Origin of the sequence: Leifsonia sp. NPDC058292, from assembly GCF_042880955.1 — a bacterium.
Classification (GTDB): domain Bacteria; phylum Actinomycetota; class Actinomycetes; order Actinomycetales; family Microbacteriaceae; genus Leifsonia.
This window is the reverse complement of record NZ_JBHVYL010000007.1, coordinates 57,046-114,716: the sequence shown is the minus strand read 5'-3', so window position 1 is coordinate 114,716 and position 57,671 is coordinate 57,046. Positions and strand designations below refer to the sequence as shown.

Annotated in this window: 50 protein-coding genes and 2 tRNA genes (2 of these 52 only partly in view); 15 read left to right on the top strand and 37 right to left on the bottom strand. The window is 68.7% G+C overall.

All coding sequences use genetic code 11. The features are described from left to right. Both ACFVWR_RS06705 and ACFVWR_RS06700 read right to left on the bottom strand, forming a co-directional pair. Positions 1–956, bottom strand: partial view of an ATP-dependent DNA helicase RecG gene (locus ACFVWR_RS06705; protein WP_387209320.1) — the 5' end (the start) only. Its footprint begins 1,246 nt before the window's first position; the window shows 956 of its 2,202 coding nt (coding positions 1–956); the start codon lies at positions 954–956; its stop codon lies beyond the left edge, outside the window. After that, positions 953–1,693 (bottom strand): hypothetical protein, encoded by a 741-nt coding sequence (locus ACFVWR_RS06700; protein WP_387209318.1) that lies wholly within the window; start codon positions 1,691–1,693, stop codon positions 953–955. The genes ACFVWR_RS06705 and ACFVWR_RS06700 overlap by 4 nt, the downstream gene beginning before the upstream one ends. 50 nt (positions 1,694–1,743) lie before the next feature. Here ACFVWR_RS06700 and rsmD point away from each other — a divergent pair, with 50 nt between their 5' ends. Beyond that, positions 1,744–2,310: a 16S rRNA (guanine(966)-N(2))-methyltransferase RsmD gene (rsmD, locus tag ACFVWR_RS06695; protein ID WP_387209316.1), complete on the top strand. Its 567-nt coding sequence runs from the start codon at positions 1,744–1,746 to the stop codon at positions 2,308–2,310. A gap of 144 nt (positions 2,311–2,454) precedes the next feature. On the opposite strand, the gene thiL is transcribed toward rsmD, so the two are convergent. Continuing rightward, complete coding sequence (gene thiL / locus ACFVWR_RS06690; protein WP_387209350.1) at positions 2,455–3,462, bottom strand: thiamine-phosphate kinase; 1,008 nt, start codon at positions 3,460–3,462, stop codon at positions 2,455–2,457. Positions 3,463–3,492: 30 nt separating this feature from the next. Here thiL and ACFVWR_RS06685 point away from each other — a divergent pair, with 30 nt between their 5' ends. Further along, a complete protein-coding gene (locus ACFVWR_RS06685) occupies positions 3,493–4,044 on the top strand; it encodes a DUF3515 family protein (RefSeq protein WP_387209314.1) in 552 nt (183 codons plus the stop codon). 102 nt (positions 4,045–4,146) lie between these two features. On the opposite strand, the gene ACFVWR_RS06680 is transcribed toward ACFVWR_RS06685, so the two are convergent. The 16 genes from ACFVWR_RS06680 to ACFVWR_RS06605 all read right to left on the bottom strand — a co-directional run bounded on the left by ACFVWR_RS06680 (position 4,147) and on the right by ACFVWR_RS06605 (position 26,979). Then, complete coding sequence (locus ACFVWR_RS06680) at positions 4,147–5,238, bottom strand: D-alanine--D-alanine ligase family protein (protein WP_387209311.1); 1,092 nt, start codon at positions 5,236–5,238, stop codon at positions 4,147–4,149. Continuing rightward, positions 5,141–6,232: an NAD(P)H-dependent glycerol-3-phosphate dehydrogenase gene (locus ACFVWR_RS06675; protein WP_387209347.1), complete on the bottom strand. Its 1,092-nt coding sequence runs from the start codon at positions 6,230–6,232 to the stop codon at positions 5,141–5,143. Before ACFVWR_RS06675 ends, ACFVWR_RS06680 begins: the two co-directional genes overlap by 98 nt. Positions 6,233–6,272: 40 nt before the next feature. After that, complete coding sequence (locus ACFVWR_RS06670) at positions 6,273–6,950, bottom strand: lysophospholipid acyltransferase family protein (protein WP_387209345.1); 678 nt, start codon at positions 6,948–6,950, stop codon at positions 6,273–6,275. A gap of 124 nt (positions 6,951–7,074) precedes the next feature. Continuing rightward, a complete protein-coding gene (gene murA / locus ACFVWR_RS06665; RefSeq protein WP_387209309.1) occupies positions 7,075–8,445 on the bottom strand; it encodes a UDP-N-acetylglucosamine 1-carboxyvinyltransferase in 1,371 nt (456 codons plus the stop codon). Next, a complete protein-coding gene (leuD, locus tag ACFVWR_RS06660; protein WP_387209305.1) occupies positions 8,442–9,041 on the bottom strand; it encodes a 3-isopropylmalate dehydratase small subunit in 600 nt (199 codons plus the stop codon). The genes murA and leuD overlap by 4 nt, the downstream gene beginning before the upstream one ends. Continuing rightward, complete coding sequence (leuC, locus tag ACFVWR_RS06655) at positions 9,041–10,552, bottom strand: 3-isopropylmalate dehydratase large subunit (RefSeq protein ID WP_387209302.1); 1,512 nt, start codon at positions 10,550–10,552, stop codon at positions 9,041–9,043. The genes leuD and leuC overlap by 1 nt, the downstream gene beginning before the upstream one ends. Before the next feature lie 151 nt (positions 10,553–10,703). Next, positions 10,704–11,198 (bottom strand): FHA domain-containing protein, encoded by a 495-nt coding sequence (locus ACFVWR_RS06650; protein ID WP_387209300.1) that lies wholly within the window; start codon positions 11,196–11,198, stop codon positions 10,704–10,706. A 31-nt stretch (positions 11,199–11,229) separates the two neighbouring features. Next, complete coding sequence (locus ACFVWR_RS06645; RefSeq protein ID WP_387209298.1) at positions 11,230–13,608, bottom strand: transglutaminase family protein; 2,379 nt, start codon at positions 13,606–13,608, stop codon at positions 11,230–11,232. Continuing rightward, on the bottom strand, positions 13,605–14,942 hold the full coding sequence (locus ACFVWR_RS06640) for a DUF58 domain-containing protein (protein ID WP_387209296.1): 1,338 nt from the start codon (positions 14,940–14,942) through the stop codon (positions 13,605–13,607). Before ACFVWR_RS06640 ends, ACFVWR_RS06645 begins: the two co-directional genes overlap by 4 nt. A 41-nt stretch (positions 14,943–14,983) precedes the next feature. Further along, positions 14,984–15,946, bottom strand: coding sequence for an AAA family ATPase (locus tag ACFVWR_RS06635; RefSeq protein ID WP_387209342.1), 963 nt, complete (start codon positions 15,944–15,946; stop codon positions 14,984–14,986). Between the two features lie 33 nt (positions 15,947–15,979). After that, positions 15,980–21,256 (bottom strand): Ig-like domain-containing protein, encoded by a 5,277-nt coding sequence (locus ACFVWR_RS06630; protein WP_387209294.1) that lies wholly within the window; start codon positions 21,254–21,256, stop codon positions 15,980–15,982. A 90-nt stretch (positions 21,257–21,346) separates the two neighbouring features. Continuing rightward, a complete protein-coding gene (locus tag ACFVWR_RS06625) occupies positions 21,347–22,102 on the bottom strand; it encodes a hypothetical protein (protein ID WP_387209292.1) in 756 nt (251 codons plus the stop codon). After that, entirely contained in the window at positions 22,099–23,793 is a 1,695-nt protein-coding gene (locus tag ACFVWR_RS06620; RefSeq protein WP_387209290.1) for a serine/threonine-protein kinase, read from the bottom strand. Before ACFVWR_RS06620 ends, ACFVWR_RS06625 begins: the two co-directional genes overlap by 4 nt. Beyond that, positions 23,790–25,073 carry an FHA domain-containing protein gene (locus ACFVWR_RS06615; RefSeq protein WP_387209288.1) on the bottom strand — a complete coding sequence of 428 codons (1,284 nt, stop codon included), beginning with the start codon at positions 25,071–25,073 and terminating at the stop codon, positions 23,790–23,792. Before ACFVWR_RS06615 ends, ACFVWR_RS06620 begins: the two co-directional genes overlap by 4 nt. 11 nt (positions 25,074–25,084) lie before the next feature. Beyond that, a complete protein-coding gene (locus tag ACFVWR_RS06610; RefSeq protein WP_387209285.1) occupies positions 25,085–25,900 on the bottom strand; it encodes a PP2C family protein-serine/threonine phosphatase in 816 nt (271 codons plus the stop codon). Continuing rightward, complete coding sequence (locus ACFVWR_RS06605; RefSeq protein ID WP_387209283.1) at positions 25,897–26,979, bottom strand: TerC/Alx family metal homeostasis membrane protein; 1,083 nt, start codon at positions 26,977–26,979, stop codon at positions 25,897–25,899. Before ACFVWR_RS06605 ends, ACFVWR_RS06610 begins: the two co-directional genes overlap by 4 nt. Before the next feature lie 215 nt (positions 26,980–27,194). Between ACFVWR_RS06605 and ACFVWR_RS06600 the strand changes: the two genes are divergently transcribed. Then, positions 27,195–27,803 (top strand): DinB family protein, encoded by a 609-nt coding sequence (locus ACFVWR_RS06600; protein ID WP_387209281.1) that lies wholly within the window; start codon positions 27,195–27,197, stop codon positions 27,801–27,803. Next, positions 27,800–28,018, top strand: coding sequence for a KTSC domain-containing protein (locus ACFVWR_RS06595; RefSeq protein WP_387209279.1), 219 nt, complete (start codon positions 27,800–27,802; stop codon positions 28,016–28,018). Before ACFVWR_RS06600 ends, ACFVWR_RS06595 begins: the two co-directional genes overlap by 4 nt. Positions 28,019–28,020: 2 nt before the next feature. Here ACFVWR_RS06595 and ACFVWR_RS06590 read toward each other — a convergent pair whose 3' ends face one another. Then, a complete protein-coding gene (locus ACFVWR_RS06590) occupies positions 28,021–28,797 on the bottom strand; it encodes an isocitrate lyase/phosphoenolpyruvate mutase family protein (RefSeq protein WP_387209277.1) in 777 nt (258 codons plus the stop codon). Between the two features lie 18 nt (positions 28,798–28,815). Then, positions 28,816–30,375: an SLC13 family permease gene (locus tag ACFVWR_RS06585; protein WP_387209275.1), complete on the bottom strand. Its 1,560-nt coding sequence runs from the start codon at positions 30,373–30,375 to the stop codon at positions 28,816–28,818. Between the two features lie 113 nt (positions 30,376–30,488). On the opposite strand from ACFVWR_RS06585, the gene ACFVWR_RS06580 reads away from it, so the two are divergent. Genes ACFVWR_RS06580 through ACFVWR_RS06570 form a run of 3 tightly spaced genes read left to right on the top strand, consistent with a single transcriptional unit; the run spans position 30,489 to position 33,950 of the window. Beyond that, entirely contained in the window at positions 30,489–32,171 is a 1,683-nt protein-coding gene (locus ACFVWR_RS06580; protein WP_387209273.1) for an MFS transporter, read from the top strand. 5 nt (positions 32,172–32,176) lie between these two features. Continuing rightward, entirely contained in the window at positions 32,177–33,682 is a 1,506-nt protein-coding gene (locus tag ACFVWR_RS06575) for a leucyl aminopeptidase (protein ID WP_387209271.1), read from the top strand. Between the two features lie 10 nt (positions 33,683–33,692). Next, a complete protein-coding gene (locus ACFVWR_RS06570) occupies positions 33,693–33,950 on the top strand; it encodes a hypothetical protein (protein ID WP_387209269.1) in 258 nt (85 codons plus the stop codon). Between the two features lie 80 nt (positions 33,951–34,030). On the opposite strand, the gene ACFVWR_RS06565 is transcribed toward ACFVWR_RS06570, so the two are convergent. The 3 genes from ACFVWR_RS06565 to ACFVWR_RS06555 form a co-directional block, all read right to left on the bottom strand. Continuing rightward, positions 34,031–34,106: transfer RNA gene (locus ACFVWR_RS06565), tRNA-Glu, on the bottom strand. Positions 34,107–34,203: 97 nt separating this feature from the next. After that, positions 34,204–35,103 carry a YegS/Rv2252/BmrU family lipid kinase gene (locus ACFVWR_RS06560; protein ID WP_387209266.1) on the bottom strand — a complete coding sequence of 300 codons (900 nt, stop codon included), beginning with the start codon at positions 35,101–35,103 and terminating at the stop codon, positions 34,204–34,206. Between the two features lie 27 nt (positions 35,104–35,130). Beyond that, a complete protein-coding gene (locus ACFVWR_RS06555) occupies positions 35,131–37,212 on the bottom strand; it encodes a heavy metal translocating P-type ATPase (protein ID WP_387209339.1) in 2,082 nt (693 codons plus the stop codon). Between the two features lie 81 nt (positions 37,213–37,293). Here ACFVWR_RS06555 and ACFVWR_RS06550 point away from each other — a divergent pair, with 81 nt between their 5' ends. Together ACFVWR_RS06550 and ACFVWR_RS06545 are read left to right on the top strand one after the other, a co-directional pair. After that, positions 37,294–37,932: an MBL fold metallo-hydrolase gene (locus ACFVWR_RS06550; protein WP_387209264.1), complete on the top strand. Its 639-nt coding sequence runs from the start codon at positions 37,294–37,296 to the stop codon at positions 37,930–37,932. 46 nt (positions 37,933–37,978) lie between these two features. After that, positions 37,979–39,370 (top strand): cryptochrome/photolyase family protein, encoded by a 1,392-nt coding sequence (locus ACFVWR_RS06545; RefSeq protein ID WP_387209262.1) that lies wholly within the window; start codon positions 37,979–37,981, stop codon positions 39,368–39,370. A 1-nt stretch (position 39,371) separates the two neighbouring features. On the opposite strand, the gene ACFVWR_RS06540 is transcribed toward ACFVWR_RS06545, so the two are convergent. After that, positions 39,372–39,635 (bottom strand): hypothetical protein, encoded by a 264-nt coding sequence (locus ACFVWR_RS06540; protein ID WP_387209259.1) that lies wholly within the window; start codon positions 39,633–39,635, stop codon positions 39,372–39,374. A gap of 150 nt (positions 39,636–39,785) precedes the next feature. On the opposite strand from ACFVWR_RS06540, the gene ACFVWR_RS06535 reads away from it, so the two are divergent. Together ACFVWR_RS06535 and ACFVWR_RS06530 are read left to right on the top strand one after the other, a co-directional pair. Beyond that, positions 39,786–41,141, top strand: coding sequence for a DUF222 domain-containing protein (locus tag ACFVWR_RS06535; protein WP_387209257.1), 1,356 nt, complete (start codon positions 39,786–39,788; stop codon positions 41,139–41,141). 67 nt (positions 41,142–41,208) lie between these two features. Continuing rightward, a complete protein-coding gene (locus ACFVWR_RS06530; RefSeq protein WP_387209255.1) occupies positions 41,209–41,460 on the top strand; it encodes a hypothetical protein in 252 nt (83 codons plus the stop codon). A gap of 25 nt (positions 41,461–41,485) precedes the next feature. Here the strand turns inward: ACFVWR_RS06530 and ACFVWR_RS06525 are convergent, their stop codons facing one another. The 3 genes from ACFVWR_RS06525 to ACFVWR_RS06515 are packed head-to-tail and all read right to left on the bottom strand — an operon-like array spanning position 41,486 to position 45,516. Further along, entirely contained in the window at positions 41,486–42,403 is a 918-nt protein-coding gene (locus tag ACFVWR_RS06525) for a metal-dependent hydrolase (protein WP_387209253.1), read from the bottom strand. A gap of 42 nt (positions 42,404–42,445) precedes the next feature. After that, positions 42,446–44,215, bottom strand: a complete 1,770-nt coding sequence (locus tag ACFVWR_RS06520) for an ABC transporter permease/substrate binding protein (RefSeq protein ID WP_387209251.1) — start codon at positions 44,213–44,215, stop codon at positions 42,446–42,448. After that, positions 44,215–45,516 (bottom strand): glycine betaine/L-proline ABC transporter ATP-binding protein, encoded by a 1,302-nt coding sequence (locus ACFVWR_RS06515; RefSeq protein ID WP_387209249.1) that lies wholly within the window; start codon positions 45,514–45,516, stop codon positions 44,215–44,217. Before ACFVWR_RS06515 ends, ACFVWR_RS06520 begins: the two co-directional genes overlap by 1 nt. Positions 45,517–45,940: 424 nt before the next feature. Here ACFVWR_RS06515 and ACFVWR_RS06510 point away from each other — a divergent pair, with 424 nt between their 5' ends. Further along, positions 45,941–47,164, top strand: a complete 1,224-nt coding sequence (locus ACFVWR_RS06510; RefSeq protein WP_387209247.1) for an alpha/beta fold hydrolase — start codon at positions 45,941–45,943, stop codon at positions 47,162–47,164. Between the two features lie 36 nt (positions 47,165–47,200). Continuing rightward, a complete protein-coding gene (locus ACFVWR_RS06505; RefSeq protein WP_387209245.1) occupies positions 47,201–48,169 on the top strand; it encodes a Dyp-type peroxidase in 969 nt (322 codons plus the stop codon). Here ACFVWR_RS06505 and ACFVWR_RS06500 read toward each other — a convergent pair. Beyond that, entirely contained in the window at positions 48,079–48,999 is a 921-nt protein-coding gene (locus ACFVWR_RS06500) for an EamA family transporter (protein ID WP_387209243.1), read from the bottom strand. The two genes, ACFVWR_RS06505 and ACFVWR_RS06500, sit on opposite strands and share 91 nt — an antisense overlap. 39 nt (positions 49,000–49,038) lie before the next feature. Here ACFVWR_RS06500 and ACFVWR_RS06495 point away from each other — a divergent pair, with 39 nt between their 5' ends. Next, a complete protein-coding gene (locus ACFVWR_RS06495) occupies positions 49,039–49,533 on the top strand; it encodes a MarR family winged helix-turn-helix transcriptional regulator (RefSeq protein ID WP_387209241.1) in 495 nt (164 codons plus the stop codon). 12 nt (positions 49,534–49,545) lie between these two features. Here the strand turns inward: ACFVWR_RS06495 and sufU are convergent, their stop codons facing one another. From sufU to ACFVWR_RS06470, 5 genes are all read right to left on the bottom strand, one after another. After that, the gene (gene sufU, locus ACFVWR_RS06490; RefSeq protein WP_387209238.1) at positions 49,546–49,992 is read right to left on the bottom strand and encodes a Fe-S cluster assembly sulfur transfer protein SufU; all 447 of its coding nucleotides are present in this window, start codon (positions 49,990–49,992) and stop codon (positions 49,546–49,548) included. Beyond that, positions 49,989–51,266, bottom strand: coding sequence for a SufS family cysteine desulfurase (locus tag ACFVWR_RS06485; protein ID WP_387209236.1), 1,278 nt, complete (start codon positions 51,264–51,266; stop codon positions 49,989–49,991). The genes sufU and ACFVWR_RS06485 overlap by 4 nt, the downstream gene beginning before the upstream one ends. Positions 51,267–51,364: 98 nt before the next feature. After that, positions 51,365–52,120 (bottom strand): DUF1295 domain-containing protein, encoded by a 756-nt coding sequence (locus tag ACFVWR_RS06480; RefSeq protein ID WP_387209234.1) that lies wholly within the window; start codon positions 52,118–52,120, stop codon positions 51,365–51,367. Between the two features lie 41 nt (positions 52,121–52,161). Then, positions 52,162–52,728: a GIY-YIG nuclease family protein gene (locus ACFVWR_RS06475; RefSeq protein ID WP_387209232.1), complete on the bottom strand. Its 567-nt coding sequence runs from the start codon at positions 52,726–52,728 to the stop codon at positions 52,162–52,164. A 66-nt stretch (positions 52,729–52,794) separates the two neighbouring features. Next, on the bottom strand, positions 52,795–55,089 hold the full coding sequence (locus tag ACFVWR_RS06470) for a TPM domain-containing protein (protein ID WP_387209230.1): 2,295 nt from the start codon (positions 55,087–55,089) through the stop codon (positions 52,795–52,797). Positions 55,090–55,193: 104 nt separating this feature from the next. On the opposite strand from ACFVWR_RS06470, the gene ACFVWR_RS06465 reads away from it, so the two are divergent. Next, positions 55,194–55,790: a gamma carbonic anhydrase family protein gene (locus ACFVWR_RS06465; protein WP_387209228.1), complete on the top strand. Its 597-nt coding sequence runs from the start codon at positions 55,194–55,196 to the stop codon at positions 55,788–55,790. A gap of 67 nt (positions 55,791–55,857) precedes the next feature. On the opposite strand, the gene ACFVWR_RS06460 is transcribed toward ACFVWR_RS06465, so the two are convergent. From ACFVWR_RS06460 to gltX, 3 genes are all read right to left on the bottom strand, one after another. Next, a tRNA-Gln gene (locus ACFVWR_RS06460) sits at positions 55,858–55,929 on the bottom strand. A gap of 57 nt (positions 55,930–55,986) precedes the next feature. Beyond that, a complete protein-coding gene (locus ACFVWR_RS06455; RefSeq protein WP_387209226.1) occupies positions 55,987–56,931 on the bottom strand; it encodes an NAD(P)/FAD-dependent oxidoreductase in 945 nt (314 codons plus the stop codon). A gap of 7 nt (positions 56,932–56,938) precedes the next feature. Then, on the bottom strand, positions 56,939–57,671 hold the 3' end of the coding sequence (gene gltX, locus ACFVWR_RS06450; protein ID WP_387209224.1) for a glutamate--tRNA ligase. It continues 785 nt past the right edge of the window; the window shows 733 of its 1,518 coding nt (coding positions 786–1,518); the start codon falls outside the window, past its right edge; the stop codon is at positions 56,939–56,941.

The following is a 57,671-nucleotide window of genomic DNA, read 5'->3' as shown; positions in this document are numbered from 1 at the left end:
GCGACGAGCGTCTTGCCCGAACCGACCTCACCCTGCACCAACCGGTTCATCGGCGCGGTGTCGGCCAGGTCGCGTGCGATCTCGTCGCCCACCAGCGCCTGATCGTCGGTCAGCGTGAACGGAAGTGCCGCGTCGAACTGTTCGAGGAAACCGCCCGGGGTCGGCCGCCGCGAGGTCGCCGCGACCGCGCGCGACGCCGCCCGTTGCTGCAGCAGAGCGGTCTGCAGCACGAAAGCCTCCTGAAAGCGCAGGGCATCCCGCGCTCGCTGCCAGTGCGCATCCTTCTCCGGGCGATGGATGCGCTCGAGCGCCTCCCGGAACGACAGCAGCCCGCGTTCCCGCGCGACCTCCGCCGGCACCGGATCGGCCACGTCGCTCACCGCGTCGAGCGCGAGCTCCACGGCCTTCTGCACCTGCCAGCTGGCGACGGTGCCTGTCGCCGGATAGATCGGGATGGGGGTCATCGCCCAGTCTTTCGCCGCGGCGCTCGTTCTGGCCGGGGCGTCCACGTCATCGGGCTCGAAGAGCTCGTAGTCGGGATGCGCGAGCTGCAGCGCTCCGCGATAGTCGGAGACCTTGCCCGCGAAGATGCCGCGCACGCCCGGAGTCAGCTCCTTCGCACGCCAAGCCTGATTGAAGAACGTGAGGGTGAGCATCCCCTCCCCGTCGGAGATCTTCACCTCCAGGATCGAGCCGCGGCGCGCACGCATCGGCCTCTCCTGCACCCGGACCACCTCGGCCACGATGGTCACGTTCTCGTCGATCGGCAGGTTCGCCAGCGCGGTCAGCTCGCCCCGCCTGGCGTACCGCCGGGGGTAGTGGCTCAACAGATCGGCGATGGTGCGCATCCCGAAAGCCTTCTCGAAGGCCGCTGCCGTGCGGCCGCCGAGCACCCCCGACAGCTTGGAGTCGAGCGTGACCGTGTGCTCGGGCGCCGGAGAGGACACAGAACTCATGGTTCGATCGTAGGCGCGACGTCCGTCAGTGCTGCGAGCTCGGCGGCGACATCGGGGTCTTCGGGGCGCTCGGCGAGCAGGCGGCGCTGGATGCCCAACGCCTCCTCGTCACGCCCCAGCAGGCGCAGGGCGTGGCCGACCGACCACTCCGCCCAGAACAGCTGGTCGGCGGTGCCCACCGCGGACGCCGCATCCCGTGCCGCCACGAACTCGACCAGGGCCTCGGCCGTATCGCCTTCGCCGATCAGCGTCCAGCCGCGGTTGTTGTGCAGCGACACCGCCCACCGCAGCGTGCGCGGGTCGTTCGTCGCCGCGAGCTCGGCCAGCCCCTCCGTCGTCCAGCTCTCCGACGACTCCGGGTCGGCGATCGCGAGCATGTGGATGGCGTCGACCGCCAGAAACAGTTCGCCATCGCGCCGCGCCCGGGCCAGGGCTTCGGCGAACAGCGACACGGCCTCCTCCCGGCGTCCGGCCGAGCGCCGGAGGCGACCGCGCTCCAGCTGGATGCGCACGTCGAGCACGCCGATCGCCGGCTCCAGGGAGTCGAGCAGCGCATCCGCCTCGTCGAAGCGGTGCTGCAAGCCGAGCGCCCGCGCGCGCTGCGTCTCCAACTCGGCCCGCTCCGCCTCGGTGCGATCGGCTTCGGCTGCCGCCTGCGCGAAACGGTGCGCGGAGGCGATCGGGTCGTCGAAGTTCCACAGGGCGTCGAGCTCGGACTGGTCGAGTCGTTCGTCCACGACCCCATCTTGGTGGGCGCGGGCCCCCGGCCGCTAGGCTCGACAGCACCATGACACGAATCGTCGCCGGTTTCGCAGGCTCCCTGGCGCTGCAGGTGCCCAAGAGCGGCACCAGACCGACCAGCGACCGGGTGCGGGAGGCGATCTTCTCCGCCCTCGACGCCCGCGACGAGCTCCGTGGCGCGCGCGTGCTCGACCTCTTCGCCGGCTCGGGCGCCCTCGGCCTCGAAGCCGCCAGTCGCGGCGCCGCCACCGTCATGCTCGTCGAGAAGGGCGCCGAGGCCGCGGCGGTCATCCGGCGCAACATCTCGGCCCTGCTGAAAGCCGCGCCGAAGGATGCGAAGCCGAAGCTCGAAGTGCGCTCGACGGCCGCGCAGACCTTTCTGAGCGGTTCGGGGTCGACATACGACCTCGTGTTCATCGACCCGCCTTATGACCTCGGCGACGACGACATCCGCCAGGTGCTGAGCACCCTCGAGCACAGGCTCGCCCCGCACGCCACGGTGTGCCTCGAGCGGAGCACCCGCTCCCCCGAGCCGGAACTCCCGGCAGGCCTGGCCCTCGACCGGCGCAAAGACTACGGCGACACCGCCCTCTACTGGCTCGTCGTGCCCTGACGCGCGGGCGAGCGTGGCCCTTCCCGTCGAGTGTGGCCGTTGCGGTCGAGCGTGGCAGGTGTGCCGGGCACACTCGACCGCAGCGGCCACATTCAGGAGCGCGCAAGCGGCGATAGCGAGCAGCTCTCGACCACCGCCGCCGCGTCAGCCGGCCTGGCCGTTCCACTCCAGGTAGGGGTCCCAGCCGCCGCGCTCGTCGAACGGGCGACCGTCGACCAGCAGACCGGCCCCGTCGACGACGCGTCCGATGGCACGGAAACCTCCCGGAAGCGAAGCCTGTGCCCCGAAGGTGGCGAAGAGCGAGTGGTCCTCCCCACCGGTGAGCGCCGTTCTCGTGTCCACGCCCAGACCGGATGCGCCGAGCCGGGACGCGTCCAGGTCGATCGCGACTCCGCTGGCCTCGGCGACCCGCCGAGCGTCGAGCGCCAGGCCGTCACTGAGGTCGAGCATCGCCGTGGCTCCCGCTTGCGCCGCGAGCGGGCCGTCCGCGATCGGCGGGTGCGGTCTCAGCTGGGCAGTGACGGTGTGCGGATGCGCCCCGAGCACCCCCGCGAACAGGCTCGCGTCGGGCTCGCCCTCCGCGTCCACCGCCGATTCGAAGAGCTGCCGCAGCCCCGTGGCCGCGAGGCCGAGCGGGCCGGACACGGCGACGATGTCGCCCACTCGCGCACCGCTGCGCAGCACGGGGTCCCTGCCTTGCAGGTCGCCGAAGGCGGTGACCGCGATCGTGAACGTGTCCGACACCGACAGGTCTCCCCCGACGACGCCGCAGCCCGGGGCCAGCCGGCTGCACGCATCCCGCAGCCCGTCGGCCAGAGCGAGCAGGTGGCCGACCGGTGTGCTGCTCGGCGCCGCGATCGCGACCACGAGGGCCGTCGGAACGGCTCCCATCGCGGCCACGTCCGAGAGGTTGGTCGCCGCAGCCTTCCAGCCGAGGTCGTACGGTGACGACCAGGCCCAGCGGAAGTCGGGGCCGTGCACCATCATGTCCGTGGTCACCACGTACCGCGCATCCGGGGCGGCGAGAACGGCAGCGTCGTCACCCGGGCCGACGATCGTCGCACTCGACTGCGGTAGACGAGGGAAGATCTGCGCCAGCGTCGCCCGTTCGGAGGTCGCTCCCAGTGTGGCGTCGGCCGGCCTCTCAGACATCGTCATGCATCAAACGGTAGCCTGAAACGGATGCCCAGCTCGCCCGCCGCACGCCGCCGCAAGGCCGCCATCGCCGCGACCCTCACCGCCGCCGTCCTCGCTCTCACGGGATGCGCGCCGATCGTCGCCCTCGACGCCGCCGCGGACTCGAACGACCCCGGCTGCGCCGAGATCAGCGTGCGCCTTCCCGACACCGTCGCCGACAAGCCGCAACGCGAGACCAATGCACAGGCGACGGGTGCGTGGGGAACGCCGACGGTCGTTCTCCTGCGCTGCGGCGTTCCGCCGATCGGGCCGACGACGAAACCGTGTGTCTCGGTGAACGGGATCGACTGGGTGCTCATGACAGACCCGACGGCCAAATCCATCGTCTATCAGACGTTCGGTCGCACGCCGGCGACCGAGGTCATCATCGACCATGTCGCCGGAGTCTCCGATTCCGCCGTGCTCCCCGACCTCGCGAGCGCGATCGCAACCGTCAAACAGACGCAGAAGTGCCTCTCGACGTTGGATACCGACCCCACGACGAGTCCGAACCCGGGCCAGACATCCCCGACGCCCAGCCCGACGCCGGGTTTGTGACATCGGAGATCTGGGTCGACACGCCGGCGGGCTGACCGTCCTGCCGGAGAATTCCGGCTGGTGCCGCGAAATCTCCGACGTAAGGAGGACGCAAGCAGCGGGTCAGGCCGCGCGGGCCAGGGCGACGGTAATCAGCTCGTCGATGAGGGCCGGGTAGCTGAGGCCCGATTCCTGCCAGCAGCGCGGGAACATCGAGATGGGCGTGAAGCCGGGCATCGTGTTGATCTCGTTGATCACGAAACCGTCGGCGGTGAGGAAGAAGTCGACCCGGGCGAGCCCTTCGCCCCCGATCGCGTCGAACGCCTTCACCGCGAGCGACTGCATCGTGGCGAGCTCCTCCGCCGACAGGTCGGCCGGGCACACGAGGTCGATGCCCGGAGCGTCGAGATACTTCGCGGCGAAGTCGTAGAAGTCGCGGCCCGAGACCACGATCTCGCCCGCCACGGATGCGCGGGTCGCTTCGCCCGGGCGTCCGCCGAGCACCGCGATCTCGACCTCGCGACCGACCAGCGCCGACTCGATGAGCACGCGGTCGTCTTCGGCGAGGGCCGTCTCGATCGCGGCGTCGAGCTCGCCGGGCTCTTTGACTTTGCTCACACCGACGCTCGAACCGGCACGCGCCGGCTTGACGAACGACGGCAGGCCGAGGTCGGCCGCGGCCGCTCGCACTGCATCCGGGTTCGTGCGCCACTCGTACGAGGTCACAGTCAGCCACGGCGCGACGGGGATGCCCGCCTGCTGCAGCACGCTCTTCGTGAAGTGCTTGTCCATGCCGAGGGAGCTGGCGAGCACACCGCTGCCGACGTACGGCAGATCGACGAGCTCGAGCATCCCCTGGACCGTGCCGTCTTCGCCCCACGGGCCGTGCAGGATCGGGAACACGACATCGACGTGACCGAGCGAGCGCGTTTCGCCCGCCTCGGTGACGGTCAGCTCGTGACTGAGTGCGTTCTCGGGCCAGTGCACGCGCGAGCCATTGTCCGGCACCGTCGGCATGTCTTCGGCGTTGAGCGCGAAGAGCGCAGCGTCGTCGGGCTGGAGGGTGAACGCCCCGTCGCGCGTGATGCCGACGGGGATGACGTCGTAGCGCTCGCGGTCAATCGCGGCGAGCACTCCCGCCGCCGTCGCGCAGCTGATCGAATGCTCGCTTGACCGACCCCCAAAGAGAAGCGCGACCACGAGTTTGTCCGTCATCCAGTGTCCTTTCGCCCTGAGGCTCGTCCGAGTCGGTGGTGAGGTGCGGGGCGATGTCTTTCGGGTCGAGCGTGCCGGCCAGCACCTGGCTGACCTGCCGCACGATCGGCATCTCGACCCCGCGCGCCTCGGCGAGGGTGAGAATGGGCGCGACCGACGCCAGACCCTCCGCCGTCTGGTTCATCTGCTTCACGACGTCGGTGAAGCTGTAGCCCTGGCCGAGCAGCCGCCCGGCTGTGTTGTTGCGGCTGAGCGACGATTCGCAGGTGGCGATCAGGTCGCCGAGCCCGGCGAGACCGGACAGCGTGACGGCCTCTGCGCCGTAGGCGACAGCGAAGTCGGTCATCTCGACGAGCCCGCGCGTGATGATCGACGCCTTGGTGTTCTCGCCGTAGCCGACGCCGTCGACGATGCCGATCGCGACGGCGATGAGGTTCTTCAGCACTCCGCCGAACTCCGTGCCGATCACGTCGGTGTTCACGAAGCTGCGGAAGTAGCGGTTGGTGGCGGCCATGGCAACGACCTGCGCGGTCTCCAGGCTCACCGACGAGACGACGGCAGCGGTCGGCTGCTCGCGGGCGATCTCGAGGGCGAGGTTGGGGCCGGACGCCACGGCGATGCGTTCGGGCTCGATCGGTAGGCCCTGAGCGATGACTTCGCTCATCCGGAGGCCGGTGCCCTTCTCGACGCCCTTCATCAGGCTCACCACGGTGGTCTCCGGGCCGAGGAACGGCTTGATGGCCTCCAGGTTCGACCGCAGGGTCTGGCTCGGGATGGACACGAACACGAGTTCCGCATCTCGCATGGCCTCGCTCAGCTTGGAGGTGGCCCGCAGATTGCGCGGCAGGTTGATGCCCTCGAGGTAGTCGCTGTTGCGCTTCACCTCGTTGATCTCACGGGCGAGCTCGGGCCGGCGCGCCCAGAGCACGACGTCGGACCCGCCGTCGGCGAGGATCTTGGCGAACGTGGTTCCCCAGCTTCCCGCGCCGAGCACCGCGATGCGACGGGGAGCGACCACCGGGCGCTTGTTCGAGTTAGCCCTCAAAGCGGCCGGTCTCCTTCTGGTCGTGATCGGCGGGGTTCCACCGGGTGGCAGGAGCCTTCTCGCCGCGGAGGTCTTCGAGCAGCGCCGTGATGGCATCCATGATGACGGCAGTCGCTTCGGCGAGCGTCGCCGAGTCGAGATTGCGTCCGCGGAACGCCGACAGGTCGACCGGGTCGCCGAACTTCACGGTGACGGTCTTGCGTGGAAAGAAGCTGATCTTCTTGCCGTAGCGTGCCATGACCTCCTGGGTGCCCCAGTGTGCAACGGGGATCACGGGGATGTCGTGCTCCAGTGCCATCCGCGCCGCGCCCGTCTTGCCGCGCATCGGCCACAGGTCGGGGTCGCGTGTCAGGGAGCCCTCGGGGTAGATGATGATGATGCCGCCATCATCCACGAACTTCTGAGCCGCCTGCAGCGGCGCTGCACCCCGCGTCGAGCCCGCGCGTTCGACCGGCACCTGACCCGACTTGCGAAGCAGCCACCCGACCACGGGAACCTTGAACAGGCTTCCTTTGGCGAGGAATCGCGGCATGCGCCCGAGGTGCCAGCTGACCATGCCGATCATCACGGGGTCGATCTCGCTGTAGTGGTTCGGTGCGACGACATACGCCCCGCGGCGTGGCAACTTCTCGCCGTCGATGACCTTGAAGCGCACCGCGATCGACATGATCGGGATGACGACACCCGCGAGAACCCAGAAGACAGACGGCTTCGAGGTCTCTTTGCGCGGCAGGCGGGCGGGCTTCACAGGGGCAGGCTTCTGCTCTGAAGGAGGTCGGGACACGTGCCCATTATCCTTCGAGAACGAAGTCGGCTCCCAGCAGCTCGAGCTTGGTGATGAAGTTCTCGTAGCCCCGGCTGATGATCCCCACGTTGCTGACGGTCGAGCGGCCGTCGGCGCTGAGCGCGGCGATCAGGTGGCTGAAGCCGCCGCGGAGGTCGGGAACGACGATGTCGGCGCCGTGCAGCTCGGTGGGCCCGGAGATCACGGCCGAGTGGTTGAAGTTGCGCTGGCCGAACCGGCAGGCGTGCCCGCCGAGGCAGTCTTTGTGGATCTGGATGGTCGCACCCATGTCGACGAGCGCGTCGACGAATCCGAACCGCTGCTCGTATACGGTCTCGTGCACGATCGAGACGCCCTTCGCCTTGGTGAGGGCGACCACGAGCGGCTGCTGCCAGTCGGTCATGAAGCCGGGGTGCACATCCGTCTCGATCACGACGGGCTTGAGCTCACCACCGGGGTGGAAGAAGCGGATGCCGTCGTCGTGGATCTCGAACGCGCCACCGACCTTGCGGAAGACGTTGAGGAAGGTGAGCATCTCGGGCTGGCGTGCGCCGCCGACGTAGATGTCTCCACCGGTCGCGAGGGCCGCTGCCGCCCAGCTGGCGGCCTCGTTGCGGTCGAACAGCGCGGTGTGGCTGTAGCCGACGAGCTTCTCGACACCCTCGATGCGGATGACGCGGTCGGTGTCGACCGTGATGATCGCGCCCATCTTCTGCAGGATGTTGATGAGATCCATGATCTCGGGCTCGATCGCCGCGCCCTTCAGCTCGGTGATGCCGGCCGCGCGAACGGCGGTGAGCAGCACCTGCTCGGTGGCGCCGACGCTCGGGTACGGCAGCTCCAGCTTGGCGCCGTGCAGGCCGTTCGGGGCGGTCATCCGGATGCCGGTGGGCAGCTTGTCGACGATGGCGCCGAACTTGCGCAGCACCTCGAGGTGGTAGTCGATCGGGCGGTCGCCGATGCGGCAGCCGCCGAGGTCGGGGATGAACGCCTCGCCGAGGCGGTGCAGCAGCGGGCCGCAGAACAGGATCGGGATGCGGCTGGAGCCGGCGTGCGCGTCGATGTCGGCCATGTGGGCGCTCTCGACGTTGCTCGGGTCGAGTAGCAGTTCGCCCTCGTCGGTGCCGTCTGTGACCTTCACTCCGTGGATCTCGAGCAGACCGCGCACGACCCGCACATCGCTGATGTCGGGAACGTCGCGCAGCACGCTCGGACCCTCACCGAGGAGGGCAGCGACCATCGCCTTGGTGACGAGGTTCTTCGCGCCTTTCAGTTCGATCCGGCCGCGGAGCGGAATGCCGCCGTTGATCGCGATGCGATCGCCTTTGAGGCCGACGCTGGCTCCTGCTGCTTGTGCGTCCTGAAGGAGTGAGTTCAAAGTTTCACCGGTAACGTCTTAGGCCGCCAGCTCTCGCGGCGGGCTTCGAATTCTGTGATGTGCGCCTCGTCACGCAGGGTCAGCCCGATATCGTCCAACCCTTCGAGCAAACGCCATCTAGTGTAATCGTCGATCTCGAAAGAGACTGTGATGCCACCGACGCTCGCCGTCTTTGCAACCAGATCGACCGTCGCCTCTATTCCCGGGCTGGCCTCGATGGCCTCCCAGAGACGTTCGGCGTCCTCCTCGCTGATCTGCCCGGCGAGGAGTCCCTGTTTGCCCGCGTTGCCGCGGAAGATGTCGGCGAACCGCGGGCTGAGCACCGCGTTGAAACCGTAGTCGCGCAACGCCCACACGGCGTGCTCGCGAGAGGACCCGGTGCCGAAGTCGGCGCCCGCGATCAGGATGCGGCCGGCCTTGTACGGCTCCTGGTTCAGGATGAAGTCGGGGTCTTGACGCCAGGCGTAGAACAGGGCGTCGTCGAAGCCCGTCTTGGTGACGCGCTTCAGGAACACCGCCGGGATGATCTGGTCGGTGTCGACGTTGGAGCGGCGGAACGGTACGGCGACGCCGCTGACGGTGGAGATCTTTTCCATCAGGCGCCCACCTTCTCTCCATTGCGCGTATCCGCCGTGTCACCGGTCGGCGTGTCGCCGCCTTCGTCGCCGTTCAGATCCCACGGGCTCGAGAGCGTTCCGCGGATCGCCGTCGCGGCGGCGACCAGCGGGGAGACGAGGTGCGTGCGGCCGCCTTTGCCCTGCCGACCCTCGAAGTTGCGGTTGGAGGTGGAGGCGCAGCGCTCCCCCGGCGCGAGCTGGTCGGGGTTCATCCCGAGACACATCGAGCAGCCGGCGAAACGCCATTCGGCGCCGAATTCCTCGACGATCTTGTCGATTCCCTCGGCTTCGGCCTCGATGCGCACGCGCGCGCTGCCGGGCACCACCATGACACGCACGCTGTCGGCCTTCTTGCGGCCTTTGATGATCGACGCGAACGCGCGCAGGTCTTCGATGCGGCTGTTGGTGCACGAGCCCATGAACACCGCATCCACCGGGATGCTCTTCATCGGCGTGCCGGCGGTCAGGTCCATGTACTCCAGGGCCCGCTCGGCGGCGGCGCGCTGGTTGTCGTCGGCGATCGTCGCAGGGTCGGGAACCGTCTGGCTCAGCGAGACGCCCTGACCCGGGTTGGTGCCCCACGTCACGAACGGCTCGATCTCCGCTGCGTCGAGATACACCTCGGCGTCGAAGACGGCGCCGTCGTCGGTCGCGAGCGTGTTCCAGTAGGCGACGGCGTCGTCCCAGTCCTGACCCGCCGGCGCGTGCGGGCGGCCCTTCAGGTAGGCGTACGTCGTCTCGTCCGGCGCCACCATGCCGGCGCGCGCGCCCGCCTCGATGGACATGTTGCAGATCGTCATGCGGCCCTCCATCGAGAGGGCGCGGATGGCACTTCCGCGGTATTCGAGCACGTAGCCCTGACCGCCGCCGGTGCCGATCTTGGCGATGACCGCGAGGATGATGTCTTTGGCCGTAACGCCCGGGCGCAGCTCGCCTTCGACGGTGATGGCCATCGTCTTGAAGGCTTTGAGGGGAAGCGTCTGCGTGGCCATGACGTGCTCGACCTCGCTCGTGCCGATGCCGAAGGCCATCGCTCCGAACGCGCCGTGCGTCGAGGTGTGCGAGTCGCCGCACACCACGGTGATGCCGGGCATGGTCAGCCCGAGCTGCGGGCCGACGACGTGCACGATGCCCTGCTCGATGTCGCCCAGCGAGTGCAGCCGGATGCCGAACTCCTCGGCGTTCTTGCGCAGGGTCTCGATCTGGGTGCGGCTCGTCAGGTCGGCGATGGGGCGGTCGATGCCGATGGTCGGGGTGTTGTGGTCTTCCGTCGCGATCGTGAGATCGGGGCGGCGCACAGGCCGGCCGGCCATGCGGAGCCCGTCGAACGCCTGCGGGCTGGTGACCTCGTGCACGAGGTGCAGGTCGATGTAGATCAGGTCGGGGGAACCGTCTTCGCCTTTGACGACCAGGTGGTCACGCCAGACCTTCTCGGCCAGGGTCAGGGCGGTTCGCTCTTCTTCGGTGCTCGACTCGATATCTGTATTCATGGGGCTCGTGAACTCCTTGCTTGCTTCCGGATCAGCCGACGACGAACTCCGCGACGAGGGAGGCCAGGAGATCAGGACTCGTCGCGGCAGCTAAGGAGGAGCACACCGTGAAGCACTGTGCCAGGGTAGCACCCCCCGCCGCACAGGACTTTCAGGCGCGCTGCACCCGCACGGCGAAGCGGCCGAGGTGCACGACCGAACCGTCGACGACCTCCGCGGCGACGCCGGGCGTCAGCTCGTTCTCGGAGCCGTCGGGCGCCGTGACGGCCACCCCGTTGGTCGAGTGGGCGTCGGTGACGCGCACCGCATCCTCGGCCGGTTCGAACGACGCGTGGGTCTTCGACACCGAGGCGGCCGGGTCTTCCACGACGATGAGCTCGGCGTCCGTCCACGGCCCGAACTGCACCGGATTCCGGCCGACGAGCGTCGTGCCCGTGAGAGGGATCGTGCGGCCCGTCGGCAGTGTCAGACGCCAAGGGCGGCGTTCGGGGATGCCCGCGGCCTGCTCCCCCGCGGGAGCTGCGGCCGGAGGCCGGAACGCCGGAAGCTCACGGCTGCGAACAGGGGCGCGCCTGGTCTCCGTACCTGTGTCTTCCCTCGGCGGGATCAGGTTCGGCGGCGGAACGATGAAGCCTGACGAGTCCACCTGCCCACTATAGAGCGGGTTGCGGTCGCGATCAGGCTGCGCGCCGTTTGCGCGCCCTGCGGTAGCGGAACGCAGCCAGCCGGGCCCGGAGCCAGCCGGCGGACAGCGTTGCATCGGCGATGGCCTCATCCGTTCTCGTCCAGGCCTCGGTGACACGCTCGTCGGAGACGTCGCTGCCGTCGAAGACCGCCGCATCGACGTCGCGGGCGAGCGGGCCGAGCCCGTCGTCCGGCAGCGTCAGGTTCTGTGTGCGCGTCTGCTCCTCCAGCACCGTCGCGGCCTGCCGCCGCGTCGCGTTCCGAGGGAGGGTCAGGCCGAGCTCCGCGTATCCGTCGGTCAGCTCGTCCCAGGCTCCCGCGGCGCGGCGATCCGGCGGCCCCTGCGTCTGACGTCTGCGACGGCGACGGCGCTTCAGGGCGCCGATGATCAGCAGCGGCACGAAGTACAGGATGAGCGGGATGCCGATAACGCCCGCGATCACCCACGCCCAGCCGGGCAGCGCGAACGCCGACTTCTGGTCTTTGCGGTCGTTGTCCTTGGTCTTCACCGGGGTGAGCAGCTCTTGCGGCTTGGGGTTCGCCGGCGGCGGCTGCCGCACCTGGGGCTGCGGCTCGAGCTTGGGCTTGGTGGTCTGGTTCTTGGGTGCGTCGGTCTTGGTGGGTGTCGGGAAGAACGGCACCCAGCCGACACCCTCGAACGCGACCTCGTCCCACGCCGTCACGTCGTTGCCGGTGACCGTCGTCGGCTGCCCGGCGACGACCTTGGGCGCGAATCCCATCACCACACGGGTCGGGTAGCCGAGGCGACGCGCCATCAGGGCGAAGGCGCTCGCGTACTGCTCCTGGTCGCCGACCATCGGCGACTTGGCGAACAGGTCGGTCATGCGGTCGGCGCCCTCTCCCGCACGGGAGGGCACGGGATCGCTCGCACGCCCGTGGCTGAGGTAGCCGAACGTCTTGAGCGAGCGTTCGAGGTTGCGGAGCTTCTGGATGGCGGTGGTGGCCGATCCGGCGTACTCCTCCGCCTTCGCGGAGACGATGTCGGGGACGTTCGTCACGGGAGGGAGCGAGATCTTGGCCGGCGCGACCTTGGCGAGGGCCTTGTCGTTCGGAACCTTCTGGGCGGTGGCGTCGAGCGAGTAGCGCAGTCCGTCGGCGACGCCGCTGGTCACCGCGGTGGTGCCCGTCGAGGTGTTGACCCGAACGGTCGACGCCGGGTCGTCGCCCTTGTGGGCCCGGAAGCTCAGCTCGGTGACGTAACCGACGGTCGGCAGCCACACATCCGAGTACTCGCGGATGTCGATGCCGGCCTCGGTCTTCGCACCCGGCGTGAACAGGGGCGGCTGCGGGATGGTACTGCCGAGCAGTTCGAAGCTGCCGGAGGCGTCGGTGCCCGAGCTCGGGTCGGTGACGTTCCAGACCACCCCGTCGTAGCTGTCCATCGTCGCGAGCCGGATGACCTGGCCCGAGCTCAGACCGTCGACGGTGAACAGCTCCGTCTTCTCCAGGTCTTTGGTGTACTCCCGGAATCCGGCCAGGGGGCTCGGATAGTCGAGCGGGTCGAACGGCGGCGTCACCTCCTGCCGCAACACGAACCGGGCATCGGCGGGCGGCGTGAGGATCGAGCCGGCGAGCGCACCGACCGCCACCGCGCCGAGCACGACGACACCGGTGCCGATCAGCCGACGGCGCTTCAGGCCGGGGTCGGCCGAGACCTCGACGGACCCCGCCCGGGAGCGGCGCCACCCGAGCCACAGCAGCGCCACGGCCGCGAAGAGCACTCCGCGTGCGCCGGCGAAGTACGGGTCGCGCGTGCCGAGCAGGATTCCGGCCACGAACAGCAGCACGGGGCCGGCGAGCAGCACCGCCGCGCGTGCGACGCCGCGCGTGCGTGCCCGTGGCAGCCAGCGCACCGCGAGGGTCACGGACACGAGGGCGACCAGCCAGCTCGCGAAGTAGGGCACGACCGCGACGTAGGGCGGCGCTTCGAGCGGTGCCTGCAGCGTGACCGCATCCGCCCAGCCGAAGACGGCGCCGATCACGAGCCCGGAGAGGCTGTCGAGGCTCGGCAGCACGACGAGGGTCGCCTGCCCTGGCATGGCCAACGGCGTGCCGAACAGGAAGTAGGCGGCGAGGGCGATGGCGATCGAGATCGGCACCGACAGGCGGAACAGCCGGCAGACGACGGCGGCCGCAGCACCCACCGCGATGCCGCCGAATGCGGCGAGGGCGAACGAGTAGTGGCCGAAGGCGGGCTCGAAGCCGAGCACCGCGACGACGCTGAGGGCGACGAGCACGGCGACGTCGACCCACGTCGTGGAGCTCAGCCGGTCGAGCAGCCGAGGCGTCGCGGACTTCTGCGCCCTCGCAGCGCGTGTTCCCGTGGTCGCGCCGGTGGCGTTCGCGCTCATCGGCCGGCTCGCTTGAGCAGGGCGGGGAGCTCGGTGAGCTCCGACACCGTCGAGAGCATCATGCCGCCGAGACGGCTCAGCCTGGGCTCACCCGCGACATCCACCCGCACGGCGACCACCTCGGTGTCCGTTCCGTACAGCGTGCTCGCCGCGCGCAGTTCGGCCGCGGGCAGCTGCGAGCCGACCACGAACACGACGAGGCTCGGAGCGGCGAGTCGCAGCGTGCTCTGGCGCACGTAGTCGCGGAGGCTGCCGTGCATCCCATCGACCGGCTGGATGCGGCACGAGTCGTCGAGCAGGGCGGTCGGTGTCACCACGCGGATCGCCTGCCGTTGCCAGATGGCGTCGATCTCGGTCTCTTCGCGGATGACCTGACAGCCGATCGACGCCATGACGGAGACGCCCAGCTCGAACTCCTCGTCGGAGGCGAAATGCGAGCGTTCCGCATCGAAGACGAGCAGGAGCTGCGAGCGACGGGTCTCCTGGTACTGCCGCACCATGAGCTGCCCCGTGCGCGCGGACGTGCGCCAGTGCACGTTGCGGATGTCGTCGCCCGGCTCGTAGGTGCGCAGGGCGTGGAACGCCAGATCGCTGTCGGTGATCACCTTGGTGGTCTGACCTTCGAGGTCGCGCACGAGACCACGGGCGGTCGTCGCCAGCCGGGTGGTCTTCGGATGCACGAACAGCTCGACCTGTCCGGTCCACTCCGTCGTGCGGCGCAGCAGGCCCAGCTGATCTCCCCGCACCGAGAGCGCGGGGCCGGCCAGGATGAGCGCGCGCCGAGCCGTGGGCACGGCGAAGAGCTCCTCGGTCTCGGCGCCCGCCGCCAGACGCGGAACCATGAACTCGGCGAGCCCTGTTCCGACGGGCAGTTCCATCCGCGTCGGCAGCACCGCCTTCGAGCCGGTGTTGACGACCTCCATGCGTCCGAGTGCGCGATCTCCCGCGACGACGCGGCGCGGGTTCAGCTCGATCGAGACCGAGTACGTCGAGCGCCCGAACACGTAGCAGAGAGCGATCAGGAAAGCGGCGACGAGCGTCGCACCGAGAAAGGCGAACTCCGACCAGCCGAGCACGACGGTGAGCGTGAACGACACCAAGGCGCCGCCGAGCACGATCCAGCCGAGCGGGCTGACCACCGCGAGCACCGGTCCGACGCGCGCCGCCACCGCGCGCCAGGCCGGACCGACGGCGTGGCCGGCCGCGGAGGCCGCACGGGCGATGGCCGCCTGCACCTGCGCGAGCGCGATGCTGCTCTGCGAGCGCGCAGGCGCGGCCACCCGCCGGCGCCGGGTGGGCGGCGGCGCCGTGGTCGTCGGGTTCTCTGCGGTCATCCTGCTGTCCGGGGGTCGAGTCGGAGTGGGGCGCGAGGGCGTTACGCGGCGCGGTACGCCGGCGGCGTCGCCTCGGCGATGGAGCGGGCGACGATGGCCTCCGCCGTCACACCCGCGAACTCGGCCTCGGGATCGACCATCACGCGGTGCGCGAGCACGGGGATCGCCAGCTCGCGGATGTCGTCGGGGGTCACGTACGTGCGGCCCGACGAGATCGCCCAGGTCTTGGCGGCGCGGGCGAGCGCGAGTGCGCCACGGATGCTCACTCCGAGCGCCGAGTCCTTGTCGTTGCGGGTGGCGCTCACGATCTCGCTCAGGTAGCCCATCACCGAGGCGTCGCTGTGCACCTCCGAGGCCAGCTGCGACAGGGTCACCACCGACTCGGCCGCGATGATCGGGTGCACGGAGGCGGCTCGCGAGCGGTTCGAGGCGTCGAGCAGCAGGTCGACCGTCGTGGCGTGGTCAGGGTAGCCGAGGGAGGTCTTGATGAGGAAGCGGTCGAGCTGCGCTTCCGGCAGCGAGTACGTTCCCGCCTGTTCGACGGGGTTCTGGGTGGCGATGACGATGAACGGCGCACCGACCGGGTGGCCGACACCGTCGACCGTCACGACGCCCTCCTCCATCACCTCGAGCAGCGCGGACTGGGTCTTCGGGCTGGCGCGGTTGATCTCGTCGGCCAGCACCACCGAGGCGAAGATGGGCCCGGGGTGGAACTCGAACTTGCCGCTGCTCTGGTCGTAGATGGTGACGCCGGTCACATCCGACGGCAGCAGGTCGGGGGTGAACTGGATGCGCGATTGCGTGCCCTCGACCGTGTTGGCGAGCGCTTTGGCGAGCACCGTCTTGCCCGTGCCGGGCACGTCCTCCAGCAGCACATGGCCGTTCGACAGCATCGCCGTGATGACGAGACGGATGCTCTGCTCCTTGCCGAGGATCGCCTTGTCGACGTTCCCCACGAGCTGGGTGAACGCTCCGGCGAACCAGTCCGCCTGTTCCTGAGTCACTGCCACTTGTCGCTGTCCATTCTTGTCGGGTTGCTACTTGGCCCAGTTCTGCACGCTGCTCTGCACTCCGCCGGCGGTCACATACGCTCCGGGGTAGCCGCACCACGCGTCGAGTCCGTTGGGCGAGCCACGGAAGTGTGCGTTGCCGCTACCGTTCGTGGTGAGGTTACGCGTCTGGAGCACGCTGCCGTCGCAATGGAACGACACGGAGTACGTCTTGTTGGCGCTGAAGTTGTTCAGCGTCACGTCGTAGGTATAGCTGTGCGCGAAGCCGGGTTCGAGGTCGCCCTTCGAGAGGTCGATCGACGCGGGCGGGTCTGGCTTCTTCTCCACAGCGACGGAGTTCGAGGTGTCCGTGCCACCGTACGCATGGCTGCCGTCGTTCTGCGCCCGCACCTTGAACGAATACGTGCCGACGCCCTGATTGTTCACGTGGGCGGTCGTGCCCTTCGTCCTGTTCCACCCCTGGCCGTTGAGGTTCCACTCGTAGGTGACCTCCCCACCGCCGGTGGCGGCGACGCCGGAGAGCTTGTTCCAGCTGAGCGTGAGGTCGGAGGGGGCGTAGCCGCTGCTGTCGATGTGCGCACCTGTGACCGCCTGCGGCGTACCGTACGGGGTGACCGAGGCGGACGCAGCCGAGACTTCGCTCCACCCGTCCGCGTTGTGCGCGCGCACGGTGAACGCGTAAGCCTTGCCGTTGGTCAGGCCGGTGACCGTCACCTTGCCGGCCGAGGGCGTGGTGACCGTTCCTTCGCCGCCCAGCACCTGGTACTGGTCGATGGTCTTGCCGTTGTCGGCCGGGGCCGCGATGTTCACGGTCGCCTGCGCATCCGAGGCCGACGCGTCGGTCGGGGCCGCGGGCTTCGCCGGCACGTCGTGGATGGTGACGCGGTACTGGCCGATGGCCGCAGCGGTGCGCTTCGGGTCCTTGGTGGCGTCTTCCACGTGATAGACCACGTTGACGGCGCCGATCGCCGCGCCCGATGCCGCGCTGACGGAGATGGACGACCCGGTGAACGTCACCGTGACCCCGGCGGGCGCGCTGTCGGCTTTCGCGTCGGTGATCGTCAGCGGATGGCCGGGGAAAGGGTTCACCCAGTCGGCATCGCTCGAGGCGCCGCTCAGCGTGGTCGTCTTGCTGCGTTGCAGCTCCTGCGTCTGCGGCGGGCTCTTCTGCGTCGCGATCGGCCGGTTCGAGCTCACCACCTGCACATTCACCGTGCCCTGGATGGTGTGCGTGCCCGAGCTGATGGTCACGGGGATGACCGCGGTCTCCCCCGCCTGCGCCCCGAGCGGCGCGCTGAGCGAGAGCGTGGACCCGCTCAGGGAGGCCTGGATGTTCTTGTTGGGCGAGGTGCCGCCGCTGTACGTCAGCTTGTTCAGGATCTCGGGGTTCGGGTGGAAGCTCGACGCGCGGAGATCGACGCTCAGCGCGGCCTCTCCCGGCTCGATCTTCTCGCTCGGCGGGGTGAACGTCGGGGCGACGTCCGACTGGTCGGGGTTGCCGACGGTCAGCGGGAGCACGAGCGTGGTGACGCGGTCGGAGGTCTGCCCCGCCTCGCGTCCGTCGTCGACCTTGAAGGTGATCGCCGCCGGGCCTCGATAGTCCTTCGGCGCCGCGAACGTGAGCGTCTGGTCGTCGCCGTACGAGCTCTTGCCCGTGCTGTTCGTCGCGCTCACGCCGCCAGGGCCGGTCATCTTGACGGCACGGCCGGAGGGCACGTCGAGGATGTCGGACAGCTTCCAGCTCTTCGACCCGCCCATCTCCACGATCTGCTGGGGCAGCGAGGCCTTGATGCGGGGCGGCGCCGTCGCGTCGCCCTTGGGCGGCACCACGATGAAGGCGTCACCGCTGAGGCCGGTCACCGAATCGGTCACCGTGTAGGCGATCGCGAGCCGCTGTTCGGCCGGATGCACGGTGATGACGCCGGCGGCGCTGACGTCGGCGGCGCTCGCGTTCGGACCGGTCACCGACAGCTTCAGATCTTCGACCAGGCCGGACGGGTTGGTGGCCCCGGCGAGAGCGTCGACCTTGACGGAGGACTTGTTCGCCACGGCTTCCGGCTCGAGCAGGTGGTCGACCGCCGTCGGCGGCCGCTCTTTGGCGTTCGGCGTCACGGTCACCTGGATGAAGGCGCTCGCCACGCCACCCTGCCCGTTCGTGATCTGGTAGCGCACCACGTACGCCCCCTCGGTCTTCGGCGCCGTCACGAGCACGACCTTGCCGTGCACGGAGGCCTTGAGACCCGCATCCACGGCCAGGAGCTTCTTCTGCAACGCGATCGTGTAGCCGTTGGGGTCGGAGTCGTTGTCGAGCACGGGCACCGAGACGGTGCGACCGGGCTTGACCTGCACGGGGTCGTTGCCGGCGATCGGCGGACGCACCGTCTCCGGGCGCGGGATGACGCCGATCGTCACCGTGCCCGTCGCCGACTTTCCGTACGTGTCTTTGACCTTGTAGGTGAAAGTGTCTGTTCCCGCGGAGCCCGGATACGCCTCGTAGGTGAAGGAGGTGCTCGTGCTGTCGGAGATCCGGCCGAGGGTCGGCTGCGACGCGAGACCGGCGAGGGTCACCGAGTCGCCGTCGGGATCGAGACCGTCGAGTGGCACGTCCACCGGAACGGTCGACCCGGCGAAAGCGCGGATGGTGAGCGGCTGCGGCTGCGGCGCCTTGTTCGAGCCCTTGTCGGGTGCGGTCACGAGAAAACTGACGGTCGCTTGGGCCTTCTGCCCGAACTTGTCGGTGATGCCGTACACGACGCTGTACTGACCCGGCTCCTTCGGCGCCTGATAGCGCACGACCTTCTCGCTCACGAACGCGGTAGCGCCCTTGCCCGCCGTCGTAGCGTCGCGCAGCTCCCGATCGAGCGTGAACGGCTCGTTGTCGGGCGAGTAGTCGTTGTCCATCACCGGAACGCTGGTGATGTCTCCCGCGCGCACAGTCACCGCGTCGTCGACGGCGATCGGCGGCTGGTGGTTCACGAGCGGCGGCACTGGAACGATTGTGATGCCGGCCTTGGCCTCGTTCACACCGTCGGAGATCGTGTACTCGAGCTGCACCTGATCAGTCAGCACCGTCGGCGCTGTCACCTTCACCACCGCGTTGTCGAGCACTTCGACGTTCAGGTCTTCCGCACCCTTGCCGGCGCTGACCGAGCGCACGACGAGCACGCGTCCCGATGGCGACACGTCGTTGTCCAGCACGCTGACGGATGTCGGCTCGCCCGGCCGCACGTACGCCACATCGGTGACCGCGACAGGCGGGGCGTCGGTCGCACCGTTCTCCGCGACGTTCACCCGGATCAGCCCCGTGGTGGACTTCGGGCCGGCGCCCAGCGTGTACGTCACGTAGTACTCACCGGGCGCGTTCGTGCGCACCGTCACCGTGCCGCGGGTCGCATCCGTCACGACCTGGGCGCCTGAGCCGTCCAGGCTCGCACCGACGAGAGTCAGGGGCTCGCCCGCGGGCGACTGGTCGTTGTCGAGCGGATGCACCACGACATCGCGCCCGGCGAAGCCGTTCGCGTAGTCGGGCACCGCCACCGGATCGAGCGAGCCGGCGGCCTTCACCGTGACCAGCAGGCTGCCGGTCGCGCTCTTCTTGCCGTCGGAGACAGTGACCTTGACCTCTTTCGACCCGGTCTGCCCCGTCTTGGACGTGAACGTCACGGTGCCGTCGGGCTTGAACTGCACGTCGTCCTCTGTCGTGGCCGCGGCGCCCACCAGCGAGAGATCGTCGCCGTCGGGGTCGCTCCAGTCGTTGAGCACGTTGTACGCGACCGACTGCCCGACCTCGGCCTGAGCCGTGCTCGTGCGCGCCGACTCGGGCGCGGCGTTCTGGTCGAGCTGCTTCAGTGTCGCGTTCACCTGCGCCGACGACGTTCCGCCTCGACCGTCGTCCACCGTGTACCGGAACGAGATCGTGCCGGCCAGCTCGGCGTTCGGTGTGAACTGGATGGCGCGGCCGCCCTGCACCAGATCGATCGTGCCCTGGCTGCTCGGCACGCTCGACGTCTCCGTGATCGTGAGCACGTCGCCGTCGGGATCGGTGTCGTTGGTGAGCACGGGAAGCACGGTCGAGCGGCCGGGACGCACACCGTACGTGTCGTCGACAGCCGTCGGCGGACGGTTCACGTTCGTGCGCTGTGCGAGCGTGTCGGCGAACGACTGGAGCACCGGCTTCTCTTCGCCGGTGTCACCCTGCACGGTCGTCTCGTTCGGCTTCAGTTGCGCCCAGTTCTGCACCAGCCGCATGTTCGACGAGACGACCCAGGCGTTGCCGTCGCGCAGGTTGTTGAGCGCGATCACTCCGTGGTTGACGCGGAACTCGAGATCGTCGCCCTTCACGGGTTGGTCGATGTCGAGCCCGATGTCCTTCTTGCCGTCGCAGGCGTAGAGGTAGCGCGCCGAACCCGCCCAGGCGCCGTAGGAGCAGGAGCCGAGCCGCACGGGCGCCGAGACCGCGCGGGCGCCGCCCTGCGCCGACGCTCCCGCCGGGTGCGCGCCCACGCCGCCGCCGCCGAGCGGCACGCTGAGAAGGCTCGACGCCGTCGCGACCAGCACGGCGGGGTCGGCGTCACTCGGCTGCTGGATTCGCAGACCCTTGGCCGGAAGGTCGATCGTGCTGCCGTCACGTTTGACGACGCGGTTCGCCTTGGTGTCGAGCACCACCGGCTCGTCGCCGACCGCGGTCACCTGGAACTGCGCCGGAACGGGGAACGACGCCTTCGCCACCGACGATCCGGGATGCTCCACCGTGTACAGCGCCTTGCCTGCGGGGGCGACGACGAACGTCTCGCCCGACTTCGCGACCGCGAGCTCGGCGCCCTGGCCGACCTTGGCCACAGGCTTCGTCTTCGTCTTGTCGAAGTCCACCCGGCCGGAGGCGTCGAGCACCCACAGCTGACCGGTCGGCGAGAGCACCGAGAGCGTGTTGCCGCCGTACGCGACCTGCGACTTCTCCGGCACCTGGATGCGGTCGGTGAGCGACACGAACGCGGGATCGATGCGGTCGACCGTCCCGTGCTCGGTGTCGGTGAGGAAGTACGCCTTGCCGTCTTGGAGCACGTCGAGGTCGGAGCTCGCCCCGGTGACCGCCGCATCCAGTTCGTTGATCTGGTGGTTGAGCCGGCCGCCCATGAGCTTGTCGCCGTTCGTCACCCAGACGTCACGCGTGTCCAGATCGACGGCGTTGACCGGGAAGCCCTTGTGGAACACGGCGATCGTCAGCGGAACCCCGGCCACCACGGCGAGGGCTGTGATGGAGGCAAGCGTCTTACGTTTGCGTATCCATGCCGACAAAGATGCCACTGCTCTGATATCCCCCACTAGAAGCCGTCCCTAAGCTAACACGGCACCCCAGCAGGGATGGAATGGGGAGGTCTCCCCATGCCGCGCCGCTCAGCCGGCCTGTTCCGCTCCAGAAGCGGCGGCCGCCTCGGCCGCCTCGGCCGCTTCGGCGGAATCCGCCGCGGCGGCGTCGAGCAACGGCAGATCGTCGAGCCCCACCAGGTGCGTGGTCACCGCGTACTCGACGAGTCGCGCCCGACGGTTCGTCGCGAGCTTGCCCCGACCGCCGCGCAGGCCTGCCACGCCGAGCTTGTCGAGCTTGTCGCACACGTTGTCCAGCTTGCGGTTGAACGTCGTCATGCTCCAGCCGAGCCGTGCGGCCGCCTCGGCTGAGGTCGGGATGGTCCCCCGACCCGGAACGTTCTGCGTGAGCACGCCCTCCGACAGCGCGACGATGAGCTGGCGCTGACTGGTGGTGAGAGTGACGGGCAGGATGGTCGTCGAACCGCCCGAGTCGTTGACCGTCACCGAAGTGTTGAAGTAGTCGTCTTCGCTGGAGATGGTGAAGTCGTAGGTCGTCGCGCCGGCGCTGAACATGACGTGCATCGTCTGGAACACGATCGGGAGCTTGGCGCCCGGGGCCAGCCACGCCTGCACCGTGCCGGTCGAGTCGCTCACCGTGGCCGTCAGGAGGTTGCCGACGTTCGAGAGCCACCACATCCCGAAATCGCCGGAGATGGTGAGAAAGCGGCGGTGCAGGTAGGGGTTGTCGTCGATGCTCAGGTCGGACTCGCGCCCGATGCCGAACTCGTCATCGCCCGAGACCGTGTACAGCTCGCCGCAGTAGTCGATGGTCAGTGGTTTCACTGCGAGCACGCTTTCAGTTCGGCGGACGTGCGACCCGAGCGCACCGTCTCGATCGTGATGCAGACGCCGACCCCGGGAGTCAGACCGGTGACCTCGGCCCGGGGCTGGGCGGTCACCGTCTTCGGGTCGTTGGTGCCGTCGCGACCCCACTGGTACTGGTCGCCCTTCTTCGGGTCGGCCGTCTTCCAGACGAACGTCGCCGTCGTGCCTGCCGCATCCCTGCCCGCCGAGACGAGCGTGGGCGGCGGAACGACCGAGACGTCGATCTGGCCGTCCTGGTTCGAGCCCGGCCTGGCGCTCGGGTCGGCGGATGGTGTGAGTGCGGGCACGAGAACCGCAGCGAGAACGCCGATCACGACGACCAGCGCGGCCGCCCCCGCGACAACCGGCACGATCCACCGGGGGCGACGGGTCGCCTCCGCCGAGGAGCCGGACCCGTCATCGGCCTGCTCCGCGATCGTCGCATCGCCGCGCTCTGTCGCCGCTGCAGCAGCGCGCGGGCGCACGACGGTGCTCTCGACGACGCTTTCGCTGGGCGTCTGCGTCGCTCGCGCATCCGGATCGATCGTCGGGACGGCGCCGCGGAGGCGGGTCGGCTCCGCGTCGACGCGAGGTGGCTCAGCGTCGAGCTTCCTCGCGGGCGTCGGCGCTGCCGCGGGTCTCGCCGGCGGCATCCCGATCCCCTGCGCGTCGATCGTCGCCACCGAACGCACGCGGGTCTCGTCCTCGGTCGGCGCCGAGGCGGGTCGCTCGTCGACCACGCGGAGGTTCGGCACGTCGATGCTGGTGGGCGCGAAGCCCAGCTCGAGTTCGACCCGCTGCAGCGCCCGGGCGAAGTCCACAGCCGTCGCGAACCGGTCGTCGCGCCGCGTCGCCATCCCCTTCTGCAGCACCGCGCGAAGCGTCGGCGGCAGGTCGTCCCTGTCGATCGGGGTGATCATCCCCCGCTCGATGCGGCCGATCAGGTCGAGCGTGCCGTTCGACCGGCCGGGAACCTCGAACGGCGTGCGGCCGGCGAGCAGCGTGTGGATGGTCGCAGCGAGCGAGAAGACGTCGCTGCGCACATCCGGCTGCGGGTCGTCCTCGAACATCTCGGCGGGCGACCACGGCACGCTGAGCCCGATCGAGCGGCTGCCGCTGGTTCCGGTGTCGACGACACCGCCGCGCAGGTCGCTCAGCGAGGTCGTGTGCACCGGAAGCTCTTCGAGCGTCGAGGCGATTCCGAAGTCGGTCAGCGCCGGCCAGCCGAAATCGGTCGTCAGGACGTTCGCCGGTTTGATGTCCCGGTGCAGGATGCCGACGCTGTGCGCCGTCGCGACCGCGCTGGACAGCCGAACACCCGTGCGCAGCGCGTCTTCGACCGAGAACCGCTCCCGCTTGAACCGATCGCCCAGCGACGGGCCCGAGCAGTACTCCATGACCAGGTACGGTCGCTGATCGGCCGAGACGTCGGCCTGATAGATCGTCACGATGTACGGATGCGCGGACAGCTGTGCCATCACGTTCGCCTCGGCGACGAACCGGGCGCGGGCGGCATCGTCGACGCTGTCGGTGAGCAGCACCTTCACCGCGACGCTGCGCTTCGGCAGCTGCTGTTCGTAGAGGAACACATCGGCGAAACCGCCGGAGCCCAGCAGCCGCACGAAGGTGTAGCCGGGCAGCTCCGGCGGCGTCGATGCGAGCCGCCTCATGCGTCCTGCCCGACCGTCAACGTCACGCCGCTGCCCAGGTCGACGAGAGTTCCGGCGATGACCGTGGTCGGCTCGCCCTGACGCAGCTTCTGCGGCGACTTGCCGGGCATGACGACGATCGTGCCATTACGCGAGTGCAGGTCGGTGACCACCACGCTGTCTCCTTCGACAGCGATGGCGGCGTGGCTGCGCGAGATGTCCTGCTCGGCGCTCGTGACCGTGATCGGGCGCGGCGCCGGGCCGCGCGATGTCGTGGACGCGATGGGCGCCCGGCCGATCACGATCGGCGGCTCCAGGTATTCGCGCCGACCGTCGAACAGGTCGACGTAGAAGCGTGGGGCGACAGCCACCGCGAGAGCCTGGCCGCCTGACGCGGCGGAATCAGCCGCGGCGAACTCCTGGCCCGGGCGCTCGCGGTCGCGAAGCCCACCCAGCGATCCGCTGAAGACGGTCATCCCGTCGTGGTCGCCCTCCCGCTCGCTCGCCGGAGGCGGCGTCGAATCGGTGACGAAGCCGGGGATGTCGATGCGCCGCGAGACCTCGGCATCCTCCTCGTCCGGGCGCACCGCCGCATCCTCGACGCTGCGCACCATGGTGGCGCCGAAAAGGTGGTCGTAGCCCGTCGCCTCGGAGGGCTCCGCGATCGTCGCCTCGGCGACGGTCGGCTCGAGGGCCGGTTCGGCAGCCGGCTCGGCGGCGGGTATGGGCTCGGGCTCCGGTGTCGCTTCCGACTCGGGTTCGGGTGCCGGAGGCACCTCGTCGACGGAGATCGGCGCCGTGATCGGCGCGGTGGCGCGCTTCTCGGCTAGCGCCTGCGGCAGATCGGCCTCCTCGTGCTCTTCTCCAGGCCAGCTGACCGCATTCGCCCAGACGATCCCGTCGGCCAGCGGCAGAGGGGCGACGGCCGAGGCGCTCGCGCCCGCCGAATCGCCCACCCACAGACGCCCCGCGCTCACTCCCGCCACCTGCTGCTCCGACCACGTCGATACGCCGGCCGCGTCGATCGCGCGCTCCGCATCCCCGACCGTCACGGCGGCCGTCGCCGCCCCGCGCACCGCGATCAGCACCTGTCCCCCGCGGACCTCGGCGAGGGCGAACCCCGGAGTGCGGGCGAAACCCTCGGCGGCGAGCGCTTCCAGCGTCTCGGCGAAACCGGTGCGCACTGCGCTCCGGTACGACCTCAGTCTGCCGGTGCCGTCACCCCGTTCGACGAGCAGCACGCGATTCTCCGCCGCGACGACCGCCCACTCCCCGGATGCCGTCTGCTGAACCTCGAACACGTCGCTGCAACCTACCCTCTTGGTCTGGTGTCTTCGAGCGACCGGCTCTCCGCGACCCGGTCTTGGGTTTCGGCGGAGGCCGTGTCTGCTTCCCCGGTCACCGATTCAACCACGACCACCGTGACGTTGTCGCGCCCGCCGGCCTCGATCGCGGCCGTCACGAGCGCATCCGCCGGATCGTCGCCCATCGAATCGGCGAGGATTCGCGCGATGCGCTCGTCGCTCAGCTCTTTCGTCAGCCCGTCGGAGCACACCAAGAACGTCTGACGCCCCCGTTGCGGAAGCAGCATGGTGTCGGTGTCGACGAGATCTTCCGCCCCGAGCGCGCGCGTGATCACATTGCGCTCCGGATGCACGGCCGCCTGAGCCTCGGTGATCAGTCCGGCGTCCACCAGCTCCTGCACCGCCGAGTGGTCGACGCTCAGCTGGGTGAGCGCGCGGCCGTCCCACAGATAGACGCGGGAGTCGCCGACGTTCACGACCATCCACCGCTCATCGCCGGACTCGGGGTCGCCCACCCGGATCACTCCCGTGAGGGTCGTGCCGGCCACCGCTATCCCCGACTCGTCGGCGCCCGATAGCGCCCGCACTGCGGCGTTGGCCTCGTCGATCGCGGCGACCACCTCGTCCGGCGTCGGCAGCGCCCCACCGGGAAGCACCCGGGCGAGCGTCTCGACAGCCGTCTGGCTCGCGACATCGCCGCGGGCGTGACCGCCCATGCCGTCGGCGACGACGAACACGGGGTCGGCTGCGAGCATGCTGTCTTCGTTGACGTGGCGCACGGCTCCGACATCGCTGCGTACGCTCACGTCGACGACTGACGTCATTGCCCGGGTTCCTCCTGCGTGGTCTTGGCCGGAGCGGCGGGGGCGCCGGCGTTCGCCGCATCGTCCTCGTCGTCCGGGTCGTCACCGTGGATGGCCTCGGCGACGCTGGTGCCGCTGAGCTTCAGCTTCACCAGACTTGCAATCGTAGCGACTGCCATCGAGGCGATGATGACGAACAGCGAGGTCCAGGTGTCGATGTCGGGCGCCCACTCGATGTGCTGGCCGCCATTGATCCACGACACCTCGTTCTCGTGCATCGCGTGGAACACCAGCTTCACACCGATGAACGCGAGAATGAACGCGATCCCGTACTTGAGATACTCCAGCTTGTCGAGCAGGTGTCCGAGCAAGAAGTAGAGCTGCCGCAGGCCCATGAGAGCGAAGACGTTCGCCGCGAACACGATGAACGGGCTCTGCGTGATGCCGAAGATCGCGGGGATGGAGTCGAGCGCGAACAGCAGGTCGGTGGTGCCCAGGGCGAGGAACACGATGATGAGCGGCGTGAACATCCGGTTGCCGTCGACGAGCGTGCGCAGCTTGAACCCCTCGTACTGGTTCGACACCTTGAGGCGTTTGCGCATGAACCGGATGAAGGCGTTGTCGCCCTCGCTCTCGTCTTCCTTGCTGAACGCCTGGTGGATGGCCGTGAACAGCAGGAAGGCGCCGAAGATGTAGAAGATCCAGCTGAAGCTCGCGATCAGCTGGGCGCCGAGCAGGATGAAGATGCCGCGCAGCACGAGCGCGATGATGATGCCCACCATCAGCACCTCCTGCTGGTACTTCCTGGGCACGGCGAAGCGGCCCATGATCAGCACGAACACGAACAGGTTGTCGATGCTCAAGCTGTACTCGGTGAGCCAGCCGGCCAGGAATTGCCCCGCGTGCTCCGCATCCCCGATCAGCAGCATGAGCAGCGCGAAGACCAGCGCCAGTGCCACGTAGAACGACACCCAGAGCGTCGACTCCTTGGGGCTCGGGATGTGCGGGCGCTTGAAGACGATCAGCAGGTCGAACGCCAGGATCAGCAGCAGAACGACGAACGAGGTGATCTCGAACCAGGCGGGAAGAGCAAGCTCCACGGGAATTTACCTTTCGAAGGGTGCCAAAAAGACGGCCGAAAGTCTCTCCCGCACCCATGGTGTCGAGTGCCGCTGTGCCCGGGACCGCGAGAAACGATCCGTGATGACGTGCACAGCGCCGACCCGCCGTGGGCCGTCCGGGATACTCCCCTTCGCTTCGACCATTGTACGGGAGAGTCTCGCACCTGTCCGACGGCCGGTCTACTGTGTCGACCATGACCGACGCTGCGTCCACAGAGACGACAAAAGAGCTCCTCCACCGCTACTACCGGCGCAATCGCGACCAGCTCGTGGCGAAACTCGACGGGCTCGGCGAGTACGACATCCGTCGACCACTCACCGGCACCGGCACCAACCTGCTCGGCTTGGTCAAACATGTCGCGAGTGTGCAGCTCGGCTACTTCGGCGAGACCTTCGGCCGACCGGCCGACGTGGATGTGCCCTGGTTCGCGGACGACGCAGAGTTGAACGCCGACATGTGGGCGACGCCCGACGAGTCGCGCGAGCTGATCCTCGGGTTCTGGCGACTCTCGGCCGACCACGCCGATGAGACGATCGGGGTGCTCGACCTCGACTCGCCCGGGATCGTTCCGTGGTGGCCGGCCGAACGCGATCACGTGACCCTCGGGCTCGTGATGACGCACATGCTCGTCGAGATGGCCAGGCATGCGGGCCACGCCGATATCGTGCGGGAGCTCATCGACGGCAGCGCCGGAAACAAAGACGGGAACCTGCCGGACCAGTCCGCAGACGAATGGTCGGCGTATCGCGACCGGTTGGAGGCGGCGGCCGCCGAGTCGGAGCGGCGGTACGGCGCGCGGTGAGGAGACGGTCGCTCGAGAGCAGCGTTCTCGCCTCCGCCGCATACGACCCCGAGCGCCGCATCCTCGAGCTCGAATTCACCAGCGGCGACCTTTATCGCTACTGGATCGTGCCCGCGCGCGTCTGGAACGAGCTGCTCGACGCGGACAGCAAGGGGCAGTACTTCGCCTCGCACATCCGCGACCGGTTCCCGACCGAACGGGTGGACCCTCCGTGAGGTCAGCCCGCCTTCGTGCGTGACGCGAAGTCGAGGAGCCGCTGCTGCGATTCGTCGTACGACGTCGCCGTCGGAACGTCCCGCCGCTCTTGCACCGCCCGGGCGACGTCCACGGCGGCATCGATCGCGACGCGATAGGGCAGCGATCCGGTGCTGACCCGCCGGACGCCGAGGTTCTTCAGCTCGTCGAGGTCGAGGGCGGGCACGACGAGCACGTTGACGGGCAACGGGATGCCCGCGGTCAGCTGCTCCAGTGTCGCCGGGTCCGCCGCGCCGGGCACGAAGATGCCGTCAGCGCCCGCATCGGCGTACGCCTTCGCGCGCTCCAGGACGGCTGGCACCGTATCGTCTTCGTGGAACCAGTACGAGTCCACGCGCGCGTTGACGAACACCCCCGGCGCCGCGCGCTTGATCGCGGTGATCTTCGCGGCCAGAACCGCCGGTGGGACGAGCCGCCCGTCAGCGGAGTCCTCGATGTTGACGCCGTCGACGCCCAGCCCGGCGACGAGAGCGCCCACCTCGACCGGATCATCGCTGTACCCGTTCTCGATGTCAGCGGAGACGTAGACGGGAAGCGACCGGATGCGAGCGACCAACGCGACCGTGGCGTCCCGGCTCGCGCCTCCCGCGTCCGGCTGGCCGGCCGATGCGTTCACCCCGAAACTCGTAGTGCCGATCGCCGGAAACCCGGCCGCGGCGAACGCGAGCGCCGAGCCGACATCCCAAGCGTTCGGCAGCAGCAACGGATTCTCCCCAGCGTGCAACTCGCGGAATGTCATCGTTGTCCTCCTCGTGCGTCAGAACCGCCAGATGACCGGAACGAGCCCGACCGCGACGATGAGGAACAGTAACAGCAACGGCAGTCCGAGTCTCCAGTAATCGGTGAATCGGAGGCCGCTCGGGCCCATGACCATGAAGTTGGCCGGGGTGGCCACCGGGGTCAGGAACGCTGCCGCGCACACCACGGCCATCGCCATCAGAAACGGCAACGGCGAGACGTGCATCGTCGCAGCGACGGACACGGCGATCGGGGCGATGATCAGTGCCGTCGCCGTGTTGCTGATCAGCTGCCCGAAGACCGCCGCGACGACGCACAGCGCCGCCAACACGGCTGTCGGGCCCGCCCCACCGACGAGGCCGATCAAACCGCCGGCGATGGATGCCGCGGTGCCGGTCTGCGTGATGGCCGTCGACAGCGGGATCATGCCCGCGACGAGCAACAGCGTGGTCCAGGAGATGGAGCGGTGCGCGCGTTCCACGGAGACCACTCGGGTCAGCACCATCGCGGCGGCTGCGAGGAGCCCGGTGATCGCGGGCGGGAAGACGCCCGTCGCGAGAAGCACGACCATGGCGACGAGGATGCCGAGCGCGGTCCACGCACGCCACCCCAGCGGCGCGGCCTGTCGGCGGATGTCGTCGGGCTGGTCGACGACCAAGACGTTCGGATCCGCCAGTTTCGCATCCAGGTGCTCCCAACGGCCTTCGAGCAACAGGATGTCGCCGGCTTCGAGGATCGTCTCGACCTCGACCGCCTCGCCGCCGCGCCGAACGGCGAGGAGCACGAGGTCGCCGCTGTCGGTGACCATCCCGGGAAAAGCGCGTGCTCCGACGAGGCCTGATCGGGGCGGGATCAGAACCTCTGCGACACCCGCGTCCGCGCCGAGGAGGGCGTCACCGCCGGCTCCCGGATAATCGCGCAGCAGGGTCCGCGCGTGCTCACTGAGGTCTTTGGTCATCGTGAGCGGCTCGCGCCGGGGGATCAGGCGTTTGCCGAGCAGGACCGTGATGAGCACGCTCCCGATCAGGAGCGGCAGGCCGATGAGAGCGAATTCGAAGAACCCGAACGGCCGGCCGGCCGACGTGGCGGCGTATTCGCTCAGGAGCACGTTCACCGGGCTTCCGGTGAGGGTCAGCAGGGAGCCGGCGTGTGCCCCGAAGGCGAGCGGCAGCAGCAGCCGGCCCGGCGAAACGGAGATCCGTGAGGCGATGACCACGACGACAGGCAGCAGGGCAGCCACGGCGCCGTTGACGCTGATCAGCGCCGAGAGCACGGCGACGACCACCATGATCAGGAGCGTGAGCTTGCGTGCCTCTCCCCCGCCTCGCAGCACCAGCTGCCGCCCTGTCCACGCCGTCAGACCGGAGGAGTCCAGGCCCTCGGAGACGACGAAGAGGGAGGCGATGAGAATCACGGCGGGGTCGGAGAATCCGGCGAACGCCTGCGGCAGATCGAGGATGCCCGTAGCGAGCAGCGCTACGGAGACCCCGATCGCGACGAGGCCCGTCGGGATGCGCCCGCTCACGAAAGCGAGCACGGCCACGACCAGGATCACGATCGTCACCGCGGACTGGCTCATGTGTGAGGACTCTAGCAACGCCTCTTCCGTTCGAACCAGCGGAGGTCCAGACTGAGCGCACGTTCGGTTTTCGAGCTGGTGACCGGACGACAAGAGGTGTCGAAGGAGAAGCGATGAGCGTCCAGACCCCGACCGTTCGAAGCAGCTGGCTACCGCTCGCCATCGTCGTGCTCACTCAGGTGCAGGCATCGTTCGCGGTGAATGCACTGACCGTCTCGATGGCCGGGATCACCCACGACCTGAGCATCGCGGCCACCAGTGTCGGCACCGCGATCACGGCGGGAACCTTCGCGATGGCGGCGTTCATCCTGCTCGGAGCGAAGATCGGTTCCCGCTTCGGCAGCAAGGGCGTCTTCCAGATCGCCATCGCCATCCACGCGCTCGCCATGCTCGGGGTGGCGCTCGCGCCGAACGGAACGGTGCTCTTCGTCGCCCAGGCGGCGTCGGGCGCGGTCATCGCTCTCATCGCTCCCGCCCTGACCGTCTTCATCGCGACCAGTTACCGCGGCAAACAGCAGGCCACCGCCATCGGCCTGCTCGCGGCCGCCATCCCGCTCGCCGGCGTGCTTGCGCTGCTCATCGCCGGAACCTTCGCGACCACCATCGGCTGGCGCTGGTCGTTCGCACTCATGGTGGGGCTCGGTGCGGTGAACTTCCTCCTCAGCCTCAGCTTGAAGAAGGTCGACTCGCAGCCCCTCCTGAACATCGACTGGACCGGTGCCGTCATCGCTGCCGTGACGATCATCTTCCTGAGCTTCGGCTTCAGCGGACTCGAGCCGTGGGGTCTGGTGCTCGCCTCTGACGGCGCACCGTTCAGCATCCTCGGCCTGTCGCCTGCTCCGGTGCTGGTGATCCTCGGCCTGATCGGCGGCCAGCTCTTCTTCGTGTGGGTGCGACGCCGACAGCGCCTGGTGCGTTCCAGGATCTTCGACCTGCGCGTGCTCCGATCTCGCGCCGAGCTCGCCATCACCGCGTGCATGGCGATCATGCTGTTCGTGGGTACGGCCGCGAACTTCCTCCTCCCGCTCTACATGCAGGTCGTGCAGGGACTGTCCGGCATCGAGACCAGTTTCTCGATCATCCCGTACACGATTTCGATCTTCCTCGCGTCGACCTTCGTCGCGACTCTGTACGGCCGGTTCTCGCCTCGCCAGCTGGGTGCGATCGGATTCGTCGTGGTCGCGGTGGCTCTGGCCCTGCTGGCGTTCACGATTCGCAACGACTGGGGCCAGGGGTTGGTGATCGTCGGCTTGGTGCTGCTCGGATTGGGCCAGGGATCCATCGTCGCGCTGGTGTTCAACACGCTTCTCTCACGCGCCCCGAAACCGCTGGCCGGGGATGTGGGCGCCTGGCGCGGCCTGGTGCACAACCTGTCGGGCAGCGTCGGCATCGCCGTCATCAGCGTTTTCGCCGTCAGCCTGCTCTCGGGACTGGTCACCTCGCAGGCCGACTCCCACCCGGAACTGAGACCGGCGTTGATCGCCCAGGTCAACCTCGACAACGTCAACTTCGTCACCAACGACCACCTGAAAGACGTGCTCTCGAAGACCGACGCGTCACCCGCCGAGGTCAGTGCGGCCGTCGACGTCAACGAGAACGCTCGCCTCCAAGCGCTCAAGATCTCACTGCTCGCCCTGGCTGCGCTCTCGCTGCTGGCCATCATCCCGGCCACCCGCATGCCGGACAAGCTTCGCGACGAACTCCCGGAACGGCTGGAGCCGGACGACCCCGACGCCATCGAAGATGACGACGGCGACGACGACGAGGCCGACGACCGGCTCGAACAGGAGGCCTGACCCTCATGCAGACGCACACGCCCGCAAAGCTGATCCCCACCGATTTCACGCCCGTCCCGTCCCTCGCGTGGTTGCGGGACCTCGAGGTCGCGGCGGTCGACGAAACCGACCCGACGCTGCACGCGGTGGGCTTCGTGTTCGCAGACCAGGGCGATGCTCCGGACGAGCTCGGTCTCGACCGGGCAGCCCTTCGACGCGCCGGGTTCACCGGCAAGGCGGGTGACACCCTCCTGCTTCCGCAGCCCTCCGGACCGGCGCTCGTCGCCGTCGGGGCAGGACCGGTCGCCGGTCTCTCCCCTGCCCTGCTGCGCGATGTCGCGGCCGCCTTCTCGCGCGCGACATCGTCATTCGAGCGGGTCGGACTCCGGCTCATGGATGTCGGGGATGTGGATCCGGTCGAGGCGGCCCAGGCGGTCGCCGAGGGTCTGGTGCTGGCACGGTACCGCTATCGCGCACTTCGGGCCGAACACAAAGAACCCGTGTTGACGCGCGCTGAGCTCTCGATCGCCGGCGCGGCTGCCGAAGCACTTCGCGCGGGCGTCGCGCGAGCAAGCGCGACCGTGCGTGCTGCCGCCGTCGGCCGTGACCTGGCCAACACTCCCCCGGGCCATCTGACCGCCCAGAACCTCGGTGAGGTCGCCGTCGATCTCGGCGCCGCATACGGGTTCGAGGTGCAGGTGTCCGACAGGCAGGAGCTGATCGAGCTGGGCTGCGGCGGCCTCCTCGGCGTGAACGCGGGAAGCGCCGAAGAACCCCGGATGATCCGGTTGACCTACGCGGGCGGCTCCGATCGAAAGCTGGCCTTGGTGGGCAAGGGCATCATGTACGACTCCGGAGGCATCTCGCTCAAGCCCTCCGACCCGATGCACCTGCTCATGAAGATGGACATGGGAGGCGCCGCGGCGATCCTGGGCGCGTTCACCGCGCTGCAGCAGCTGGGTGTGAGCACCACGGTCTCCGCTTGGCTGATGTGCACCGACAACATGCCATCCGGATCCGCCTACAAACTCGGCGATGTGCTCACCGCCCGCGGCGGCAAGACGGTCGAGGTCAAGAACACGGATGCCGAGGGCCGCCTCGCCATCATGGACGGGCTGGTGCTCGCGACCGAGTGGGAACCGGACGCGATCATCGACGTCGCCACTCTCACCGGCGCCGCTTTGATGGCCCTCGGAACGCTGACCGCCGCACTGTTCAGCAACGACGCAGGCCTTGCGGAGCGGGTCGAGGCCGCATCTGCGGAGACGAACGAGCAGTTGTGGCAACTGCCGCTCGAGCGCAGCTACCGCAAACAGCTCGACTCCGACATCGCCGACATCTCCAACCTCGGCGGACCCTACGCCGGCGCGACGACGGCGGCGCTCTTCCTCGATGAGTTCGTTGCGGAGGTGCCCTGGGCCCACATCGACATCGCCGGAACGATGCAGTCCGCGACCGACGACTCCTGGAGGTCGGCCGGAGCCACCGGCTACGGAGCCCGCCTCCTCACCCGGCTCGCGGAATCCTTCTGATCGGAGAGCCATGTCCAACAGCGCGAACGACCGCTCGTCGGCCTCCGCCTCCTCCGGCCGCGCCTTCGCGATCGTGGGTCTGGTTTTCGCCTTCCTCATCCCGATCGTCGGGCTGATCCTCGGGCTCGTGGCCCGCAACCGGGCGCGGGAGAGTGGATCCCCGACGCGGCTGCCGACCGTGACGATCGTGGTGTCGGTGGTGCTGCTCGTTCTCGAGGTGCTCGCCGGCGTTCTCGTCACGGTCTCCGTGCTCAGCAGCAGCCGGTAGCACGGTCGGGCCGATTCGGGGTTACGGCGTCGACCATGAAAAAAGCCCGGACACCAGTGAATGACTGGTATCCGGGCTGTTGGTGACCCCAGCGGGATTTGAACCCGCGTTACCGCCGTGAGAGGGCGACGTCCTAGGCCGCTAAACGATGGGGCCGTTTTTGCAACTCAATGAGTATGCCACATCCCTGACGCCGGTTCCAAAACGGCCGGGCCATCCCGGGCGTGGCGACGCCGCTCAGGCGAGAACGCGCTCAGGCGAGAACCCGCAGCGCGCCGGGCACGACGCTCACCTCCACCGGCAGCGGACCGATGCGCTCGCCGTCGGCGTAGGCGACGACGCCGGGCGCATCGAGCGTGACCGTGCGCAGGCGGTGGAACGACACGACCGGGAGTTCCGTGTGGGTTCCCGAGAACACTTTCGGGAACACCCGCAGGAAGGCGAAGCGCGACATCGGACGCACGACGAAGAGGTCGAGCATCCCGTCGTCGAGTTCGGCGTGCGGCACGATCTTCATCCCGCCGCCGAGGGCGCCGTTGTTCGCCACCGAGATGAGCAGCGCCTCGGTATCGAGCCGCGTGCCGTCGGCGTTCACCTCGTACGGGATCGGGCGCAGCGTCGCGAGCTCCCGGAGCAGCGCCAGGATGTAGCGGCTGCGGCCCCTCGGTCTCGTCATCACGTTCGCCCGCTCGTTGACCGTCGCATCGAATCCCGCGGAGAGCACCCCGACGAACCAGGTGCTCAGGTCGCCGTGGCGAACGATCCCCGCGTCGATCACCCGCGGTGGCCGGTCGAGCGCATCGAGCAGCCGATCGATCGCCGCCTCCGTGTCGTCACGAGGGATGCCGAGCCCGGCCGCGACGTCGTTGCCGGTTCCGCTCGGCACGATGCCGAGCGGAACGTCGGTCTGCGCGACGATGTTCACGCCGAGATTGACCATGCCGTCTCCCCCGACGACGACGAGAGCGCTCGTTCCCGCGGCCACCGCCCGGGTGGCCTCGCGACGCAGCAACTCGATGTTCGCCTCACCGACGTCGACCACGGTGTGGCCCGCCTGCCTCAGCCGCGCGATGACCTGCGGGCCGACCTCCCGGCGGTGGCCGAACGACGCCGTCGGATTGACCGCGACGACGACGGTGTGGGGTGCAGCCATGATGATCCGATTATGACGGACCGGCGATCAGTCGAGTTTCACCCGGCGCAGCAGCTGCGCGTTCAGCGCCACGACGATGGTGGACACCGACATCAGCACCGCGCCGAAGGCCGGCGACACGACGACCCCGATGCCGCTGGCGACACCCGCAGCCAGCGGCAGGGCGATCACGTTGTATCCGGTCGCCCAGGCGAGGTTCTGCACCATCTTGCGATAGGTCGCTCGGGAGAGCCGGATCACCTTGGCGACGCCTCGCGGGTCGCTCGAGGCGAGCACGATGCCTGCGGACTCGATCGCGACATCCGTTCCGGCTCCGATCGCGATGCCGACGTCGGCCTGGGCGAGCGCGGGCGCGTCGTTCACCCCGTCGCCGACCATCGCGACCCTCGACCCGTCTTTCTGCAGCCGAGCCACCGTGCTCGATTTGTCACCGGGAAGCACTTCGGCGAACACCTCGTCGATCCCGAGCTGCCGGGCGACCGCTTCGCCCACCTCGCTGGAGTCGCCGGTCAGCATGGCCACCCGAACCCCGGCAGCGCGCAGGATGCGCACCGCTTCCGCCGACTCCGGTCGCACCACGTCGGCGAGCGCGATGAGCCCCAGCACCTCGTCGCCGCGGAGCACGTACACGACGGTCTGGGCCAGCGTCGCGGCCCGCTTCGCCGCCTCCGCAAGGTGGTCGCTCGCCGGGAGACTCCGCTCCGACAGCAGCCGGGGTGCACCGACGGTCACCGGCGTGCCGTCGACCAGAGCCGTCGCCCCCCGGCCGCCCAGCGCTTCGAAGCCCTCGATCCGTGCGAGCGGGAGCGCCCGTTCGTCCGCCGCCGCCACGATGGCGCGCCCGATGGGATGCTCGGCCTGGGCCTCGACGGCAGCCGCGAGGGCGAGCACGGCATCCTCGGTCGTACCGGCCGCCGGCACCACCTCGACCACACCCTGCCGCCCCTCGGTGAGTGTTCCCGTCTTGTCGAACAGCACCACGTCGATGAGTCGCGCGTCTTCCATGGCGTGCCTGTCCCGGATCAGAAGGCCGTTGCGCGCTCCCAGGGCCGTGGAGATCTGGGCGACCAGCGGGATCGCGAGACCGAGGGCGTGCGGGCAGGCGATCACGAGAACCGTGACGACGCGCTCCAGCACGAAACCGGGGTCGCCCGGGCGGAGCACCGCCCACACCACGAAGGTGAGCGACGCCGCAGCCAACGCCACGTAGAACAGCCAGGCCGCGGCACGATCGGCGAGAATCTGCGTGCCCGACCTGCTGGCCTGAGCGTCGGAGACCAGCCGCATGATGCCGGCGAGCGCGGTGTCTCCGCCCAGTCTCGTCACCCGCACCACCAGGGAACCGCTGCCGGAGATGCTCCCCGCCACGACCTGGTCACCGACGCCGCGGCCCACCGGCTTCGACTCCCCCGTCAGCAGCGACTCGTCGACCTCCGAGCGGCCGTCGACGATCTCGCCGTCCACCGGCACGCTCGCTCCCGGCCGCACGCGCACCAGGTCGCCGACGACCAGCGCCGAGACCGCGACGGTCTCCGGCCTCCCATCGCCTCTCCCGCCCTCCAGACGCTCCGCCTCGTCGGGCAGCAGCTTCGCCAGCTGGCCCAGAGCATCCTGGGCGCCCATGACCGCCGACATCTCGATCCAGTGACCGAGCAGCATGATCAGGATGAGCGTCGCCAGCTCCCACCAGAAATCCATCCCCGGCAGGCCGAGCGTCACGGCCAGGCTGTACCCGAACGCCACGACGATCGCCAGCGAGATCAGGGTCATCATCCCCGGCCGGCGGCTGCGCAGCTCGCTCACCGCACCGCGAAGGAACACCAGGCCGCCGTAGAAGAAGATCGCGACACCGAAGACCGCCGGAATGAACCTGCTCCCCGGAAAGCTGGGACCATCGAGACTCAGGATCTCCTGCAACCCGGGCGAGAAGACCAGGGTCGGGATCGTGAGCACGAACGTCAGCCAGAACTTGCGCCGGAAGATCGCGGGGTCATGGCCCGCGTGGTCGCCGTGGCCGTGGCTCGCGGCATGGCCGGCGTGCTCGTCGGTGTGCTCGTGCGTGCGCCCGGCGTGCGCGGCGGTGTGCTCGGTGTGCGTCGTGTGCTCCATATCCACGCGTCAACAGTACCCCCTGGGGGTATATTCCTCAAGAGATTTGCGGTTGCCGCCGAATGGGGGTTTCCTGGAGCCATGAGACTGACGAAGTTCGAACACGCCGCCCTCCTCCTCGAAGACTCCGGAAAGAAGCTCTTCCTCGACCCCGGCTCGTTCACGTCGCCTCTCACCGACACGGGAAACACCGCCGCCGTCGTGATCACCCACGAGCACGCCGATCACTGGACGCCCGAGCAGCTCAAGCGCGTTCTCGACCTCAATCCCGGCGTGCCGATCTACGCCCCGCAGGGTGTCGCCGACGCCGCGAAAGACTTCGACATCACCGTCGTGCGCGCCGGCGACACCGTCGAGGCCGGGCCGTTCACGCTGCGCTTCTTCGGCGAAAAGCACGCCGTCATCCACTCGAGCATCCCGGTCGTCGACAACGTCGGCGTGCTGATCAACGACACCCTCTACTACGCGGGCGACTCGTTCACGATCCCCGAAGGCGTCGACGTCGACGTTCTCGCCGTGCCCGCCGGCGCTCCGTGGCTGAAGATCGCCGAGTCGATCGACTACACGCTCGCCGTGAGGCCCAAGCGCAGCTTCACGACCCACGAGATGGTGCTCGCCCGCGCCGGCAAAGACATGTCGAACGCGCGTATCAAGTGGGCCACCGAGCAGGGCGGAGGCGAGTTCTTCGCCCTCGAGCCCGGCGACACGCTCGACCTCTGACGGCCGGATGCCGATCGCCGATCACTGACTACCGACTACTAGGCTCGTGGCAACCGACTCCTCTCCCGCGATCGTCTGGTTTCGGGACGACCTGCGGGTGACCGACAACCCCGCCCTCTCCGCAGCGGCGGGTTCCGGGCGTCCCGTCGTGTGCGTCTACGTCTGGGACGAGGAGTCGCCCGGCATCCGGCCGCCCGGTGGCGCCGCGCGGTGGTGGCTGCACCACAGCCTCATCGCGCTCGGCGAAGAGCTCGAGCGGCTCGGCGCACGTCTGCTGATCCGTCGAGGCGCTGCCGAACAGGTGATCGCCGACCTCCTCGGAGAGACGGATGCGGCCCTCCTGTTCTGGAATCGGCGATACGGCCTGGCCGAACGCACCGTCGACGAGACGATCAAGTCCGCCGCACGCGCACGCGGGGTCGAAGCGACGAGTTTCGGCGCCGCGCTCCTGTTCGAGCCGTGGACCATACGCACCGGCTCCGACACCCCGTTCTCGGTCTACACGCCGTTCTGGCGCGCGTGCCTCAGCTCCCCCGCCCCACGGAAACCGCTGGACGCACCGAACGAACTGGCCGCCGGGCCGCGTCTGAGCGGGCTCAGCGTCGATGAACTGGGACTGCTCCCCACGCATCCGGACTGGGCAGGCGGGCTGCGCGAAAGCTGGACGCCCGGTGAGCAGAGCGCCCGAGCATCCCTCGACGCTTTTCTCTCCGACGAGGTCGCGGACTACAAGCAGAATCGGGACACGCCCGGCATCGCCGCCACCTCGCGGCTCTCTCCCCACCTGCGCTGGGGCGAGATCAGCCCGCATCAGGTCTGGCATGCCACCTCCGCCGCCCGCGGCGCCGGGTCCAGGGCCTCCGCCATCGCCGAGGGTGCGACGACGTTCCTGTCGGAGCTGGGCTGGCGCGAGTTCGCGTACCACACGCTGTTCCAGCACCCGCAGATGGCGACTCAGAACATCCACCCCGAATACGACGGCTTTCCGTGGCCGAGACTGCACCCGGCCGCCTTACGAGCGTGGCAAGAGGGGCGCACCGGCATCCCCTTGGTGGATGCCGGCATGCGCGAACTCTGGCACACCGGCACCATGCACAATCGCGTGCGCATGGTCGTCGCGTCGTTTCTCACGAAGAACCTGCTCATCGACTGGCGACACGGCGAGCAGTGGTTCTGGGACACCCTCGTCGACTCGGATCCGGCGAGCAACCCGTTCAACTGGCAGTGGGTGGCCGGAAGCGGCGCGGATGCGGCCCCCTACTTCCGGGTCTTCAACCCGGAGTTGCAGCGGGAGAAGTTCGACCCGCACGGCGACTACGTGCGGCGATGGGTGCCGGAGTGGGGCACCGACAGCTATCCGGAGCCGATCGTCGACCTCGGCGAGACGCGCCGGGCGGCGCTGGCGGCGTACGACGTGGTTCGCCGAGGGCGCGGCTAGCTCAGCGGCCGTGTTCGGCGAGGATCTGGTCGACGTCGATCTTCTTGAGCAGGCTCGTCCAGTCGATCGCCCGTGCGATGTCCGCTCGGTCTTCGTCGGCGAGCACTCGCCCGCTCCGCTCGACGGTCACGCCCACCGGCACGAGCCTGTTCAGCTGAGCGAGGATCGCGTCATCCACCGCCTCGGTGTCGAAATCCGCGCCCACGCGCGCGTAGTAATCGCTGGACAGTGTGTACGACACGATTCCGGTCTCGATTCGGCTCATGGCCGGAAGTGTAGTCCGGGCGGGCGACGGCTGGAGTGCGTGTGCGTTCGGTCTCCTCCACAGGTGGGGGTGGTTGCGGGGTTATCCACAGGTTAAATCCCTGGTCAAATGGCATATTCGGATGTCGGTGGGTGGTGGTTGGGTTGAGTCATGACCACAGCACGAGAGTCCGTTTGGCGGGATGCGTTTGCCGCGTTGCCGTATGCGGCGTCGTTGTCGCCGCGAGCACTGTTGGAGTTCGTGGGTGAGCTCGGGGTGCTGCAGGCGCGGCTGGATGCGGTGAAACTCGGTGCTGTCGGGCAGGTGCTGCGGCCGTGGAACCAGTTGGACGAGGAGGGCCTGGTGCTGCGGGGTGGGCATCGCCATGCGGTCACCCTGGTTGCCGAACGGTGGCAGGTCGCCGTCCCGAGCGCGCGGCAGATGTGCTTGGTTGCGGAGGCGGTCACCCCACGGGTGGGGTTGACCGGGGAGGCGCTGCCGGCCGGGTTTCCGGTGCTCGCTTCCGCACTCGATCCTGATGCGTTGGAGGCGGGATGGGTGAGTGTGGATCAGGCGGCGGTGATCGTCCGCGAACTCGGGAAGGCGGCGCCTGCCTGCACGGTCGCGTCGTTGCAGTTCGGAGAACGAGTACTGGTGCAGCACGCACCGGACCTGACCGTGGCTGAACTACGGGTGTTGGCCGGGCAGGTGCGGGACCGGCTCGACCAAGACGGAGTGCTCCCTCGCGAAGAGGTGCAGCGGTCACGGCGGTCGTTGACGATCACCACCGCCAGCGACGGGATGACGCACATCGACTGGTATCTGCACCCGGAAGCCGCCGGCCACGTGGTGGCTGCCATCGACACGTTGGTCGGACACGAACTCCGGGCGGTGCGGTTCCGGGACACGAACGGTCCCGACTTCACGGCGGACCGGGCCGAGGAGGAACACCGCACCCTGCCGCAGTTGCGGTCTGATGCGGCGGTGGATGTGTTCCGGCAGTACGCCACCCACCCCGGCACCGGGAGCACACCACCGGTGACCATGGTGATCCGCATCGGGCTCGACGCTCTGCAGACTGGGACCGGGGTTGGGGAGATCGACGGTGTCTCCACCCCGATCTCCGCCACCACCGCCCGACGGTTAGCCGCCGACGCGAACCTCATCCCCATGGTTCTCGGCGGGGATGGTGAAGTCCTCGACCTTGGTCGCAGCCGCCGCTTGTTCACCAGCAAGCAGAAGCTCGCGTTGGCGGAACGGGACGGTGGGTGTGCGTGGGCCGGCTGCCCCCACCCACCCTCATACACCGAAGCGCACCACATCAGATGGTGGGACAAACACCACGGAACCACCGACCTCAACAACGGGATCCTGCTCTGCTCCAACCACCACCACCGGGTCCACGACGACGGGTGGGACATCCAGGTCCGTGACCATGTGCCGTGGTTCATCCCACCCAGCCACATCGACCACCACCGACGACCCCGCCGCGGCGGACGCATCCGACTCCACGACACCGCAGCATGACCCGCGAGTTCTCGTCGCGTCGAGGCAGCGTGGAACTGCGAGCCGAGGTGAGCGTACAGTGCCCGGCATGAACACGGAGAAGAACCCGTCGAACGAGCCCGGCACCCCCGCGACGACCCTCGACGAACTAGGACGCACGGACGAGGAACGACTCGACACCGTAGCCGACCGCAACACCTCCTTGGAGGAGCGGCTCCCCGACACCGCGGCGACGGCCGACACAGACACCGGCGCACCATCCGCCGAGCGCGTCGAGCAGGCCGAGCACGACGAGCAGGCCGAGCACGACGAGCAGGTCGAGCACGACGGGGCGCGCTGACGGCCAGCGCTCAGTCGGCTAGCCCTCAGTCGACGGGCGCGGCGAGCGTTGCGGCGGTTCGCATCCGGAGTTCTACAGCACCAGGCACCTCGGTCTGTTCCAGGGACACGACCACGGAGGCCAACTCCCCCAGTGAGGTCAGGTGCGTTCCACCGCACGGGATCTCGACGGCGCCCTGCGCCAGTTCGCACCGCCAGGTGCGTCGTTCGCCGAGCCCGGCTCCGTTTCGAACGATCGAGACGGAGGCGCCGGAGTCCACCCACTCCGCGAGCAAGGCGTTCGCGGCCGCTTCTACGGCGCCGAGGCGATCGCCGAGCTCTGCCGCGGCGAACCCCTTCTTGCGCAGGCTCTTGCCTGCCCGATAGGTGTCGAGCGACCCGCCGGGCAGGATGCGCGACTCGACGATGGCCAGCCGGTCGAAGTCCGGCTCACCGCGCCCGTCGGTCTGCACCTCCTTCGTCCAGAGGTCGGCGAGCGAGGCGTTGAGCGCGAGCGAGGCGAGGTGGCAGGCCGTGTGCCCGGCGGAGAGGGCGTGCCGGAGGTCGGCGTCCACCGACACCTCGACAGGAGCTCCGGGAAGGATCTCGGCGGCGAGTGCGCCGGTCGGGTCGTCCACCAGATGGCAGACCACGAAAACCCAGTTCTCGGTGCCAGTGCGCACGGGGGCGTACCCGACGAACAGGGTCGAGTCGTCGGCGGCGAGTTCTGTCGCACCCACCACGGCGTCGACCACGGGATACGCGACCCCACCGACGACCAGCGTGCCCCGATCGGCCGGCTGGTCGGGCCAGACCGGATCGACGGGGTGGAAAGCGGTGCGGTCGAGAACGATCGCGACCCGACCTCCGGAGACGGGCTCGACGCGCACGACCGTTCCGGTCGAGACGACGTCGCCGTCCGGGTAAGCGACCTGGGTGTCGGCGGTGATGACGGGAAGACTCATCCTCTCAGCGTAGGAGATGCCCGCACACCACCGCCGACAGGGTCACCGTGACCCTGCGGACGCCTTGGCGCCGGCGGTGAGCGAGCCCACGTAATCCTCGTGGTCCGACATCCATTTCGTCACGATCTTGTCGTAGTCACTGGACTTCGCGCCGTTGAACATGTCGTTCTCGAGGGAGTACAGCAGATCCGAGTCCATCCGGAAGTCCTTGAACCACCCCGCAGCCTCGGGGAACTTCGACGCGAAGTCCTTGCTCCCGATCACGTGCAGCGATTCCGCCGTGCCGAGCGTGTTCTTGGGATCTTTGAGGTCTTTGAGGTCGAACTGGTCGTACGCCCAGTGCGGGCGCCAGAGCGTGACCGCGATGTTCTGCTTGGACTTCATCGCACTGGTCAGCTCGGCGAGCATGGCGGGAGTCGACGACGTGATGAACTGCAGCTTGTCGAGGCCGTACTGCGGGATGACCTTGTTCTGCGTCGCCTCGGTGAGCCCTGCGCCCGGTTCGATGCCGACGAGACGGTCACCGAAGTCGGAGGCATGAGCGGCGAGCTCGTCCAGCGAGTCGATGGGGGCATCCTTGTTGACGGCGATGGTGAGCTTGGCCTCGTCGTTCCAGGCGCCGAGGTCTTCCAGCGAGTCGCTGTACTTCTTCAGGTACGTCGCGTGCGTCGTCGGCAACCAGCCGTCGAGCGCGACGTCGTAGTCTCCGGTGCTGAGCCCGGCGAACGCGGGGCCGGCGTCGGCGTACTCGAACTTCACCGTGTAGCCCTTCTCTTCGAGAATGTGCTTCCAGAGGTAGGACACGGCCTCGCCTTCTGGCCAACCGTTGAACACGGCGACCTTGATCTCGCCTTTACCGCCGGACTGCTGAACGGCGGCGGAGATCCCGGTGCCGGCAACAGCGAGCACGACGACGGCTCCGATCGCGACGACGACCTTGCGCGGCACCCGCACGCGCGAGCGCGCTCCGGCGGGCGCGAGGGAGCGCTTGCGCACGGTGCCGAGCGCGGCGGTGAGACGGTCGAGGATGATCGCGATGATCACGACGGAGAGCCCGGCTTCGAACCCGAGCCCGACATCCACCCGGCTGAGCGCCTGAACGATGTCACGACCGAGACCGCCGGCGCCGACCATTCCGGCGATGACCACCATCGAGAGCGAGAGCATGATGACCTGGTTCACGCCGGCGAGGATCGACGGCATGGCGAGCGGCAGCTGGATCTGACGCAGGATGCGGCGCGGCGAGGAGCCGAACGCCTTGCCGGCCTCGACGATCTCACTGTCGACACCGCGGATGCCCAGTTCGGTGAGCCGCACGCCGGGAGCCATGGCGAAGATGATGGTCGCGACGATCCCGGGCACGACACCGACGCGGAACAGGATCAGCGCGGGAATGAGGTACACGAACGCGGGCATGGTCTGCATGAAGTCGAGCACCGGCCGGATGATCGCCGAAGCGGTCTTGTTCCTGGCGGCCAGGATGCCGAGCGGCACGCTGAGAGCGACGGCGATCAGGGCTGAGACGATCACGAGAGCGAGGGTGTCCATCGCGTTCGCCCACTGATCGACACCGGCGATCACGAGCAGTCCGACGACGCTTCCGATACCGAAGACGGGCCCGCGCAGCCAGAGACCGAGCGCGCCGAACACGAGAATGATCACCCAGAACGGCGGCGCCTGGAGCACCCAATCCATGCCGTCGAACAGTCCGGTGAAGATCGTGCGGATGACGTCGAACACGGGGCTGAAGAACTGGGTGACGAAGTCGACGGCGCTGGTGGCCCAGTCGCCGAGAGGGAGTCGGATATCCATCAGCGCACCTCCTCGAGGTCGGTGGAGCCCTGAGCGGTCTCGCGCAGGGTCTGGTTCATGACTTCGACGGAGATCGTCGTCGGCGGTTGCACGACGATCGGGATCTCCGTGGTGTCGCTCGAGACGTTTCCGAGGGCGGCGAGAAGTGTCACTCGTGGGATCACGCCGAGCAGCCGCCCTTTGTCGTCGACGACGGCGAGGGGCAACTCGCTCTCGACGGAGAGGCCGACGAGCTCGCTGAGCACCTCGTCGCGCGAGACGGAGGCGACGTCGTTCCGAATGACGGAACTCAGATCGGTCTGCCCTTCGCGCACCTGCCGCATCACGTCGCGATCATGCACGGCCCCGAGCAGCCGGCGGCCGTGACCGACGACGAACGCGGCGGAGGTCTGCAGGTCGCGCATGGTGCGCACGGCGGCACGCGGGCCGGCGGCGACGGTGACGAGCGCGCGAACGGGCTCCATGACGCTCGCAGCGGTCAGCACGCGGGCGCGGTCGACGTCTTGCACGAAGCTCGCGACGTAGTCGTTCGCCGGGTCCATGAGGATGTCCTCCGGCGTGCCGATCTGCACGACGCGGCCGTCGCGCATGACCGCGATCCTGTCGCCGAGGAACATGGCCTCGTTGAGATCGTGCGTGATGAAGATGATGGTCTTGCCGAGCTGGCTCTGGAGTTCGAGCAGCTGTTCCTGCATCTCACGGCGGATGAGCGGGTCGAGGGCCGAGAACGCCTCGTCCATGAGCAGCACATCCGTGTCCGCGGCCAGAGCGCGACCGAGGCCGACGCGCTGCTGCATGCCTCCGGAGAGCTCGCTCGGGAGCTTGTCGCCCCAGCCGGCGAGCCCGACGAGTTCGAGCACGTGCTGCGCCTTCTCCTGGCGCTCAGCGAGCGGCATGCCCTGCACCTCGAGGCCGTAGGCGATGTTGTCGAGCACGGTGCGGTGCGGCAGCAGCGCGAAGTGCTGGAACACCATCGAGATGTGCTCGCGGCGCACCTGACGAAGGCGTTTGGCCGGCACGCCCGTGATGGTGGTGCCCATGACATCCACGTGCCCGCTGGTCGGTTCGAGCAGACCGTTGAGCAGCCGGATCAGCGTGGACTTGCCCGAACCGGACAGGCCCATGACGACGAAGATCTCGCCCTTGTTCACCGTGAAGCTGGCGTCGATGACGGCGGCCGTTCCCAGCGCAGCCACTTCGTCGCGGGTCTCCCCGCCTGCCAACCGGCGTACGGCGTCGCCGGGTTTACGACCGAATACTTTGAAAAGGTTCCGTGCCTCGACGGCGACAGACTCGCTCACTTGTTCTCCGTGGCGCGCAGGTCTTCCGATCGCGCGCTCGTTGGTTGCGCCCGGGTCTGCGGGGTGAGCAACACTGGCGTCTCAAGCGAGTGGATGACTCACGAATCGCCGGCTGCCGGCGCGACCTCGGGGTGCGCGCCCACACCGCCCGACCGTACGTGCCCGGCGCGCTTCCGGGCGGCCTCTCGACCACCGCGCGCCCGGCTCGCGGGCTGGGTTTGCGGCCACGCTCCTGGGCCGGTGACGGCGGAGCGTGACCTATCGACGCTATAACCTGTGAGACTTCAAAGCCAATCGAGATCAGGCCGGGCGGCCTGTATTCCGCCGGCGGCATGTCCTTGCTTCCTTGCCGTGACAGGCATCGCTCGGGGGTCGCCATCGATACCTTCCTGTTACCTGAATGGGCGTCGGCTACGCTCGTTCCGTGACGACCGCACCGCCTTGGCGACTTCGCATGGCACTCGTCGCGGCGCTCATCGCAGCGGTCGCGCTCATGCTCAGCGGCTGCTCCCCCACCCAGATCGTGCGCGGCGAAGACGATGTCGCCGAGCAGTGGACGGTGCCGGCGTTCTACAAACAACCCCGTCCGCTGCCGCCGGGCGGCCAGGGCGAGCTCATCCGATCGCAGCGCGTACTCGGCGCACCGGACGGCTCGACCGCCTGGCGGGTGCTCTTCCACTCCACAGACACGTTCGGCCATCCTGTCGTCAACTCCGGGCTGGTCATCGCGCCGACGTCACCGGCGCCGGAGGGAGGGCGCACCGTCGTCTCGTGGGGCCACCCGACCACCGGTTCCGCCCAGCGCTGCGCTCCGTCGTCGGGCATCGATCCGTTCGATCTGGTCAAAGGCCTCACAGACCTGCTGAAGCACGGCTACGTCGTCACATACACCGACTACACCGGGATGGGGACGGCAGGGCCCAACTCCTATCTCGTGGGCGGCACGGAAGGGCGGAACGTGCTCGACGCGGCCCGGGCCGCGCGCCAGCTCCTCGGACGGGACGCGAGCGACCGGCTCGTGCTCTGGGGCCACTCCCAAGGGGGCCAGGCAGCGCTGTTCGCCGCACAACTCGCACGCGCTTATGCCCCGGAACTCGACCTTCGGGCCGTGGCCGTGGCCGCGCCGGCCGTCGATCTCGGCGCACTCCTGCAGGCCGACATCGGCGATGTCTCCGGAGTGACGATCTCCTCGTATGCGTTCACCGCCTTCGCCGAGGTGTACGGCCCGTCGACGCCCGGCGCGGAGCTCGACAGCATCCTCACCCCGGCCGCCGTGGCTGCGCTGCCGTCGATGGCGGAACTCTGCCTGATCGCGCAGAACAAACAGCTGCACGCGATCGGACAGCCGCTCATCGGCGACTTCCTCAGCCGCGACCCGGAGACGACGGAGCCGTGGAAGTCGCTGCTCGCCCAGAACACGCCGGGGGCGGTCGCCGTTCCCGTTCCGCTCTTCGTGGCCCAGGGCGAGACGGATTCGCTGGTGCGGCCGGCCGACACGGCCGCCTTCGTCGCCCACGAGCGGTCGCTGGGTGTCGATGTCACCTTCGAACGCATCCCCGACACCGGGCACGGACTCGTCGCAGTGCGCGCGCTTGACGCTCTGTTCGACTGGTTGCCGACGGTCGGCGCAGACGCGTCAGAACACTAGACGGCCGACACGTCGTCGGTACGGCAGACTTTCCTCATGACGAACGATCCGGGTGACCACGGCTGGCAGCGAGTACCGATCGAACCGCAGAGCGTGGATGCGCCCCTGTCGCGCTCGGCCGTCTTCCTGGTGGTGACCATCGCCGACTCCGACGACGCCCACGCGAACGTGCGAGACGTGCTCTCCGACCTGTCTGGGCTCGTCAAGACGGTCGGCTTCCGTGACCTCAACGCGCATCTCTCGTGCAACGTCGCGATCGGTGCGGCGGCGTGGACCCGCGTGACCGGCCGCAAGCTCCCCGCCGAACTGCATCCGTTTCCCGCGATCACCGGTGGCGTTCACACCGCCGTGTCGACGCCGGGCGATCTGCTGTTCCACATCCGCGCGGAACGCAGCGACTTCTGCTTCGAGTTCGAACGCCTGCTGCTCGATTCGCTGGGCGACGCGGTTGCCGTCGAAGACGAGGTGACGGGATTCCGCTACTTCGACTCGCGCGACCTGCTCGGCTTCGTGGACGGAACCGCCAACCCGACCGGTGGCGACATGATGGGGTCGTCGCAGGTGGGCGCGGAAGACCCGGAATACGCGGGCGGCAGCTACGTGGTCGTGCAGAAGTACCTCCACGATCTGAACAAGTGGGGGTCACTGCCGGTGCCGTCGCAGGAGGGCGTCATCGGCCGCACGAAACTCGAGAACCTCGAGCTCGACGATGCCGAACACGGCCAGAAATCGCACAAGACCCTCGCGACCATCACCGACGAGAACGGCGTCGAGCACGACATCCTGCGAGACAACATGCCGTTCGGCCGCCCGGGTCACGGCGAGTTCGGCACCTACTTCATCGGATACTCCGGCCGGCTCTGGGTGATCGAGAAGATGCTGCAGAGGATGTTCGTCGGCGATCCGGTCGGCAGCTACGACCGCATCCTCGATTTCTCCACGGCCGCAACGGGCACGACCTTCTTCGCCCCGACACGCGGCATGCTCGACGCCTTGGCGACCTGACCGATGGCGATCCCGCCGAGTACGATCGCCAACCCGATCCACTGCCGTGCGGTGAGCGTCTCGGCCGCGACGATCGTGCCGAGAAGCACGCCCGCGACGGGATTCAGCAGCCCGAGGAGCCCGACCGTGCCTGCGCGGAGGTGGCGGAGCCCGGTGAACCATGCCACGAACGCCACCGCCGTGGCGATGACGCTCACGTAGGCGAAGCCCGCGATGGCGCCGGCATCGAGTGCGTGCGGCGGCCCTTCGAACAGGAACGCGAACGGCAGCAGGATCAACCCGCCCGCGAGGAGTTGCCACGAGGTCGACGAGAAGACGTCGACGCCGCCGCTCCACCGTGTGGCGAGCACGTATCCGACCGACGAGAGCAGCATGGCGGCGACCGAGGCGACGATGCCGAGCGGATGCACGCCCGCCGCTCCCCCGAGCAGCATCACGCAGACGCCACCCACCCCGACCAGAGCACCGACGACGGCGGTCGCGCGAGGGCGCTCGGAGAGAAGGAGCCAAGCGAACCCCATCATCGCGAGCGGCGAGGTGGCCATCAGCGTGGCCGCGATGCTCGACGGCAAGAGCTGCGCCGCAGCGTAGACGAGCGCGAAGAAGCCTCCCATGTTGAGGACACCGAGCACCGCTGAGCGCCACCACCAGGCGCCGCGCGGGCGGCGACGCCGCACGAGCAGCAGGAGGAGTCCAGCGGGAAGCGCCCGGATGACACCGCCCCACAGCGGCTCCCCGGGCGGCAGGAGCGCGTGCGTCACGACATACGTCGAACCCCAGGCGATCGGCGCGATCGCCGTGATGAGCATCCACATCCATTTAGCTTCCATGGAAGCGATCTTATCTTCCTCGGAAGGTAGACTGTGCTCATGAGTCCGGAACCCGACAGGATCGCCCGCATCCAGGCCGAGTGGAGCCGCGAACGCCCCGACCTCGACGTGGGCCCGCAGGGGGTCATCGGCCGGCTCCATCGCGTCGCGGAGCACCTCACCGCCGAACTCCAGTCCGTCTATGCGGAGCACGGCCTCGGCGAGGGAGACTTCGACGTACTCGCGACGCTCCGCCGCGCGGGTGAGCCCTTCGAGCGCAGCGCCGGTGACCTCGCGCAGCACACGATGATCACCACCGGTGGCATGACGAAGCGCATCGACCGACTGCAGAAGGCCGGGCTGGTGACGCGCCGGGTCGACTCCGACGACGGCCGCAGCCGTGTCGTCGCCCTGACCGACCGCGGTCGCGAGACCATCGACGAGGCCTTCGCCGCGCACATGCGGAACGAACGCCGCCTCCTCGACGCGCTCGATCCCGCCGACGCCCGCCGGCTGGAGGGCATCCTCACCCGGTGGCTGGCCGAGTTCGAATGACGCGCGTGCGCGTCAGCGTGTGTGCGTGAGGGCGTCTTCGAGTGCCACCCAGGGCAACATCGCGCACTTGATCCGGGTCACGTACTTCGACACCCCGGCGAGGGCGACCGCATCGCCCAGCAGCTCCTCATCGCCGTCGAGCGTGCCTTTCGACTGCATCAACTCGCGGAACGCGGCGATCTTCGCGGTGATCTCGTCGCGCGAGTCGTCGCTCACGATGTCGCTCAGCAGAGACGCGGATGCGGTCGAAATGGAACAACCGTGGCCCTCCCAGCTGATCGACGCCACGCCGCCCGACGCCGACGGATGCAGGTTCAGCGTGACCTCGTCGCCGCAGGTCGGGTTGAGCTGGTGGGAAGACGCCGCGGCGTCGTCGTCGCGCAGACCGTAGCCGTGCTTCTGCTTGGCATGGTCGACGATGACCTGCTGGTAGAGGTTCTGGAGATCACTGGAACTCATCGGTCGACTCCGAAGAAGGCGCGGGAGTCGGCGACGGCCTGTACGGCGGCATCCACCTCGTCCGCTGTGTTGTAGAGGTAGGTGCTGATGCGCGTCGTCGCCGTCACGCCGAAGCGTCGATGCACGGGCTGTGCGCAATGGTGGCCCACCCGCACCGCGATGCCGCGATCGTCGAGGAACTGCCCGACGTCGTGCGAATGGATGCCGTCGACGACGAAGCTGGCGAGCCCGACACGTTCCGCGCCGTGAGTCGGGCCGAGAACCCGCACTCCCGGGATGGCGCCGAGCCCGTCGAGAAGCCGCCCGCCCAGCGCCTCCTCGTGCGCCTCGATGGCGCCGAGCCCGACGGCGTCGAGATAGTCCACGGCGGCGGCGAGCCCGATCGCCTGCGACACCCGCTGCGTTCCCGCCTCGAAACGCGCGGGCGCGGGCAGATACTCGGTCTCGGTCAGCGTCACCGTGGTGATCATGGAACCACCGGTGAGGAAGGGCGGCAAAGCGTTCAGGAGTTCCGCGCGGCCGTAGAGCACGCCGACACCCGTCGGGCCGAGCATCTTGTGCCCCGAGAAGACGGCGAAGTCGACGTCGAGCGCCCCGAGGTTGAGCGCGAGATGCGGCGCCGACTGGCAGGCGTCGAGCACGACCAGCGCGCCGGCCGCGTGGGCGAGGTCGACGAGCGACGAGACGGGATTCACCGTCCCGAGCACGTTCGACACGTGAGCGAAAGCGACGACCTTCGTGCGCGGGCCGATGATCGCCGCCGCCTCGTCGAGGCGCAACCGGCCGTCGTCTTCCAGGCCGATCACGCGGAGCGTGGCACCTGTACGGGCCGCCAGTTCCTGCCACGGAACGAGGTTGGCGTGATGCTCCGCCTCCGTGACGACGATCTCGTCGCCGGCGCCGAGCCGGAACCGTTCTGCGGCTTGCCCGCCGCGGCCGAGGGAGGCGTTCGACATCCCGTAGGCGATGAGGTTGATGCCCTCCGTCGCGTTCGAGGTCCAGACGATCTCGTCGGCCCCCACCCCGACGAACCGGGCGATGCGGGCACGAGCGTCTTCGAAGAGTTCCGTGGCCTCGCCGGCGACGGTGTGGGCTCCCCGGTGCACGGCGGAGGTGAAGTTCTCGACGAAGGCGCGCTCGGCATCGAGCACCTGTCGCGGTTTCTGCGAGGTCGCGCCCGAGTCGAGGTACACGAACGGATGCCCGTTCACCTCGCGGCTCAGAATGGGGAAGTCCGCGCGGATGGCGGTGATGTCGAGTGTGTCGGGGAGCATTTTCTCGTAACCAGAGTTTCGTCAGGGCAACTCTACTTGCCCCATCTGCAAGCGGTTCGAGTGCTTCCGCATTCCCTCGGCTTCCGGTGAGCGCTCGATCAGAGCAGATACGGGATGAGCGCCTTGCGCTCGCGGGGATAGTCGGCGAACGTCTCCTCGTACCACCGATGGTTCGACATCGCCCGCGGTGCGAGGTTCGCGATCGTGTACAGCGCGAAGGCGAGCCCGGCGAACGACCAGGTCGCGATGGCCCACCCTGTCCATTCGATCATCTCGCCGAGATAGTTCGGGCTCGACACATAGCGGTACCCGCCGCCGTGCGGGACCTTGTAGCCGGAGTTCCCGTCCCCTCTCAGACGCCGGAGGATGCGGTCGGAGTTCAGGTTGAGCGCGAACCCACCGAGGAACACCAGCACCCCGATGATGAAGCGGGGGTCGGCCAGCCAGCTCACCGCGTACGTTCCGTACTCGGAGATCCAGCGCGCGTTCACCCACGTGTTGAGCAGGTTGAACAGCATCGCCATCCCCATCACCGACACGGGCATCCGGCCGCCGCCGCGCATGAGGAACGGGTACACGAACGCCCGCTGAATGTAGTGCAGCTGCCAGAGCGCCAAGAAGACCAGGGGTACGACCTCGAACCGGTGCTCCCCGAGCAGGAAGAACACCAGGAACAGGATGGATGCGGGGCTCTCCATCACGAGCCAGCCGACCCGCGCGGGAACCGTCGGCCCCCAGCCACCGCGCCCGTGCCGCCCGTAGGGCGCCACGATGAAGCACAGAGCGACGAACGTCACCACGGCGAGCCCGATCTCCAGCCAGACGAACCAGGGGTAGAGGTCGGTCGCAGCCATACTGACACTCTGCCGCACCGCCCCGGTCTGCGGCAACGCGACTAGCCGTTCCACGAGAGGCGCCGGCTGCGCCAGAAGGCGTACCGGTCCCACGGATCGTCGACGCCGTCGGCGAGGTCGGCCACGTGCTCGGCGAGCTCGTCGTGCAGCTCGAACCACTCGGTTCGCGGGATGCGATGATCGGCGAACTGGGCGTGGCGGCGCTGCTCCAGCGATCGGCCGCCCAGCTCGAACGCGAGCACCTCGTCGTGGGGCAGGCTCGCGAACCGCTGGCGCGGGTTCGCCGTCGTTCCGATCTTGATGCGGTCGCGGAACCGCAGGTAGTAGACGACGTCGACCCGCGCATCCGGCGTCTGCTCGTCGGGGATGTCGCCGACCCGCCACTCGCACATCGCGCACACCCACCCCGAGGGATACCGCACTCCGACCCGGGAGCCGCAGGCGAGGCACGGCGATGGCAGCACATCGGTCACCCCGACCTCGGCGGCGACCCAGTCGTAGGCGACGAGCAGATGGGTCGTACACACGTCGAACGGTGCGTTCGCGGTGACCGGCGCGCCGCACGGGGAGTCCCCGTCACGCACGCTGCACGATCGCTCCACGGTCATGCCGCTACGGTAGCGCCGACCCCTGTCACGGCAGTCCTCTCGTCACGCTCGACGATGGACTGCCGGTCAGAAGTCTCCCCCACCACCGAAGTCTCCGCCGCCACCGAAGTCGCCACCCCCACCCGCGTCACCGCCGAAGAAGCCACCGCCACCGGCGTCCCGGTCGCCGCCGAAGCCGCCACTGAAGAAGTCCCCGCCGTTTCCTCCGTCGCCGCCACTGCCTCCACCGTCCCCGCTCGCGTCCCCGTATCCCCCGCCGTAGCCACCGCCGCCGCCGAAGAAGCCGCCGCCGCCCCTCAGCACGGAGTCGATGAGGATGCCGCCGAGCACCGCGCCGAAGAGCCCGCCGGCGCCGCTCCCGCCGGCGCCGCTCCCGCCGGCGCCGCTCCCAGTACGACCGCCCTGGCCGGGCATCCCGTAGCGTCCGCCCACCCCTTCGGGCGACCCGTAGGCGCCCAGGTCTGACTCGGCGAGCTGGATCGCTTGCGCGGCGAGAGCGTCGGCTCGCTGCGCCCCGGCCAGAGCCGTCACCGGGTCGGTCGCCGCCACGGACTGCGCGAGGCTGAGCTGGCGTCCGGCTTCGGCGAGCCGCGTGCGCGCTTCCGCGCCCACGGCACCGCGTCGGGCCGCGATGAAGTCCGAGGCCGCCGACACCCGTGCATTCGCAGCACCGATCGCCTGGTCGAGGGATGCCGTCGCCCGCTGCTCCTGCGCCTGGCGGGTGCGCACGGCCCCGAGCACGCCGTCGATGTCGCGGTTGGCGAGGTCGAGCTTGCCGAGCAGCTCCTGCGGATTCACCCGCCCGCCAGCGAGCCGCGCCTGAACGTCCGTGACGGCGGTCTGCGTCGCCTCCTGCGCCGCCATGATGGCGCCGCTCGGATCTCCGGAGGCGGCGAGAGCGCGCGCGTCGACGATGTCCTCCTGCAGGTTGAGGATCAGGGCATCGAGCCGAGCCCGAGCGTCGGCGAGGTCGGCGGCCACCCTGTCGACCGCGTCCAGCAGCAGCCCCGACTGGCCGAGGGCTGCCTCGGCGGCGCGCACGCTGACCGCGGCGTGGCTCGCCCCTCCCGAGGTGGCCTTGGTCTCGGCATCGGCCAATGCCGTGCTTGCGAAGGTCAGCCGCTCGGTCGCCTGCACGACGTTGTCCTGCACTGTCGTCAATGCCGTGTCCGCGTATGCCGAGCTCAGGCGGGCGAGTGTCGTCTGCGTCGCGCCGATCCGCCCCTGCACAGCGGCGACGCCGGAGCGCAGCGCCGCGACCTTGCCGGGGATGTCTTTCGCCACCGATCGCAGGTGCGCGAAAGCCTCCGCCTGTTCGTCGAGCAGCCGGTTCGCCTCAACGCACCGGCGCACGATCGCCCCGTTCCAGTCGCGCCTCTCCTGCTCGGTGTCGGGTTCGGCGTCATCCAGCTTCTGTTTGAGCGCGAACGCCCGGCGCAACTCCTCCCTGGCGGCCTCGACGGCCTGCTGAAACGGTTGAGCCGCCTCCTCGCCGTACTGCGCCACCACGAAGCCGAGTTCTTGCGTGCTCGCCTGCAGTGCGTCGTCGGTGCGCACGAGAGCGCTCGACGCACGCCGCTCGAGCTCTTCGAGAGGCATCGTCAGCAGCTCGTCGGCCGGCGAGGTCTGAGCCGGGCCTGAGCCTCCGGGATGCACGCCCGTCGCGCCGCCCTGCACCTGGTGCGCCGACTGCGCGGCGACCTCTGCCCGGCGCCGGCGCCGGCGCGCCAGAACGAAGACGAGCACGATGATCGCCACGATGACCACGGCGACGACGACCAGCGTGATCACGATTCCCGCGGCCACCGACGACCCGGTGGAGCCGGCCGAACCTGGCGTTCCTTCGGAGCCGTCCCCCGCTCCGCCGCCGCCCGTGCCGGCGGCCGCGCCCATCGCCGTGGCCGCGCCGATCGCAGCGCCCGCCCAATCGTCTGCTTTGAGCTTCGGCTCGATCTGCTGCCTGCGGATGTCGGTGAGTTGGCTGCTCGACAGCGGGCCCGCCGTATCCGCCGACAGATAGTAGGTGCGGCTGTCGACGGCCACCGCCAACAGGTAGTCGTCGGCGGTCAGGCCGTTCTGCTCGGCGGTCGAGTCCGCCCACGACTTCGCCGCGGTCGGGTCGGTGAACGTGTCGACGTAGGCGACATAGAGCCGGATGCCGTGCTCATCCGACAGCGTCTGCGTCGATGCCTGCACCTCGGTGGCGCGGTCGCCCAGCACCCTTGCCTGGTCGACGACCTGGCTTCCGCTGAACGTCACCGGAGCTTCCGCGAAGGCCGGAGCCGCCGATCCCAGACCGACCCCGAGAAGCAGGAACGCGGCCGCCGCCATCCCCGCTGCGACTGTTCGCCCTCTGTGCATGATGTGCCGTCCTCAGCCTCGATCCGGCTTCTCATTGTAGGAGCCGGGGCTGATGGCCGGCCGTGTCGGGCACAGCTAGGGTGAAGAAAAAGATGGGACCCCCGATGCTGACCAGACACCGTGACGCCGAACCGTCGATCGACCCGTCCGCTTACGTCGCGACCTCGGCCGTGATCGTGGGCGACGTGACGATCGGCCCGGGTGTGCGGGTCCTCCACGGGGCCGTCATCTCAGCGGAGGATGGGCAAGTCGTCATCGGCGAGGACACCATCGTCATGGAGCACTCCCTGATCCGTGGCCGGGCGGGTCATCCGGCCCGCATCGGTTCCGCGGTCATGATCGGTCCGCATACCCACATCAACGGCAGCACCATCGAAGACGAGGTGTTCATCGCGACAGGCGCATCCCTCTTCCCCGGCAGCCGCATCGGAACCGGTGCGGAGGTCCGCATCAACGGCGTCGTGCAGGTGAACACGGTGGTCGCACCGAGCTCGGTCGTGCCCATCGGTTGGGTCGCCGTGGGAGACCCGGCTTCGATCTTCCCGCCCGACCGCCACGACGAGCTCTGGGCGATCCAGCGAGAACTCGATTTCCCGGGAACGGTCTACGGCGTGACGCGCGACACGTCGATGCGCGAGTTGATGCGCAAGCAGTCCGAGTTCTACGCCGCGCACGCCGACGACGAGACCGTCACTGACTAAACCCAAGGCGGAGATCGGGGCAAGAAAAAAGCCCGGAAACCCGGGCTTTACTTCGTCTCGATCAGTGCTGGGGTACCTGGACTCGAACCAAGAACAACTGAACCAGAATCAGCCGTGTTGCCAATTACACCATACCCCACTGCGCAGATCCGAGGACCGGCACCGAGAGTCAACAGTAGCCTACCGAGGGCCCGAACTACAAAACCGGCGCGTCGCGTTCGACCGAGACGCCGATGAGATCGCGGTTGACGGCGGCGGCGACGACGGCGCCCGATCCGGCGGCGACGATGAGCTGCTGTGGGCCGGGTTCGGTCGACTCGCCGGCGGCATAGACGCCGGGCAGCGAGGTGCGCCCGGCGGCGTCTGTGACGAGAAAACCGTCGTCGTCGCGGTCGAGATCGAGATCGTCGACGAACGAGAGCGAGGGCGACCAGAGTGGCCGCACGAACCCGCCCGACCGCGCGATCTCGGTTCCGTCGGTGAGCCGGATGCCCGTCATGGCACCGCGCTCCCCCACCACGTCGTCGATGGGGCGACGTTCGACGCTCACACCCAGCCGGGCCAGGGTTCGCTCGTCATCGTCGCCGACCGTGCCGACGCCGTTCGTGAAGACGATCAGATCGGACGTCCACTGGGTGAGCAGCAGCGCGCGCTCGGCCAGATCGTGGGTCTCGCCGATCAGCGCGAGCGGCGCATCCGACTTCTCGTAGGCGTCGCACTCGACGCAGCTGTGCAGCTGGGTGCCGTAGTAGGCGCGAATCGACGGCACGGCGGGGAGGGTCTCGGTGAGGCCGGTGGCGATCACGACGGTGTCGGCGAGCACGTCGATGTCGGCGGCCCCACGAACCCCGGAAGCGACGACACGGAAACCGGAGCCCGACACGGTCAAGCCGGTGACCTGGGCGAACACGACCTCGCCCTCGTCGTACGACTCCACCTCGTCACGCGCGAGCCTCCGCAGTTCGAGCGGAGAGATGCCGTCGCGCGTGAGAAAGCCGTGAGCGGTCAGGGTTGCCGCGTTGCGCGGGCGGTTGCCGTCGACGACGAGAACCCGTCGCCGCGCACGAACGAGGTTGAGCGCGGCCGAAAGACCGGCCGGGCCGCCGCCGATCACGACGACATCGTACGACTCGACAGTCATGCGCCGACTATCCGAGAGAAGCCGACAGCTTGTCCAGTCGCGCGATCGTCTCTGGCTTGCCGAGGATCTGCATGGACTCGAAAAGTGGGGGCGAGACCCGGCGGCCCGAGAGGGCGACGCGAAGCGGACCGAAGGCGACCCGGGGTTTCAGCCCGAGACCCTCGATGAGCGCGTCACGCAGCGACGACTCGATGGCCTCGTGGTTCCACTCCGAGACGGGAACGAGCTCCAGGGCGCCGAGCGAGGCTGCCAGCACCTCGCCCGCGTTGGCGGGAAGGGAGGCGCGGGCGTCGTCTTCGATGGTCAGCGACGCCGCGTCGGTGAAGAGGAAGCCGAGCATCCCGGGCGTCTCGCCGAGCAACTGCACGCGCTCTTGCACGAGGGGCGCGGCCTGAGCGAGGATATCGTGCTGTGCATCCGTCAGCGGCTCGGTGAGCACACCGGCGGCGACGAGGTAGGGCACGGTGCGCGCGGCGAAGTCGAACGTCTCGAGCAGACGGATGTGGTCGCCGTTGATCGACTCGGCCTTCTTGACGTCGAAGCGAGCGGGATTCGGGTTCACGTCGACGACGTCGAACGCGGCGATCATCTCGTCGATCGAGAAGACGTCGCGATCGTGCGTGAGCGACCAGCCGAGGAGAGCGAGGTAGTTGACGAGGCCCTCGGGGATGAAGCCGCGGTCACGGTGGTGGAACAGGTTCGACTCGGGGTCGCGCTTGGAGAGCTTCTTGTTGCCGTCG

Coding starts and splice junctions, on each gene's coding strand:
- rsmD (WP_387209316.1), top strand. CDS start 1,744: ATGACACGAATCGTCGCCGGTTTCGCAGGCTCCCTGGCGCTGCAGGTG.
- thiL (WP_387209350.1), bottom strand. CDS start 3,462: ATGTCTGAGAGGCCGGCCGACGCCACACTGGGAGCGACCTCCGAACGG.
- ACFVWR_RS06685 (WP_387209314.1), top strand. CDS start 3,493: ATGCCCAGCTCGCCCGCCGCACGCCGCCGCAAGGCCGCCATCGCCGCG.
- ACFVWR_RS06680 (WP_387209311.1), bottom strand. CDS start 5,238: ATGACGGACAAACTCGTGGTCGCGCTTCTCTTTGGGGGTCGGTCAAGC.
- ACFVWR_RS06670 (WP_387209345.1), bottom strand. CDS start 6,950: ATGTCGATCGCGGTGCGCTTCAAGGTCATCGACGGCGAGAAGTTGCCA.
- leuD (WP_387209305.1), bottom strand. CDS start 9,041: ATGGAAAAGATCTCCACCGTCAGCGGCGTCGCCGTACCGTTCCGCCGC.
- leuC (WP_387209302.1), bottom strand. CDS start 10,552: ATGAATACAGATATCGAGTCGAGCACCGAAGAAGAGCGAACCGCCCTG.
- ACFVWR_RS06645 (WP_387209298.1), bottom strand. CDS start 13,608: ATGAGCGCGAACGCCACCGGCGCGACCACGGGAACACGCGCTGCGAGG.
- ACFVWR_RS06640 (WP_387209296.1), bottom strand. CDS start 14,942: ATGACCGCAGAGAACCCGACGACCACGGCGCCGCCGCCCACCCGGCGC.
- ACFVWR_RS06620 (WP_387209290.1), bottom strand. CDS start 23,793: ATGAGGCGGCTCGCATCGACGCCGCCGGAGCTGCCCGGCTACACCTTC.
- ACFVWR_RS06610 (WP_387209285.1), bottom strand. CDS start 25,900: ATGACGTCAGTCGTCGACGTGAGCGTACGCAGCGATGTCGGAGCCGTG.
- ACFVWR_RS06600 (WP_387209281.1), top strand. CDS start 27,195: ATGACCGACGCTGCGTCCACAGAGACGACAAAAGAGCTCCTCCACCGC.
- ACFVWR_RS06590 (WP_387209277.1), bottom strand. CDS start 28,797: ATGACATTCCGCGAGTTGCACGCTGGGGAGAATCCGTTGCTGCTGCCG.
- ACFVWR_RS06585 (WP_387209275.1), bottom strand. CDS start 30,375: ATGAGCCAGTCCGCGGTGACGATCGTGATCCTGGTCGTGGCCGTGCTC.
- ACFVWR_RS06580 (WP_387209273.1), top strand. CDS start 30,489: ATGAGCGTCCAGACCCCGACCGTTCGAAGCAGCTGGCTACCGCTCGCC.
- ACFVWR_RS06575 (WP_387209271.1), top strand. CDS start 32,177: ATGCAGACGCACACGCCCGCAAAGCTGATCCCCACCGATTTCACGCCC.
- ACFVWR_RS06570 (WP_387209269.1), top strand. CDS start 33,693: ATGTCCAACAGCGCGAACGACCGCTCGTCGGCCTCCGCCTCCTCCGGC.
- ACFVWR_RS06560 (WP_387209266.1), bottom strand. CDS start 35,103: ATGGCTGCACCCCACACCGTCGTCGTCGCGGTCAATCCGACGGCGTCG.
- ACFVWR_RS06555 (WP_387209339.1), bottom strand. CDS start 37,212: ATGGAGCACACGACGCACACCGAGCACACCGCCGCGCACGCCGGGCGC.
- ACFVWR_RS06550 (WP_387209264.1), top strand. CDS start 37,294: ATGAGACTGACGAAGTTCGAACACGCCGCCCTCCTCCTCGAAGACTCC.
- ACFVWR_RS06540 (WP_387209259.1), bottom strand. CDS start 39,635: ATGAGCCGAATCGAGACCGGAATCGTGTCGTACACACTGTCCAGCGAT.
- ACFVWR_RS06535 (WP_387209257.1), top strand. CDS start 39,786: ATGACCACAGCACGAGAGTCCGTTTGGCGGGATGCGTTTGCCGCGTTG.
- ACFVWR_RS06530 (WP_387209255.1), top strand. CDS start 41,209: ATGAACACGGAGAAGAACCCGTCGAACGAGCCCGGCACCCCCGCGACG.
- ACFVWR_RS06525 (WP_387209253.1), bottom strand. CDS start 42,403: ATGAGTCTTCCCGTCATCACCGCCGACACCCAGGTCGCTTACCCGGAC.
- ACFVWR_RS06520 (WP_387209251.1), bottom strand. CDS start 44,215: ATGGATATCCGACTCCCTCTCGGCGACTGGGCCACCAGCGCCGTCGAC.
- ACFVWR_RS06505 (WP_387209245.1), top strand. CDS start 47,201: ATGACGAACGATCCGGGTGACCACGGCTGGCAGCGAGTACCGATCGAA.
- ACFVWR_RS06500 (WP_387209243.1), bottom strand. CDS start 48,999: ATGGAAGCTAAATGGATGTGGATGCTCATCACGGCGATCGCGCCGATC.
- ACFVWR_RS06495 (WP_387209241.1), top strand. CDS start 49,039: ATGAGTCCGGAACCCGACAGGATCGCCCGCATCCAGGCCGAGTGGAGC.
- sufU (WP_387209238.1), bottom strand. CDS start 49,992: ATGAGTTCCAGTGATCTCCAGAACCTCTACCAGCAGGTCATCGTCGAC.
- ACFVWR_RS06485 (WP_387209236.1), bottom strand. CDS start 51,266: ATGCTCCCCGACACACTCGACATCACCGCCATCCGCGCGGACTTCCCC.
- ACFVWR_RS06480 (WP_387209234.1), bottom strand. CDS start 52,120: ATGGCTGCGACCGACCTCTACCCCTGGTTCGTCTGGCTGGAGATCGGG.
- ACFVWR_RS06475 (WP_387209232.1), bottom strand. CDS start 52,728: ATGACCGTGGAGCGATCGTGCAGCGTGCGTGACGGGGACTCCCCGTGC.
- ACFVWR_RS06470 (WP_387209230.1), bottom strand. CDS start 55,089: ATGCACAGAGGGCGAACAGTCGCAGCGGGGATGGCGGCGGCCGCGTTC.
- ACFVWR_RS06465 (WP_387209228.1), top strand. CDS start 55,194: ATGCTGACCAGACACCGTGACGCCGAACCGTCGATCGACCCGTCCGCT.
- ACFVWR_RS06455 (WP_387209226.1), bottom strand. CDS start 56,931: ATGACTGTCGAGTCGTACGATGTCGTCGTGATCGGCGGCGGCCCGGCC.